Genomic DNA, 55,448 nt, shown 5'->3' on the forward strand with positions numbered 1-55,448 from the left:
TCGCCGACCTCAGCTCGCGCGCGGCATTCAATTGCGCCAGCAGCTCGGGCCAGGTGATCCGCCGCAGCCCATCCTGCCCGCCCGTCGAGCGATCTCGCGCGGGGCGCGGTTGAGCGGTCGTGAACTTGCCCTGGAACATGGCTATCGCCCTACCGCAAGAATGGTCAATATCCGGTAAAACACAGGCTTAGCCCGGCGGAGGGAGCCTTTGCGGTAATGGCGCCAAGGGTGTATGGGCGCCGCGAAATGCCCGACGCCGCCCTTCTCGATCGCCCCGCCGCGCTGTTCGACCTGCCGCGCCCGGCCGCCGAGTGCCGCATCGTCGTCGCCATGTCGGGCGGCGTCGACAGCTCGGTCGTGGCCGCGCTCGCCGCCCAGAGCGGCGCCGAAGTGATCGGCATCACGCTGCAGCTGTACGACTATGGCGCCGCCACGGGGCGCAAGGGCGCCTGCTGCGCCGGCGACGACATCCGCGACGCGCGCGGAGTGGCCGACCGGCTCGGCTTCGCGCACTATGTGTTCGACCACGAAAGCGCCTTCCGCGAGGAAGTGGTCGAGCGCTTCGCCGACGATTACCTGGCCGGGCGCACCCCGATCCCCTGCATCCGCTGCAACATGGGCCCGAAGTTCACCGACCTGCTGCGCATGGCGCGCGAGTTGGGCGCCGACTGCCTGGCCACCGGGCACTACGTCCGCCGCGTCGTCGGCCCCGCCGGCCCGGAGCTGCACCGGGCGCTCGATCCGGCACGCGACCAGTCCTACTTCCTCTACGGCACGACCGAGGAACAGCTCGGTTACTTGCGCTTCCCGCTCGGCGGCCTGCCGAAGCAGGACGTGCGCCGCATCGCCGGCGAGTTCGGCCTGTCGGTCGCCGCCAAGCCGGACAGCCAGGACATCTGCTTCGTGCCCGACGGCGACTATGCGCGGATCGTCAAGGCTGTGCGCCCCGAAGGCGCTCGCCCGGGCCGCATCGTCCATGCCGAGACCGGCGAGGCTCTGGGCGAACACCGCGGAGTGATCCATTACACCGTCGGCCAGCGGCGCGGCCTGGAGATCGGCGGCCAGGCCGAGCCGCTCTACGTCGTGGCCATCGATGCGCAGACGGCGGAAGTGCGGGTCGGTCCGCGGCGCATGCTGGCGGTGGGGTCGGCGCGGATCGTCGAAACCAACCGCATCGGTCCGCTGCCGGACGAGCCGCTCACGGCCAAAGTCCGCTCCCTGGCCAAGCCCGTGCCTGTCGTGCTGGACGGGACGTTCGGAGGCGGGGCAGCCACGACCATCCGCTTCGCCGAGCCCGAGTACGGCGTCGCGCCCGGGCAGGCGGCAGTGATCTATGCCGGGGACCGCGTGGTCGGCGGCGGCTGGATCGAGGACACCGAGCCCTACCCGTCCCAGGGCTCCAGCACGCAGCCGTAGCCCTCGCGGAAGCGGGCGGTCTCGCTGGCGACGAGCGGGACATAAGCGGTGACGCTGCGCTCCTCTTCGTCCTCGCTGAGGAACACCGCTTCCATACCGGGCTCGAAGTCCTTCTCGCAGTCCTCCAGGCTCCGGCCGGCGACATGGCGGCAGGAACAGCCGGAGCGCGCGGCTACAGCCGCTCCGGTGCCGGCATAGCCCTGGATCGGCGTGCGGTAGAACCAGGCGAGGACCACCCCTGCCAGCAGGAGCACGAGCGCCACCTTGAGCCAGGTCGGGCGGCGGCGCGCACCTCTCGGGGCCGAGCTTGTCTTTGCGGTTGCCATGCTGTCCTGCCTGGGAGATGGAGGCGCGCCAATGCCGCGCCGCGCTTTCCCTAGCTTCGCCTCAGCCATGCTGCCAGCCCTTCTGCTGGCGGTGCTTCTGCTAGCCGCCTGCGGCGACGCGGGCCCGCCGCCGGAGCCGCCCCTCCCGCCCGGCGCGCTGGAAGCGGTGAGAGAGGCTCCCGGCGTGCAGCGCGAGAAGCTCGCCCGGGCCGTGGATGCACTGTTCAGCCGGGAGGACATCGGCGAAACGCGCGCGCTGCTGGTGCTGCACAAGGGCGAAGTGGCTGCGGAACGCTATGGTGAGGGCTACGGTCCGGAGACCCGCTTCCTCGGCTGGTCGATGTCGAAGACGGTCACTGCCGTGATGATGGGCGCCCTCGTGGCCGAAGGGCGGCTGCGGCTGGACGATTCGCCGCCGATCCCTGCCTGGCAGCGTGCCGGCGACCCGCGCGGCGAGATCACCCTGCGGCAACTGCTGCAGATGCGCTCCGGCCTGCGGCACGAAGAGAAGGCCGAGCCGGTCTATGACTCGCCCGAAGTGCGCATGCTGTTCCTCGACGGGCGCGACGACATGGCGGCATGGGCGGAGGCGCAGCCGCTGGAGCACGAAGCCGGCGCGGTGTTCGCCTACTCGACCCCCACGGGCGTGATCCTGGCGGACATCGCCGCACGCGTGCTGGCTCCACACGGCGGAGCCGATGCGCGCCAGCGGGCAGTGGCGGAGTTCTTCGCCTCGCGGGTCTCCGGGCCGCTCGGCGCGCCCTCCTTCACCCCGGAATACGATGCCGCCGGGACGATGACCGGCGGCAGCATGATCTGGGCCAACGCCCGCGACTGGGCGAAGTTCGGCGAGATGCTGCGGCACAAGGGATCGGTGAAAGGCGCGCAGCTGGTCCCCCGCGCCTGGATCGAGTTCATGCTGCGCCCGAACCCCCGCGCGCCGGACTACGGGGCGATGGTCTGGCTCAACCGCGATTCGGAGACGGACCGCGACGTGCTATTCGCCGACGAAGGCCCGGCGGATGCCTTCGCGGCCGTCGGCCACCTGGGGCAATACGTGATCGTCTCGCCTTCGCAGGGCCTGACGATCGTGCGTCTCGGCAAGACCGACCAGGAGCAGCGGGAGGCGCTGGTCGATGCGCTGGCGGAGATCGCCGCGCTTTACCCCGGAAGGTAGAACCGCCCCTCCACCACCGTGACGCAGTCGCCGCCGAGCCAGGCGACGTCGCCCTCCAGCCGGCAGGCGACATCGCCGCCGCGGCGGGAGGCCTGGTGCGCGGTGAAAGCGGCGCGGCCGAGCCGGGCGGCCCAGAACGGCGTCAGCGCCGCGTGGGCGGAGCCGGTCACGCTGTCCTCGTCCACCCCGCCGCCGGGCACGAACACGCGGCTGACGACGTCGGTGCGGCTGCCGGGCGCGGTGCAGATGAACTGGTCGTGGCCCAGCGCGCCGAGCCCGCGCAGGTCGGGATCGAGGGCGCGGACCTGCTCCTCGCTGTCGAACAGGTAGATGCCGTAACCATCGGGGTTGCGCCAGACTTCGCGCGGCTGCGCGCCGAGCAGCGCGACCGCTTCCGGCCAGTCGCCCGGCTCGGTGGCGATCGCCGGCAGCGCCAGTTCGTACCCGCCGCCGGCCATGCGGCGCACCTCCAGCAGGCCCGCCTTGCGGGTGCGGAAGGTCACCCGCTCGCCGCCGTCGCGGCCAAGCAGGACATGGCCCGATGCCAGCGTCGCATGGCCGCACAGGCGGATTTCCATCTCCGGCGTGAACCAGCGCAACTCCCATTCGGCCGCGCCAGTCTCATCCTTCACCACGTAAGCCGTTTCCGCGAACATGTTCTCCTCGGCGATGGCCTGCAGGACTTCGTCCGGCAGCCACGCCTCCAGCGGCATCACGGCCGCCTGGTTGCCCGTGAACGGGCGCGAGGCGAATGCATCGACATGCCAGTACGGCAGGCTGCTAGCGGTCATGGCTTTTCTCCAGCTTGTCGAATTCGTCGGCCTCGGCGAGCTGGTTGCCCGGATGGTCGACATGGCCTTCGGGATCGATATGGATCAGCAGTTCCATGCGCGGGAACTCGCGGCACAAGTCCTGCTCGACCCGTTCGATGATGTCGTGGGCCTCCCCCACGCTCATCGCCGCCGGCAAGTCTACGTGGAACTGCACGAAGTCCCGGTCCCCCGACGTGCGCGTGCGCAGATCGTGCAGCTTGCTCAGCTCCGGGTGCCGCGCAGCCAGCTCGACGAAGCGCAGCCGCTTCTCCTCCGGCCATTCGCGGTCCATCAGGTTGTCGACCGCGTCCCGCGAGGCGCGCCAAGCGCCCCACAGCAGCCAGACGGCTATGGCCAGCCCGAACAGCGGATCCGCCCGCGAAAGCCCGAGGTACTGGTCGAGCACCAGGGCAACGATGACCGCGAGGTTCAGCAGCAAGTCCGACTGGTAGTGCACGTTGTCGGTACGGATCGCCAGCGAGCCGGTCTTGCGGATAACATGCCGCTGCCAAGCCAGCAGGGCCAAAGTGCCGAGGATCGCCAGCACCGAGACGGCGATCCCCTGGTCCGCCGCTTCGGTGCGCCCGCCCTCGATCAGCCCGGTGACGGCGCGGAACGCGATGCCGCCGGCCGACAGGACGATCAGGATGACCTGAAACATCGCCGCGAGCGCTTCAGCCTTGCCGTGCCCGAACCGGTGGTCCTCGTCCGCCGGCATTGCCGCCACCCACACGCCGATCAGAGTCGCAAAGCTGGCGACAAAGTCCAGCAAGGTATCGGCGAGGCTGCCTAGCATCGCCGTCGAGCCGGTCCGCCAGACCGCCCAGCTCTTGAGCACGGTCAGGAACACCGCCATCGCGATCGAAGCATAGGCAGCGCTGCGCGTCAGCCGGGCGCGGGCTTCGGGCGACTGGCTCACGGGTAAAGCAGCGTGCTGGCCCAACCGTCGCCCTCCCGGGTGAAACGGCGGCGTTCATGCAGCCGTCCCGGCCGGTCGATCCAGAACTCGATCGCTTCGGGCAGGAGACGAAAGCCCGTCCAGTGCGGCGGCCGAGGGATTTGCTGCCCCTCGTAACGCACAGCCAGTTCCTCCACCCGCTCCACATAAGTCCGGCGCGAATCCAGCGGCCGCGACTGGTCCGAAGCGGCCGAGCCGAGCTGCGAGACGCGCGCCCGTGAATGGAAGTAGGCATCGGCATCGGCCGCGCTGACCTCGCTCAGCGGTCCTTCGATGCGGATCTGGCGGCGCAGGCTCTTCCAATGGAACAGCAGCGCCGCATGGGGATTGGCGGCGATCTCCTGCCCCTTGCGGCTCTGGGCATTGGTGTAGAACACGAAACCACCGGCCCCGTGGCCCTTCAGCAGCACCATGCGGACCGACGGCCGGCCGTCCGGCGTGGCGGTGGCGAGCGCCATCGCGTTCGGATCGTTCGGCTCCGCTTCCGCCGCCTCGGCGAACCAGCGGTCGAACAGCGCCAGCGGCTCGCCGTGCGGCAAAGCGTCCTGTTCAGCGTCCACGTACGGTGCCTAATAAGAGCGGCGCGGTGTCGCGGCTCGTGCTGTAGCTGCCGATGTTCATGCGAAATGTCCCTACCGCTTGCCCGCGCAGGAGAAAAGGCCGCCGCCCGCCTGCATTCTTGCTAAGCGTCGGCGAACTACCTAGCTGACACACCATGGCCGATCCGTACTCGACCCTGGGCGTGGCGCGCAATGCGAGCGAGAAGGACATCAAGTCCGCCTATCGCAAGCTCGCCAAGGAGCTCCACCCTGACAGGAACAAGGACAACCCGCGTGCATCGGAGCGTTTCTCCGAAGTCACGCGCGCTTACGACCTGCTGTCCGACAAGGACAAGCGGGCGCAGTTCGACCGTGGCGAGATCGATGCCGACGGCAACCCGGCGATGCCCTTCGGCATGGGCGGCGGCGGCTTCGGCCGCGGTCCGCAAGGGCGCCCAGGCGCGCAGGGCGGTTTTTCGGCGCAGGACTTCGAAGGCTTCGCCGGTGCCGACGGCGTCGACCTCGGCGATCTGTTCGAAGGCCTGTTCAACCGCGGCGGAATGGGCGGCGCGCGCACCGCCGGCCGCCGGCCGCCCCCGCCGCGAACAGGTGCCAACGTGCAGTACCGCCTGCGCGTGCCGTTCACCGACGCCGCGACGCTCCAGCCGCAGCGGATCACCCTGGCCGACGGCAAGACGATCGACCTCAAGCTGCCCGCCGGTGTCGAGGACGGCACCCAGATGCGCCTCAAGGGCAAAGGCGAACCCGGCCCTGGCGGCCATGGCGACGCCCTGGTGACGATATCGATCGAGCCCCACCCCTTCTTCCGCCGCGACGGCGACGACGTGCGGGTCGACCTGCCGATCACGCTCGACGAGGCGGTCGGCGGAGCGAAAGTGAAAGTGCCGACGGTCGAAGGCCCGGTGATGCTGACGGTCGCGCCCGGCTCCGGCTCCGGCAAAGTCCTGCGGCTGAAAGGCCGGGGCTTCAGCAAGAAGGGCGGCGGGCGCGGCGACCAGCTGGTTACCATCGAGATCGACCTGCCCGAAGACGTGTCCGAGCTCGCCGGCAAGCTGGAGGGCTGGCGCGATCCGCGGAACGTGCGCGCCAAGCTGGGCGTTTGACCCGCCGGCGCGCAAGGCCTGCGAGACGCGACGGCCCGAGACCGCCTGACAGGTATCGGAGCCGATGACCGCCCAGCTCATTCCCGACCAGGACAAGCACGGCCCCCCGGTCGAGGACCTCTCTCCCGAGGCGCGGCGCCGGGCCGCTCTGCTGCACAAAGCCGGCTTCCAGCGGCAAGTACGCCGCGCTGTCGGGCCGGGCACGCGCTTCTTCGAGATCTTCAAGCGGGTGCTCGTCGGCACCTATAACGACGGCTTCATCCACGCCGGCAACCTGGCCTATATGTCGGTCCTGGCGATCTTCCCCTTCTTCATCACCGGCGCGGCGATGTTCTCCTTGATCGGCGAGGAGAGCGAGCGCGCGGCTTCGATCAATGCGGTCCTCTACGCCCTTCCCCCGGTGGTCGGCGACGTGATCGGGCCGGTGGCGCGCAACGTGATCGAGCAGCGCAGCGGCTGGCTGCTGTGGGCGGGAGGCCTGGTGGGCCTGTGGACCGTCGGCAGCCTGGTCGAGACGATCCGCGACATGCTCCGCCGGGCCTATGGAACCCAGCCGACCGCCGCTTTCTGGAAGTACCGCCTGTTCTCGACCGGGATCATCCTCATCGCCGTCGTGCTGCTGCTCCTGAGCCTGATCGCGCAGGTCCTGATCGGCGCCGCGCAGGAAGTGATCGAAATCTACTTCCCCGACCTGAACGACCTGCTGAGCGCGCTGGCGCTGTCTCGCCTGGTGCCGGCATTCGGCCTGTTCGGATCGCTCTACCTGCTGTTCTACACCTTGACCCCGCATGCCTATCGCAACCGGCGCTACCCGAAATGGCCCGGCGCACTGCTCGTCACCTTGTGGTGGATCATGGTCACGATCTTCCTGCCCCCGCTGCTGCGGACGGTGTTCAGCTATGATCTGACGTACGGTTCGCTGGCCGGCATGATGATCGTGCTGTTCTTTTTCTGGCTGATCGGCCTAGGGATGGTTATGGGCGCCGAACTCAACGCGGCCCTGGCCGAAACCCCGGAGGAAGAGGAAGACTGCCGGGGGGTCGGCGGGAAGCTTCCGGCCGGTAACGAGAAAGTGGAGGAGAATAGCGCATGAGCGGTCTGATGGACGGCAAGCGCGGGCTGATCATGGGGTTGGCCAACGACAAGTCGCTGGCCTGGGGCATCGCGCAGAAACTGCGCGAGCACGGCGCGGAGCTGGCCTTCTCCTACCAGGGGGAAGCGCTCGGCAAGCGGGTGAAGCCGCTGGCCGAACAGCTGGGTTCCGATTTCACCTTCGAATGCGACGTCTCCGACATGGCGGCGCTCGACGATGCTTTCGCCACGCTCAAGCAGCGCTGGGACACCATCGACTTCGTGGTCCATGCGATCGGCTTCTCCGACAAGAACGAGCTGCGCGGGCATTACGTCGACACCAGCCTGGAAAACTTCCTGCTGACGATGAACATCTCGGCCTACTCGCTGGTGGCCGTGACCCGGCGCGCCCGCGAGATGATGCCCAACGGCGGATCGATCCTGACGCTGAGCTACTACGGCGCCGAGAAGGTCGTCCCGCACTACAACGTGATGGGCGTCGCCAAGGCCGCGCTGGAGACCAGCGTCAAGTACCTGGCCAACGACCTCGGCCCGGAGAACATCCGCGTCAACGCGATCAGCGCCGGCCCGATCAAGACCCTCGCCGCCAGCGGGATCGGCGACTTCCGCTACATCCTCAAGTGGAACGAGCTGAACTCCCCTCTGCGGCGCAACGTCACCATCGACGATGTCGGCGGAGCAGGCCTGTACATGCTGAGCGACCTGGCCAGCGGCGTGACCGGCGAAGTGCACCACGTCGACGCCGGGTACCACGTGGTCGGCATGAAACAGGAAGACGCACCGGATATCGCGCTGGTTTGAGGCGACCGTAGGCCGAGCTCATCAACCGCCCGGCGGCAAGATCCAGGCCTTTCGATAGATTCGTCGCCGCTCCTCAGGCGCGATCTATCCGGCCATGCGCAGCGGCTGCACGTCCGCCGGGGCAACCGGCTGATCCGGCCAGATCCCGCGAGTGTCGTAGACAACCTTGGCGGCGCGCTCGGCGAGCGGAACCGACTTGAAGACATCGTGGTCCACCAGGACGATCATGATCCTGCAATCCTCGATCGCCGTATCTACGTCGATCTGCCGAGCTCCTGTTCCTTCGAACTCGCGCGGCAGTTTGGCTGCGAAAGGCTCAACGATGTGGATGCGCTCGCCAAACTTGCGAGCGAGCGTAGCGGCCACGAGACGGGCCGGGCTTTCGCGGAAATCGTCGATGTTCGCCTTGAAGGCCAGGCCCAGGCAGGCGACTTTTGCCTGCGGATGGGCTTCCACGAGCTTCGTTGCGCGGGCGATGACGTGGTGGATCTTGCTGTCGTTGACGCCGCGCGCGGTGCGGATCAGCGGGGTTTCGTCCGGTGCCCCGTTGACGATGAACCAGGGATCGACCGCGATGCAGTGCCCGCCCACGCCCGGGCCGGGCGAGAGGATGTTCACGCGCGGGTGCCGGTTGGCGAGGCGGATCACCTCCCACACGTCGAGTCCCATTTTGTCGGCGACGATCGAGAGCTCGTTGGCGAAGGCGATGTTGACGTCGCGGTAGGCGTTCTCGACCAGCTTGGTCATCTCGGCCGAGCGCGCGTCGGTGGTGACGCACTCGGCGCGTACGAAGCGCTTGTAGAACGATAGCGCCTTGCGCGCGCAACGCGGGGTGATGCCGCCGATCGAGCGGTCGTTGTTGATCAGCTCCTCAAGGATGCGGCCCGGCAAGACGCGCTCGGGGCAATAGGCGATAGCGACGTCCGGCGTGCCGTCGCAGCGGCCGGGGAGCGCCAGATCGGAGCGTACAGCGGCTATCGCATCGCGCACCTGCTCGGTCGTACCGACCGGCGAGGTCGACTCCAGGATCACCGTGTCGCCGGGCTTGAGCACTTCCGCGAGGCTCCTGGCAGCGGCGAGCACGTACGAGATATCGGGCGTATGCCGCCCGTCCTTGTGAAAGGGCGTCGGCACCGCGATGACGAAGACATCGGCCGGCTCGATCTTGGTCCCCGCCCGCAGCAGGCCCCGCTGGACCACGCCGTGCACCAGCCCGTCGAGATCCACTTCCTCGATGTGGATTTCGCCGCGGTTGATGGTCTGCACGACCGTCTCGCTGACGTCGACCCCGAGCACGCGCATCCCCGTGCGGGCGATGACGGCAGCCGTGGGCAACCCGATATAGCCGAGGCCGATGACCGATACAGAGGGCAGGTTCTCGCCGCGCATGAACGTCTTTCCGATAGATTGCCGTTGATCGCGTGCCTAAGTGCCGGGAAGTGAAGATATTGGTAACGCTGTCAGGGCAAACGCGCGGCAGCGCACCGCATCGCTGGGGAACGACATGCATATTCTGGTGACCGGCGCCGCAGGCTTCATCGGGTCCGCCGTGGCCGAACGGCTGCTCGCGCGTGGGGATTCGGTCGTTGGGATCGACAACTGCAACGACTACTATCCTGTCGCCTTGAAGGAGGCGCGGATTGCACGGGTCTGCGCGGCGCCCGGTGCAGAGCGGTTCGCGTTCCGCGAGGCAGACTTCAGCCGTATGGACGAGCTCGAGAGCGCCCTCCGTGGCCGCGCGTTCGATGGTATCGTCCACCTCGGCGCACAGCCGGGCGTCCGTTACTCGATCGAGAACCCGCATGCCTACGCGCAGGCGAACCTGGTCGGCCACCTCAACATGCTGGAGTTCGCCCGGCGCCACGAACCGCGGCACATGGTCTATGCCAGCTCCAGTTCGGTCTACGGCGGGAATGCGAAAGTGCCGTTCTCGGTCGATGACCGGGTGGATCATCCTTACTCGCTCTACGCCGCCACCAAGAAGGCCGACGAGCTGATGAGCGAGACTTACGCGCACCTCTACCGCCTTCCGCTCACAGGCTTGCGGTTCTTCACGGTCTATGGACCGTGGGGACGGCCCGACATGATGCCGTGGATATTCACCGGCAAGATCCTGCGCGGCGAGCCCATCCCTGTGTTCAACAACGGCGAGATGAGCCGCGATTTCACGTACATCGACGACATCGTCGACGGAGTCGTCGCCAGCCTCGACCACCCGCCCGCAGATGACGGCACCGCGAAACCGGGCGGCAGCGTGGCGCCCCATGCGATCTACAACATCGGCAACAACCGCCCCGAGCCGCTAATGAAGGTGATCGGCATCATCGAGGAGGCCTGCGGACGCAAAGCCTTGATCGACATGCAGCCGATGCAGGCGGGTGACGTGCCGCGCACCTACGCGGACATCGACGCGATCCAGAAGGACCTCGGGTACGCGCCGACCACTCCGGTGGAGCAGGGCTTCCCGCGCTTCGTGGACTGGTTCAAGACCCACCACGGGCTTTCCTGATCTCGCTTAGCCGGCGAGCAGTTCCATTATGCGCGCGGCGGTCTTGCCGTCGCCGAAAGGATTGTGCGCGCGGGCCATCGCGGCGTAGGCGGCTTCGTCGTCAAGCAGCCGCTCCGCCTCGGCGACGATGCGGTCCGCATCGGTGCCGACGAGCTTCGCCGTGCCGGCCTCCACGCCCTCGGGCCGCTCGGTGGTCTCGCGCATGACGAGGACCGGCTTGCCGAGTGCGGGCGCTTCCTCCTGCACGCCGCCGCTGTCCGTCAGCATCAGCGTGCAGATATCGAGCAGGCGCGCGAAATGCGGGTAGTCGAGCGGCTCGATCAGCGCGACGTTATCAAGCCCAGCTAGCTCGGCGTCCATCACCTGCCGGACGTTCGGATTGAGGTGAACGGGAAAGACGATCGCCACGTCATCGCGCGCGGCCAGGCGGCGAATGGCGGCAGCGATGGACTGCATACCCTCGCCGAAATTCTCCCGCCGATGGCTGGTGACGCCGACAATGCGCTTACCTGCGAAGCGTTGCTCAAGTTCCGCCAAGCCGGCTGCAAGTTCCCGCTCCTCGGCGATGCGAGCGGTGATCCAGTGCAGCGCGTCGATCACGGTGTTGCCGGTGACGTGGACCGCAGTCGGATCGACATTCTCGCGCCGCAGGGCGGCCGCCGCCGTCTCGGTCGGCGCGCAATGGAGGGCGGCGATCGTGCCGATGATCTTGCGGTTGACCTCTTCCGGCCAGGGATGGTGGATGTTGCCGCTACGTAGACCTGCCTCGACATGAGCGACGGGGATCTTGCGGTAATAAGCGGCTAGCGCGCCCGCCATCGCGGTGGCCGTATCGCCTTGGACGACCACCCAGTCCGGCGTTTCCTCGTCCATCACGCGGCCGAGGCCGGTGAGCAGGTTCGCCGTGAGTCCGTCGAGCGTCTGGTCCGGCTGCATCAGGTCGAGATCATGATGCGGGACGATGCCCGATATCGCGAGGACCTGATCGAGCATCCCGCGGTGCTGCGCGCTGACGCACACCCGGCTGACGAACCGCGCGTCGCCCTGCAGGGCATGAAGCAACGGGAACAGCTTGATCGCTTCGGGCCGTGTGCCGAAGACGGTGAGAATACGCCGGGGTTCGCTCATCCGCAGAGCCCTACCCCGACTTCGTTAATCGCGCGCTTACGCGGTCACTGCCCCTGAGTTGCGGCGGGGGCCGGCGCGGTCTCGCCGGCTTCTTCGCGGCGCACGCGCTCCATGTATTGGCGCTCGAGCTCCTCGACGCGGGCCTGCGTCGCCGCGGCTTCTTCGTCGATCGTGGACAGGCGCTCGGCGCGGGCCTGTGCGATCAGCTCGGCGAAGCGGACGTTGCTGGAGCCGGCCCTTTCGGCATAGGCGGCTTCGATCATCTGGGCGGTGCAGCCCAGTTCCCCGCCGGCGCCGACCGGTGTGCAGGAGAGAGGACCGAAATTGCCCACGGCCTCGAACGACTTCACGCGACTGGCCCAAGATTCGTTCGCCGGATCCTCGCTCTGACGCAGGGATTCGGGGATGCGGTAGCGTTCGCCTTCGTCGAGACGCGCGCAGACGGTGATCTCCTCACCGGTGGAAACCGGGCATTCGTCGTCGCCGTAGATGATCAGCGTGTTGACCCGCTCCTCGCCGGCGCCTTGCGCCGCAGCTGGCGAGGAGGTCAACGCCAGGCCGAGAGCGACGAGCGGAAGGGCGAGCAGGCGTTTCATCGTGTCTATCCTTCGGTGCGGGCAAGGCCGATTTGAGGCCCCGCCCGGTGAACCCATTATGAAGCGCACGGCCGGGCCGCCCGGTTCCGCGTCAGATCTTCTCCGAGAGGCGGATGGCCGCACGGCAGCCGAAGCGGATCGCCGCCGAGAGCAGCGGAAAGGCCGGCGCGTTCTCGGCACCGGCGGCGAGCGCCGCATCGCGGTGGGCGCGCTCGTCCTCGCGGAACTCGACGATCATGGCGGCGAGCTCGGGATCGTCACCGTCGCGCTCCAGCTCGTCCAGCTGCCGGCTGTAGTGCCGGTCGATCTCTTCCTCGACCGCGGCCGTGCAGGCCATCGCCGCTTCCGGGCCGATCAGCGCGGTGGCGGCGCCGAGCGCATAACCGGCCGCGGACCAGATCGGCTGCAGCGCAGTCGGCCTTGTGCCGCGGCGCGCCAGGAGCGCGTTGAACTTGGCCAGGTGCCCGGCCTCCTCCTCCGCCATCGCGCGGATCTCCGCCGAATGCGGGCCGCGATCGCCCATGACCGCCAGTTGCCCGGCGTAGATGCGGGTCGCGCCGTATTCGCCGGCGTGGTCAACGCGGATCATCGTCGAGCGGTCCCTGATCATGCCGGCCGTTTTCCCAGAAGCACGAAGATGGTGATAGCGGAAATGCTCGAGATCAGGAAGTTCCACCCCGCCAGCGACACGCCGGCCAGGCTCCACTGCACCTGATCGCAGCGCACGATCGGTGCATTCATGATCGCCTCCAGCGGGTCACCCTCACCCAGGGCGACGCTGCCGCAAGTGGTGATCCCTTCCCACCAGCCGTATTCGACGCCCGCGTGGAAGCCGCCGATCAGTCCCGAGATCAGGATCGCGACGCCGGCCAGGGCGATCCACAGCCGCTTGGGCGCCGCCACGGTGGAGAGCAATGCCAGAGCGACCGCCGCAAAATGCGGATAGCGCTGCCACCAGCACATCTCGCACGGAAACAGGTCGAAGCCGTATTCCGATACGTAGGCCCCGGCGAGCAGGACCGCGGGAACGCCGAACGCCAGGCGCTGGGCGAGCTTCTCTGCCGGCGTCACGCGGGAACGCTCCTCATCCGGCTCTTCAACGCTTGGCCGTCAGCACGCTGCCAGTGCGGCGCAGCGTCTGGACCGCATAGTGGAGCTGGAAATCCTCGATCCCCTGTTTCTCGAGTTCCTCCGCGGTGGCGGTGAAGCGCGGATCCTCCTTGGTATCGACTTCCAGCGCCTCGTCCTCCAGGTCGACCTCGTTGACCAGGTGGCGCCGCAGGTCGCTCTCGCGATAAGTGTACTTGGCGCGCAGGGCGGCGTCGGGGTCCGACAGCTGAGGCACGCGGATGTCGGGTTCGATCCCGCCTTCCTGCACCGCGCGGCCGGAGGGGGTGTAGTAGCGGGCCGTGGTGAGCTTGAGGGCGCTCTCGCGGGTCAGCGGCAGCAGCGACTGGACGCTGCCCTTGCCGAAGCTGCGCTCGCCCATGACGACGGCGCGCCGCTGGTCCTGCAACGCGCCGGCGACAATCTCGCTGGCGGACGCCGAACCGGCGTCGATCAGCACGATCATCGGAGTGCCTTCGGCCACGTCGCCGCGGAACACGCTTTCGGCATCGTAGTAGATCGTGTCGCGCCGGCTGCGGCCGCGCTGGGAGACGATCTGGCCCTTGCTCAGGAACAAGTCTGACAGCGCCACCGCCTCGTCCAGCGAACCGCCGGGGTTCCGCCGCAAGTCGAGGATCAGCCCGCCGAGCCGCCCGCCCGCTTCGGTGCGCAAAGCCTTGAGCGAGGCGTTGACGTCGTTGCCGACGTCGCGGCTGAATTCGTTGACGCTGATGTAGCCGATGTTGCCGTCCTTCAGCTCGTGGGTCACCGGCTCGAGCTCGATCACCCCGCGGGTAACGGTCACGTCGAACGGCTCCTCGCGCCCGGGGCGGATGATCGACAGGCGGACACTTGTGCCGGCTTCGCCGCGCATCTGCTCGACCGCTTCGTCCAGCTCCAGGCCGTAGATCAGCTTGCCGTCGATATGGGTGATGAAGTCGCCCGCCTTGATCCCTGCTTTCTCCGCCGGGCTGCCCTTGAACGGGGAGACGACCTTCACGGTGCTCTCGTCCATCTGCACCGATATGCCGAGGCCCTGGTACTTGCCGTCGATCATCGTGGTCAGCCGCTGGAAGCTGGCGCCTTCGAGATAAGCGGAATGCGGATCGAGCGCGGCGAGCATGCCATCGATCGCGCCGCGGATCAGCACCTCGTCGCTGACTTCCTCGACATAGCTGGTCTTGATCCGCTGGTAGGTGGCGAACAGCTTGCTGAACTCCGGCGAGACGCGGCTTTCGACCTGGGCCAGGCCGGCGGTGGTGGCCGGCAGCAGGGCAACCGCGCTGAGAAGGGCGGCGGCGCGCAGGTGAGGGGCAAATTTCATCGAACAAATCCTCGGGAGGGTTGCGCCCATTCTATCGCGCGCGCTGCGTTAACGCCAGATGAGGCTTCAGGGGCCCGCTTAGCCGACGTATGCCAGCGGGTTCACCGGCTCTCCGCCCCGCCGCAGCTCCAGGGAAATGACCGGCCGTCTTTGAGCGGCGCTGCCCAGCGGCGCGCCGCCGACGAGCGCCTCGCCCACGCGGACGTCGAGGTTCGCGAGACCTGTGACCAGGCTGGTCCAGCCGTTCTCGTGCTCGATGATCACGATGCTGCCGTACCCGCGGTAAGGCCCGGCGAATGCGACCCGACCCTCCGCGGGGGCGACGACTTGCGCTCCGCCGCGCGGGGCGAACACGATGCCCGCGCTCGTCCCGCCGGAGTAAGCGGCGCCGAAGCCGCGGACGGTGCGGCCGGTGACCGGGAGCAGGTATGGCGAAGGCGGCCGCGCGGCCGCGCCAGCGGGCTCCTCCGGCGCCGAAGCGGCGAGGCGCGCTTCCTCCGGCCTGGCCGGGCGGAGCACAGGCCCCGGGAGGGCGGCCAGGCGGCGGCGCAGTGCGCCTGCGTCGTCCAGTTCGTCGAGTAGCGCGTCGAGGTCGCGCGCCTCCTCCGCCAAGGCCAGCGCCCGTTCGGCCTCTCGCGCGGCGCTGCCGCTAGCATCGCGCGAGGCGAGCCGCTGCCGGGTCTCCAGCTGCGCCAGTTCGGCCCGGCGGGCGGCAAGACGGTCTTCCTCGGCGCGGAGCACGCCGGCTGCGGCTTCCGCTTCGCGGCGCAGCTGCCGGCTGCGGGCAAGCCGGGCTCGCAGGTGCGCGGTGCGCCGGCGCACTTCCGGTACGGCACTCGCCAGCACGGCGCGGGTGTAGACGATCTCCTTGATCGAGCCCGGCCGCAGCACGGCCAGCGCGACCGGCCGGCGCGAGAACTGCTGCAGCGCCCCTGTCAGCCGGACCACGGGCGCCTGCTGGCTGCCGAGCTCCTCGCGCAGACTCGCCCGCTCCCGGTCGACCAGCGCGATGCGCGCTTCGGCGGCGGAAATACCGGCTTCGGCTTGCTGGATCCGCGCGGCGAGCGCGGCGGCTTCGCGGGCGGTCTTCTCGGCGGCTTCGACGGCCTGCGCCGCCGCCGCTTCCAGCTGAACGCTGCGCCGCTCGGCCTGGCGCCGTTCGACGAGCGCGCGGCGGAGCGCCTCGCGGGTGGCGGCCGGATCGTCGTAGAGCGGCGCGCGCACGGCGCCGGCGCTCGCGCTGACGAGGGCCAAGGCAGGCAGCAGGAGGAAGAGGCGCTTCACCCTCGCTATCCTGCCCGGTGGTAGGGATGGCCGGCAAGGATGCTGGTCGCGCGGAACAGCTGCTCCATCAGCATTGCGCGGGCCAGGAGATGCGGCCAAGTCGCCGCGCCGAACGCCAGCAGCAGGTCCGCTTCGCCGCGCATGGCATCGCCGTGGCCGTCCGCGGCGCCGATCACGAAGCGAGTCTCGCGGATGCCGCCGTCGCGCCAGGCTTCGATCTGCCGCGCGAACGCCTCCGAGCCCAGCTGCTTGCCGCGCTCGTCGAGCAGCACGGTGCGGAAAGGGGTCTGCGGTTCAGGGATGCGGCCACCGACTTCGGGCAATTCGGTGAGCCTCACGGGCCAGGCGATCCGCTTGGCGTAGCGTTCGACGAGCTCGGCCTCCGGCGAACGGCCGATCTTGCCGCGGGCGATCACGTGCAGGAGCATGGGTCAGCTATACAGCATTGCCAGGCCGCGCGAAGGCGGGAGACCGGCTGCGGTCCCTGCCTTCGCAGGGACACGCATCGGTTCAGGCGCTGCCGGCCGCGGCCGCGCCTTCTTCGCCGAAGCCCCACATCCTCTCGAGGTTGTAGAAGCTGCGGACTTCCGGGCGGAACAGGTGAACCACCACGTCGCCGGCGTCGATCAGCACCCAGTCGGCCGCCGGCAGCCCTTCGATGCGCGGAGCACCGTGGCCGCCGCGCTTGAGCCGCTCGGCCAGCTTGCCGGCCATCGCCGCGACCTGCCGCGTCGAGCGGCCGGATGCGACGATCATGTGATCGGCAATGCTCGATTTCCCACCGAGGGGGATCGAGACGATTTCCTGGGCCTGGTCGTCCTCCAGGCTTTCCAGGATCAGCGCATGGAGCGAGCCGGGCTCGGCCTGCGTTGAAAGAGGTGTTTCACCCATTTGGGCGGACTTCGAATGGCCGGCGTCTGCCGGCGCAGTCTGCGCTGGTATCATCGCAGCAGATTAAGCTCCTGGTAGGAAGGATGGCGGTCGCAGGTTCGGCGGGCCTCATGCGGCTTCCGGACCGGCGTCGTCGGGGATGAGCGAATGCGTCACCGCGTCGCGGGGCGGCGGACCGGCAAAGCGCCGGGTCCAGTCTGGATCCGCATGGCGCATCGCTGTCGCCGAGCGCGGATCGGGATCGAAACGCAATTCAATCAGCGCCGGGGCGCTCCACTCTTCCCGGTTTTTCAAGCAAGCCGCGAGCAACCGGAAGCGCCGCAGCCAGGCCATCGCGGGGCTCGCGAGGGCAATGCGATCATAGCCCGGACGGGCGATAACCGCAATCGGCATCTCCCGGGCGATTCCCCGCCAGTCCTTCCAGCGATGCAACTGGGCGAGATTGTCGGCCCCCATCAGCCACACGAACCGACGCTTCGGGAAGCGCCGCTTGAGCGCCCGCAAGGTGTCGACCGTGTAGCGGGTGCGCAGCTCGCGCTCGATCGCAGTGACGCGGATCGGCGCGCGGCGGGCCATTGCACGCGCGGACCGGACGCGCGCCGCGAGCGGGGCCATACCGGCCTTGGGCTTGAGCGGATTGCCGGGTGATACCAGCCACCAGGCCTCGCCGAGGTTCAGGTCCTCGATCGCGGCGAGGGTGATCTTTCGGTGAGCGCCGTGCGCGGGATTGAAGCTGCCGCCGAGGAGCCCGGTCGGCGAAACCCTGGACTGTCCGCGGCGAATCACTTGGGCCGGCGACGCTCGGATATCTTGCCGGCGCTGTAGGCGCCCTGCGCCGCGAACATCCACCCGGGGTATTCGCCCGGCAGGGCGCTCAGCCGGTCGAGCTCGGCCATCTCCGCCGCTTCGAGCTCGACCTCGCAGGCGGCGATGTTGTCGGCGAGCTGGTCGGCGCGCTTGGCGCCGACGATCACGGTCGAGACCACCTGCTGGTGGAGCAGCCAGGAAAGCGCGATCTGCGCCACCGAGACGCCGCGCCGCTCCGCCATTCCGCGCATGGAATCGACCAGCGGCCTGGCCCTTTCGATGTCGACAGGTGGGAAGTGAAAGTTGGCACGTCGGCCCTCGCCTTCGGGACTGTCGGCGGAAAGATCGTACTTTCCGCTGAGCAAGCCGCCGGCGAGCGGCGACCAGACCATCAGCCCCAGCCCTTCGCTGAGCAGCATCGGTGCAAGCTCGCGTTCGAGATCGCGTCCGGCGACCGTGTAGTAGGCCTGCAGCGAAACGAACGGCGCCCAGCCCCGGCGGTCGGCGATGCCGAGCGCCTTGACGATCTGCCATGCCGCCCAGTTGGACACGCCGACGTAGCGCGCGCGGCCGGATCGGACGATGTCGTCGAGCGCGCGGAGCGCCTCCTCCATCGGGGTCACGGGATCCCAGCCGTGGATCTGGTAGAGATCGACATGGTCGAGCTGCAGCCGCTCCAGGCTGGCGTCCATCTGGTCGAGCAGGTGCTTGCGGCTGGTGCCGGAATCGTTCGGCCCTTCGCCCATGGCACCCATCGCCTTGGTCGCCACGACGATATCGGAGCGCCGGATCCCGAGCGCCTTCAGCGCCCCGCCGACGAACTCCTCGCTCTGCCCGGTGGTGTAGACGTTCGCCGTGTCGATGAAGTTGATGCCGGCGTCGACCGCCTGCTTCACCAGCGCGGTCGAAGCATTCTGGTCGAGGCCGTGGATCTGCCCGAAGCGCCCGCCGGGCTTGGTCCCGAAAGTCATCGCCCCGAGGCAGAGCTCGGATACGACGAGGCCGGTGTTGCCGAAGCGGTTGTAGCGCATGGAAGCTCCTTTGATGTCGCCGGGGTCCTGCCGGGCAGGCGAAGCGTTCAGGGCCGCCCCTGCCCAGTGCCGCGCACCTGCCACTTGTATGTCGTCAGCCCTTCCAGCGCGACCGGCCCGCGGGCATGAAGCCGCCCGGTAGCGATGCCGATCTCCGCGCCGAGTCCGAATTCACCGCCATCCGCGAACTGGGTGCTGGCGTTGACCATCACGATCGCGCTGTCCACTTCGGCCAGGAAGCGTTCCGCAGCAGCCGCGTCGGCGGTGAGGATCGCATCGGTGTGGCCGGAGGAATGGCGCGCGATGTGGTCCAGCGCAGCATCGAGCCCGTCGACCACCGCCACCGAAAGCACCGCGTCGAGGTACTCGGTATCCCAGTCGTTGGCGCTCGCCGGTGCGATCCGCGGGTCGATCGCCTGCGCGCGCAAGTCCCCGCGCAACTCGCACCCGGCGTCGAGCAGCGCGTCGACGATGGCGTGCGGCGCCGGGAAGTTGGCATCCAAGAGCAGCGTCTCCATCGCCCCGCAGATGCCGGTGCGGCGCATCTTGGCGTTCAGCGCCACGCTGCGGGCCATCTCCGGCTCCGCCGCGGAATGGACGTAAGTGTGGCAAATGCCGTCGAGGTGGGCGAGCACGGGCACGCGGGCATCGTTCTGCACCCGCTCCACCAGACCCTTCCCGCCGCGCGGCACGATCATGTCGATCAGGCCGGCCGCGCGAAGCATCGCGCCGACGGCTTCGCGGTCCTGCGTCGGCATGAGTTGGACCGCTTCTGCCGGAACGCCCGCGGCGGCCAGGCCTTCCGTCAGCGCGGCATTGATCGCGCGATTGGAACGGACCGCCTCGCTGCCGCCGCGCAGCAGGACGGCGTTGCCCGCGCGAACGCACAGCGCCGCGGCATCCGCCGTCACATTGGGCCGGCTCTCGTAGATGATCCCGATCAGCCCGATCGGAATCCGCACGCGCGCAAGATCGAGCCCGCTCGGGACTGTGCTGCGCGAGATGACCTCGCCCACAGGATCGGGCAGCGCCGCAACGGCTTCGACCGCCGCGGCCATGCCTTCGAGCCGGCCATCGTCGAGCCGGAGCCGGTCGAGCATTGCCGGGGGAAGCCCGCGCGCTTCCCCTGCGGCGATGTCCTGGGCATTCGCCGCCAGCACGGCCGGAGCGTTGCGGCGCAAGGCGGCGGCCGCCGAACGCAGGGCCTGCGCCTTCGCGGCATCGTCCATCCGCGCCAGCACGCGCTGGGCGGCGCGGCCGGCGCGTGCCAGATCGGCAACCAGGGTTTCGCAATCGGCCAGGGTTTCGCGATCGATAGGGGGCTGAGGCTGTGTCGACATGGGAAGCGCCCTTAGCACCGCCAGCAGCGCGTGTCAGTCCGCGTCTGCGGCGGGCAACCGATTCGCTGCCAACGCGGGTGGTTCCCGCGATTCATCCCGCTTTGAAACGGTTCATCCCGATTCCGGCCCGACTGGGCCACCAGGGCCCCCACTAAATTTTGTTATTTCCGAGTCAGTTGGTAGGGAGCCGGCGATCAAAAAAACGGGACGTGGGGTCCAATTGAACAATCCAAGCGCCGGCGGTCTGCGTGACCGCCTGCGGAGCTGGTTTCCCGATCGCGAGTTCTTCATGCGATCGCACGGGCAAATCCGCTTCGTAACTCTCACCTCGAAGATGCAGATGCTCGCCGTCGGCGGCGCCCTGGCGATTCTGGTCGCCTGGGGCGGCTCGATCGCGGCGATGAGCATCCTGCAGTACAAGACCCAGGCGGAAAGCGCCGCGCTGCTCGAACGCGCTGCCAAAGTCGCCAGCGCCGAAAGCCGCGTCGCCGCCTATCGCGACGATCTCGACCAGGTGGCCGACGATCTCGTCCGCCGGCAGGAGTTCATCGAGAGCGTACTGCCGATGCTGCCCGACGACGTGCTGTCGGAAGAGGCAGTGGCGGACAAGCCCGGCGAAAGCGGCGGCGCGGACAAGACGGCGGCCCAAGTCAGCGCCGCGATCCCCGAGGCGTCGGCGCTCGCCCGCCTGGAGGCGCGCCAGCTCGCCTTCGTCGAAAGCCTCACGCGGTTCGCCGACCGGCGGGCCGACCGTGCCGAAGCGGCGATGCGCCAGCTCGGCCTCGATCCGCGCGGGATCCTCGCCTCGGCCACCCGCGGCCAAGGTGGTCCTCTGGAGAAGCTTTCCACGAGCCGCGACGGGTCGGTCGATCCGCGCTTCGGACGGCTCGGCCGCAGTCTCGCGCGGATGAACGCGCTCGAGCGCGGCCTGGAAGGCATCCCGCAAGTCATGCCGGTCGACCGAATGATGATCTCCTCCGGGTTCGGTGTACGCCACGATCCGTTCGACGGTTCGGCCGCGATGCACAGCGGTCTCGACTTCCGCGGCCCGACCGGCGCGCCGATCCATGCGGCTGCGGCCGGCAAGGTGATCTTCGTCGGCAGCCGGGCCGGTTACGGCAATCTGGTCGAAATCAGCCATGGCAACGGCCTGACGACCCGCTATGCGCATATGTCGAAGTTCAAAGCCCGGCCAGGGCAGAAGGTCGAAGCCGGCGACGTCATCGGCGCGATCGGCAGCACCGGCCGCTCGACCGGGCCGCACCTCCACTTCGAAGTGCGCATCAACAACCGCGCGGTCAATCCGCGCCCATTCCTGGAGGCCGCTCCCCATGTTCTCGAAGAAGCCCGAGCAGCGCCCGGCCAGCGGGACGCCGCGGATCGTGGCTAACAACGGCTCGACCTTCTCGGTGATCGGCACGGACGTGACGATCACGGGCGACATCTCCGCCGCCGCCGATCTCCACGTCGACGGCACGGTCGTGGGCGATATTGCCTGCGCCTCGCTGGTGCAGGGCGAGAGCAGCCGCATCGAAGGCGCGATCGTGGCCGAAACCGCCCGCCTCGCCGGCGCGGTGAAGGGCACGATCACCGTGCGCTCGCTGGTGATCCTGAAGAGCGCCAGGATCGAGGGAGACGTGCATTACGACGCCCTCACGATCGAACAGGGCGCGGCGGTCGACGGCCGGTTCGCGCACGACGCCGGCGGTTCTGCGGCGTCCCCGGAAGAACCGAAGTCCGAAGACGAGCCCCGGCTGACCCTCGCTAGCTGAGCGGTCCTTCGAGACGGGCTCTCAGCCTGCGGCTTCGATCCCTCCTCAGGACGAACGGGAGTGTGGAGGGACACCCGCCCGCCCTCTTCGCTCTCAGTCCACCCTCCTCGTCACCCTGAGTCCACCATCCCCGTCACCCTGAACTCGTTTCAGGGCCCATTTCGCCGCTGGGGCGGAGCTTGCTCATGGGCAGGGCGCCACCGCTCGTACCCGTCCGGGAACACCGATCCCGGCGGAGGAATGGATGCTGAAACGAGTTCAGCATGACGAGATTGGGTGGGGAGGGACGAAGCCCGCAACCGGGAATTGCGCGAGACCTTTACCCCCGTTCGTCCTGAGGAGCGAGGACGCAGTCCGAGCGTCTCGAAGGACCGGCGCGGTGGTGAGCCTTGTCGAACCATGGACCTCGCGCCAACGTCGTTGGCCCTTGGCCAGCTTCGCTTCCGACAAGCTCAGGACGAACGGGAGTGTGGAGGAGCACCCGTCCCTCCTCTACTCTGAGATACCACCCTCCTTCACCCTGAGCCCCCCCTCCTCGTCACCCTGAACTCGTTTCAGGGCCCATTTCGCCGCTGGGGCGGAGCTTGCTCATAGGGAGAGCGGCGACCGCTCGTGCCTGTCCGGGCACACCGGCCCCGGCGGAGGAATGGATGCTGAAACGAGTTCAGCATGACGAGATCCGGGGGGAGGGAAGAAGCCCGCGAACCGGGGACGGAGGCGCTCAAACGGAAAGGGGCCGCTCCCTCCCCGAGAGCGGCCCCTTTTGCGTGCACTTATGCAGGAAGCGTCAGGCGCTCTTTTCACCCGCTTCGGCGGCGCGCTTGGCTTCGAGCCAGGCCGCGGCCTCGGCTTCCTGCGCAGCTTCGGCGGCGGCCTTGCTTGCCGCGTCGCGCTCGGCCCGCAGTTCCTCGATCAGCTTCTCGCGGTCGTCGCGGCGGTCGGTCGGTGCTTCGACTTCGACTTCCGGCTCCCCTTCGACTGCGGTGACGCGCTTGGCCGCCTTGGCCACGGCGGCATCGAGTTCACGCTGCGAGCAGAGGCCGAGCGTGACCGGATCCTTCGGCTGGATGTTCTGGATGTTCCAGTGCGAACGTTCGCGGATCGCGTTAATCGTGTTGCGCGTCGTGCCGATCAGCTTGCCGATCTGCGCATCCGAAATCTCCGGATGGTTGCGGATGATCCAGGCGATGCCGTCCGGCTTGTCCTGCCGCTTGGACACGGGGGTGTAGCGCGGGCCCTTGGTGCGGCTGACATCCACCGGCGCGCGCTGCATCTTCAGGCGATAGCTCGGATCGGCCTGTCCGCGCTCGATCTCCTCGTGGGTCAGCTCGCCCGAATGGACCGGATCGCGCCCGGTGTACTTGGAGCTGGCGAGATCGTCGGCCATGGCCTGGACCTCGAGGATGTGCAGGCCGCAGAATTCGGCGATCTGTTCGAAGCCGAGCGAGGTGTTGTCGACCAGCCAGGAGGCGGTCGCGTGCGGCATCAGGGGGGTGGGCTGGGCCACGTTTTATCTCCGGCAAAAATAGATGAGCCGCCCCTCTCGGGACGGCTGCTCGCCGGATCATGTAAGCTATCGGCGCCCTCGCGGCAAGAAGACTCGCCCTCCCGCAGTCAGGCCGCTTTGGGAAGGGCTTGGGCCGAGTCCCGGCACGGAGCCAGCGCGGCCAGGAACTGGTCGGTGCTGGCCTGCCAGCTGAATGCCCGCGCACGCGCCAGGCAGTCCCCACGGTCGAGCTGCAAGGCCGCCGCGATGGCGGTCTCCAGATCGGCGTCCATCGCCCCGCTGCTGCCGTCCAGCACGTCGAGCGGACCGGACACCGGGAACGCGGCCACCGGCGTGCCGCAGGCCAGGGCTTCCAGCATGACCAGCCCGAAGGTGTCGGTGCGGCTGGGGAAGGCGAAAACGTCGGCCCCGGCATAGCAGGCGGCGAGCGCCTCTCCCGACAGGCGTCCGAGGAACCGTGCTTCGGGGAAGCGCGACTGCAGGCTTGCGAGATCCGGACCGTCTCCCACGACCACTTTTGTGCCGGGGTGGCGGTTGGCCAGGAACGCCTCGACATTCTTCTCCGGCGCCACGCGCCCGACGTAAAGCTGGATTGGCCGGGGCAGCTGGAAGAACTGGCCCGGCGGTGCGATGTCCGGCCGGAAGCGGGTCAGGTCGACACCGCGGGACCAGTTGCGCAAGTTCTCCAGGCCCTGCGCCCGCAGCTGGGCGCGAACGGTCTCTGTCGCGACCATGACTCCAGCGGATTCGCGGTGGAAGCGGCGGAAGTAGGGCCAGAACACGGCCGCCGGCAGGCCGGTGCGCCGCGCCAGGTAGTCCGGGAATTGGGTGTGGAAGGCGGTCGTGAAGACCCGCCCGGCCTTCAGGCAATGGCTGCGCGCGGCGCGGCCGAGGGGACCTTCGGTGGCGATATGGACCGCGTCGGGTGCGAAATCCTCGATCCGGGTGCCGACCGCGCGAGAGCGTACCACCGCGAGGCGAATTTCCGGGTAAGTCGGGCAGGCGACGTTGCGAAACTGCTCCGGCGAGATCACCGCAACCGTATGGCCGCGGCGGGCGAGTTCACCGGTGATCGCCGTCAGCGTGCGGACCACGCCGTTGACTTGCGGGACCCAGGCGTCGGTGACGAGCGCGATCCGCATCGCGGCGCTCACGCCGCCGCCGGCAGGCGGAGAGCTGCGCTGGCGGCCTCGCGCTCGGCCTCGCGCCGGGCGATCTCCTCCGGCCAGTGGAGGATTTCCATGCGTCCGTCGAAATGTTCGACCAGTGCGGTGCAACCTTCGACCCAGTCGCCGTCGTTGTAGTACTCGATGCCCTGGAGCTCGCGGATTTCGGCCGTGTGGATGTGGCCGCAGACCACCCCGTCCACTCCGCGCCCCGCCGCCGCCTTGGCGACGACCTCCTCGAAAGCGGAGATGAACGCGACCGCGTTCTTGACCTTGTGCTTGGCCATCTTGCTGAGCGAATAGTACGGCAGCCCGAAGCGGCGGCGCACCACGTTGACCCAGCGGTTGAGCCCCATCAGCACCGTGTAAGCCGCATCGCCGACGACGGCGAGCCAGCGGTGGGCCAGCATGACCGCGTCGAATTCGTCCCCATGCATGACCAGCAGGCGGCGCCCGTCGGCAGTGGTGTGAATCGCCGCCCGCTCGATCTCCACCCCGCCGAAGTTCATGCCGGCGAACTGGCGCACCATCTCGTCGTGGTTGCCTGGCACGTAGACGATCCGCGTGCCGCGCTTCGCGCGCTTGAGGATGCGCCAGACGATGTCGTTGTGGGCCGCGGGCCAGTAGACTTTCTTCCGCAGGCGCCAGCCGTCGATGATGTCGCCGACGAGGTACATCGTTTCGCTGTCGGTGCTGTCGAGGAAGTCGATCAGCAGGTCGGCGTTGCAGCCCTTGGTGCCGAGATGGACGTCGCTGATCCAGATCGTGCGGAAGCGGCGCCGGCCGTCGAGCGAAGGCTCGGCAGCGCGAGGCGCCCGGAAGCGGCGCCTGGAAAAGGCTCCCGGAAAGGCGGAAGTGGCGCGATTGTTGCCGACCAGCATGTCTTCGTAAGCATGGAGCATGGGCACGACCCGTGTTGCTTCATTCGGGTTCGGCAATGGCAGCGGTTTGTTACAGGCGATTCACAGTTCCGCGTCGGTTCGGGGAAAGTTGTGACGGTTTGCGGTCAGTCCATCGGCACGTAGCGGGGCAGCCCGGCGACCCGATCGAGCCAGGCGCAGACCTGCGGAAAGTCGCCCAGGCGGAAGCAGCCGGCCTCCGCCACGTGGGTGTAGGCGTAGAGCGCGATGTCGGCGAGCGTGCAGCTGTCGCCCACGAACCAGTCCGGCCGGCGAGATGGCGGTCCATCACCGCCAGGGCATCGTCCCCGGCCAGGCGCTTGGCGGGGACCTGCCCGCGCTGCTGCGGCGTGAGGTTGGCTTCGCCGACGAAGGCGAGCCAGAAGCGGAGCGTGGCGATGTTCGGTTCGTGGTTGTACTGTTCGAAGAACATCCACCGCAGCATGTCGGCCCGCTGGAACCGGTCCTCCGGGATCAGGGCGCTGCCTTCGGCCAGATACCAGCAGGCGGCGTTGCTTTCCGGCAGGAAACGCGTCCCGACCTGCAGAACCGGGATGCGGCCGTTGGAATTGACCTCGGCGAGGAACGCGGGCGTCCGCGTCTCGCCCTTCATGATGTCGTACTCGCGGCGCTCCAGCGGCAGGTCGAGCAGGGCCGCGGTCAGGCGGATCTTGTAGCAGTTTCCGCTGCGGCGATCTTCGTGCAGCACCAGGTTTTCCATTCGCTTCCCCCTCAGACCAAACCGGTTTCAAGCACGATCTTGCCGATATGCTCGCCCGCTTCCATTCGTTCGTGCGCCGCCGCCGCATCGGCCAGCGGGAACGTGCGATCCATCGCCGGGCGCAGCCTGCCCGCCTCCACCAGAGGCCAGACGGTTTCGGCGATTTCCTGGGCCAGCAGGGCCTTAAAGCCGTCGGGCCGGGTGCGCAGGGTCGAACCGGTGATCGTCTGCCGCCGGACCATCAGCCCGGCCATGTTGATCGTCGCCTTGGCCCCGCCGAGCACGGCGATCGTCACCAGACGGCCGTCCGCGCCCAGGCAGTCGAGATTGCGCTGGGTATAGTCGCCGGCGACCATGTCGAGCGCCAGATCGGCGCCTTTGCCGCCGGTCAGCGCCTTGACCTCTTCGACGAAGTCCAGCGTGCGGTAGTTGATCGCGTGGTCGGCACCGAGCGCGCGGGCGGCGGCGCATTTCGCATCGTCCCCGCAAGTGACGATCACTGTCAGCCCGAACAGCTTGCCCAGCTTGATCGCCATAGTGCCGATGCCGCTGGTGCCGCCGTGGACCAGCAAGGTCTCGCCTTCGCTGGCCCAGCCGCGTTCGAACACGTTGTGCCACACGGTGAACAGCGTCTCCGGCATTGCCGCCGCCTCCGCCAGCGAGAGGCCGGGCGGCACGGGCAGGCAGTGGCGCCAGTCGGCCAAGCAATATTCGGCATAGCCGCCGCCGGTCACCAGAGCGCAGACCTTCCGGCCGAGCATATCTGTCGGAACGCCCTCGCCGAGCGCGACGATTTCGCCCGACAACTCGAGCCCGGGAATCGGCGACGCGCCCTCCGGCGGCGGGTAGCGTCCCAGGCGCTGGAGCACGTCGGGACGGTTCACCCCGGCGAAGGCGACCCTGACCAGGACCTGGCCTGCTCCGGGGCGCGGGACGGCGATCTGCTCGGGCCGCAGAACCTCCGGCCCGCCAGGTTCGGCGATCGCAATCGCAGTCATTCGATCGGGCAGTTTCAAGCCTGGGCCCCCTGTCGCTTCCTTGCCACGGTCCACAGGCCTAATGACTGGGCGTATTGACAGCAAGCGGCGCTGGTGATGCTCTGCGCTCATGGACCCAGACGACCTTCCCCGCGCACGCGGCGATGCGGCCAGCCTGCTGGCGAAGGAAAGTCTCGACACCTATTCCCAGGACGAACTGATCGAGCGGATCGCGATCCTTGAAGCCGAGATCGAGCGGGTCCGGGCGCACCACGCCAGGACCGCAGAGCATCGGCGGGCAGCCGATGCGTTCTTCCGACCGCGAGAGAGCGACTGATGGCCCGCGGCCCCTCGCATTCGCGGCGGGGCGCACCATATCGTTCTTGCCGGCAAGGGACGTTACGCCGCCATTCATCGCGATGTGGCAGAACCATAAAGCCTTCGGATCGTATACCCAGTCAGACGGACAGATAGACATGCCAAGTTTCGCCCAAAGCCTCGAGAAAACCCTCCACGGAGCGTTGCAGAACGCAACCGACCGGGCGCACGAATATGCGACTCTCGAGCATCTCCTGCTGGCGCTGGTGGACGATCCCGACGCGGCCGAGGTGATGACCGCTTGCGGTGTCGACATGGACGAACTGGCCAACGTGGTGCGCCAGTACCTCGACCAGGAATACCAGTCGCTCAAGACCGACGAGGAAACCGATCCGCAGCCGACCGCCGGCTTCCAGCGGGTGATCCAGCGGGCGATTCTCCACGTCCAGTCCTCGGGCAAGGACACGGTGACCGGGGCGAACGTGCTGGTGGCCCTGTTCTCCGAGCGTGACAGCTATGCCGTCTACTTCCTGCAGCAGCAGGACATGAGCCGTCTCGACGCGGTCAGCTTCATCAGCCACGGGATCGGCAAGGGCGGCAAGCAGTCCGACACCCGCACGCCGCATGGCGCCGAAACTCCGACTGAGAAGAGCGAGGAGAAGTCCGAGAAGGGCAAGAAGGATTCCGCGCTCGACCAGTTCACGGTCAACCTCAACCAGAAGGCGCTGGACGGAAAGGTCGATCCGCTGATCGGCCGCGGGCCGGAAGTGGACCGGACCATCCAGATCCTCTGCCGCCGCAGCAAGAACAACCCGCTCTACGTGGGCGACCCGGGCGTCGGCAAGACGGCCATCGCCGAAGGCCTGGCCCGCAAGATCGTCGAAGGCGAAGTGCCCGAGGTTCTGGCCGACGCCGTGATCTTCTCGCTCGACATGGGCGCGCTGCTGGCCGGTACGCGCTATCGCGGCGACTTCGAAGAACGGCTGAAGCAGGTCGTCTCCGAGCTCGAGAAGATGCCGGAAGCCGTTCTTTTCATTGATGAAATTCACACGGTGATCGGTGCCGGCGCAACCAGCGGCGGGGCGATGGACGCTTCCAACCTGCTGAAGCCGGCGCTTTCCAGCGGCGCGATCCGCTGCATCGGGTCGACCACCTACAAAGAGTTCCGCAACCACTTCGAGAAGGACCGCGCCCTGCTGCGCCGGTTCCAGAAGATCGACGTGAACGAACCGACGGTGGAGGACACGATCAAGATCCTCCGCGGCCTGCGCAGCGCGTTCGAGGAGCACCACAAGGTCAGCTACACGCCCGACGCGATCAAGACCGCGGTCGAGCTGTCCAGCCGCTACATCAACGACCGCAAGCTGCCCGACAAGGCGATCGACGTGATCGACGAGGTCGGCGCGATGCAGATGCTGGTGCCGCCGTCCAAGCGGAAGAAGAAGATCACCTCCAAGGAGATCGAGGCCGTCATCGCCACGATGGCGCGGATCCCGCCGAAGTCGGTCTCGAGCGACGACAAAAAGGCGCTCGAGAACCTGGGCAAGGACCTGAAGCGCGTCGTTTTCGGCCAGGACCAGGCGATCGAGCGGCTGTCGACGGCTATGAAGCTCAGCCGCGCTGGGCTGCGCGAACCGGACAAGCCGATCGGCAGCTTCCTGTTCACCGGGCCGACCGGTGTCGGCAAGACCGAAGTCGCCCGCCAGCTCGCCTCGATCATGGGCATAGAACTGCAGCGCTTCGACATGTCCGAATACATGGAGCGGCACAGCGTCTCCCGCCTGATCGGCGCGCCTCCGGGCTATGTCGGTTACGACCAGGGCGGCCTGCTGACCGACGCCATCGACCAGCATCCGCACTGCGTGCTGCTGCTGGACGAGATCGAGAAGGCGCATCCCGACCTGTTCAACATCCTGCTGCAGGTGATGGATAACGGCCGCCTGACCGATCATCACGGCAAGACGGTCGATTTCCGCAACGTCGTGCTGATCATGACCACCAATGCCGGCGCGGCGGATGCCGCCAAGCAGGGCATCGGCTTCGGTTCGAGCACCAAGGTGGAAGAGAGCGAGGAGGCGGTGAAGAAGATGTTCACCCCCGAGTTCCGCAACCGCCTCGATGCGATCGTGCCGTTCGGCTACCTCGGCACCGAGACCGTCAGCCGCGTGGTCGACAAGTTCATCCTTCAGCTGGAGCTCCAGCTCGCCGACCAGAACGTGCACATCCAGTTCGATTCGGATGCGCGCGAATGGCTGGCCAAGCGCGGCTACGACAAGCTCATGGGCGCACGGCCGATGTCCCGCCTGATCCAGGAGAAGGTCAAGCAGCCGCTTGCCGAAGAGCTGCTGTTCGGCAAGCTCTCCTCCGGCGGCGAAGTCCACGTCAGCCTGAAGGACGACAAGCTGGCTTTCGAGCTGACTCCCGCGGCGCCGAAGGCGTCCAAGCGCAAGCCGAAGAACGTGCCGGCGGCGAACAAGCAGTCGGTTCCGCCGGTCGAGGAAAACGACGGCGAAAGCGAAGACTGAGCCCTTGATGGGCAAAGCAGCCATGGCCTGACGTGGAACGAGGCGGCGGCGAACGCCTTTCTCCACCAGGCATGGCTGCAAACTTCTCCTGGATCAGGGCCGAACCGCACGGCATCCATGTCGTTCCGGCCGACTGCTGGATCGATCCCTCGGAGGCCGTGGAGCGGGCGCTCGTCACCCATGGCCATGCCGATCACGCCCGCGGCGGACATGGCAAGACCATCGCCACGCCGGCGACGCTGGCGATCATGGACTTGCGCTACCAGACCCGCGAAGGCGCGGTGCCGGTGGGGTACGGCGAAACGATCAGCCTGCCCGGCGGAGTAGACGCGACCTACATCCCCGCCGGCCACGTGCTCGGCTCCGCGCAGATCCTGCTCGAGCATGCGGGGGAACGGGTGATCGTCACCGGCGACTACAAGCGCCGGCCCGACCCCACTTGTCCCCCGTTCGAAGTCACGCCTTGCGACGTCTTCATCACCGAAGCCACATTCGGCCTGCCGGTATTCTGCCACCCGCCGGTGGAGCAGGAAGTCGGCAAGCTACTGAAGGCACTGCGCGATCATCCCGATCGGTGCGTGCTCGTTGGCGCCTATGCGCTGGGCAAGGCACAACGCCTGATCGCCGAAGTGCGCGCGGCGGGTCATCACGATCCGATCTACCTGCACGGGGCGATGGAGCGGATGTGCCGGCTTTACGAGGAATTCGGCGTGGGCCTAGGGGAGCTGCGGCTGGTGTCCGACCACACCAAGGACGACTTGCGCGGCAGCCTGGTGGTCTGCCCGCCGGCCGCGCTCAACGACCGCTGGAGCCGGCGCCTGCCCGATCCGATCACCGCGATGGCCAGCGGCTGGATGCGCGTGCGCCAGCGCGCCCGCCAGCGCAATGTCGAGCTGCCGCTGGTGATCTCCGACCACGCCGACTGGGGCGAGCTCACCCGCACGATCGCGGAAGTCGATCCGGCGGAGACCTGGATCACCCACGGGCGCGAGGAAGCGCTGCTACGCTGGTGCCAGCTCCACCAGCGCCGCGCGCGGGCGTTGGCACTGGTCGGGTACGAGGACGAGGATGATTGAGGCAGGCCTCGTCATCCCGGCGAACGCCGGGATCGCTGGCCACCTGGTCCGGACTTCGCGGCCAGCGGTCCCGGATCAAGTCCGGGACGACGACTGATGGAAGAATTCGCCACCCTCGTCGATGCGCTGATCTACACCCGCAGCCGCAACGAGAAGCTGCGCCTGATCGCCGAGTACCTCCGCCAAACGCCCGATCCGGATCGCGGCTGGGCGCTGGCGGCGCTGACCGAAGGGCTGAGCTTCGCGGCCGTGAAGCCGAGTACGATTCGCAACCTGATGATGGAACGCGTCGATCCCGTGCTGTGGGCGCTGAGCCGCGACTTCGTGGGCGACACGGCCGAGACCGCCAGCCTGCTCTGGCCGGAGCTGATCGGCGAGACCGGCGCACCGCCGTCGGTCAGCGAGGCGGTGGAGCGGCTCGGCGCGATGACGCGGGTGTCGGTCCTGTCGGAACTGCCGCGGCTGCTCGACCGGCTCGATGCCGACGGCCGGTTCGCGCTGATCAAACTGGCGACCGGTGGAATGCGGGTCGGCGTCTCGGCCCGTCTGGCCAAGACCGCCTTCGCCCAGGCCTTCGACGTGGCGGTCGAGGAGGTCGAGGAATACTGGCACGGGCTTGCCGCGCCTTATCCCGAGTTGTTCGCCTGGGCGGCCGAAGGCGCCGATCCGCCCGACACGGAGAACCTGCCGCTCTTCCGCCCTTTCATGCTCGCCCACCCGCTCGACGAAACGGTCGTCGACCTGAAGGACTACGTCGCCGAATGGAAGTGGGACGGGATCCGTGTTCAGCTCGTCCATGCCGGAGGGGAGACGCGGGTATTCTCGCGCACAGGCGACGATATCTCCGGAAGCTTCCCGGAGATGGCCGGCGCACTCACCATTCCCGCGGTGCTCGACGGCGAGCTGCTGGTCCAGGGCTCGCACCAAGGCGGCGAAGCGGGCGGCGCGGCCAGCTTCAACGCGCTGCAGCAACGCCTTGGCCGCAAGACCGTGTCGGGCAAGATGCTGGCCGACTACCCGGCTTTCGTGCGGCTCTACGACCTGCTGATCCTCGAAGGCGAGGACTTGCGCGCCCTGCCCTGGACTGAACGCCGCGCGCGCCTGGAAGCGCTGATGCCGCGCCTGCCGGCCGATCGCTTCGATCTCTCAGCGGTCGTCGACGCCGATCACTTCGAGCATCTCGCCGAGATCCGCATGGGCGCGCGCGACGAGGCGATCGAAGGGCTGATGCTCAAGCGCCGCGACAGCCCTTACGTCGCCGGGCGCAAGACAGGTCTGTGGTACAAGTGGAAGCGCGATCCGCTGCTGGTCGACTGCGTGCTGATGTACGCCCAGCGCGGCAGCGGCAAGCGGTCCAGCTTCTACTCCGACTACACGTTCGGTTGCTGGGACGGCGATCCGGAGCAGGGTGCGGAGCTGCTTCCGGTCGGCAAGGCCTACTTCGGCTTCACCGACGAGGAGCTCAAGCAGCTCGACCGCTACGTCCGCAACCACACGGTGAACCGCTTCGGGCCCGTGCGGGAAACCGACAAGAGCCTGGTGTTCGAAGTGGCGTTCGATTCCGTCCACGCCAGCAAGCGCCACAAGTCGGGCCTGGCGATGCGCTTCCCCCGCATCAGCCGCATCCGCTGGGACAAGCCGGCTGAGGAAGCGGATCGGATCGAAGCGCTACAGGCGCTGATCCGCGACTGATCGTCGTCCCGGACCCCGATCCGGGACCGCTGGCCTCCTGGTCGAAACTTCGGAGCGCGGTAACAAGCGGCCAGCGTCCCGGATCAAGTCCGGGACGACGGCTTTCCTAGTGTCTAGGAAGTCGCGCCGCGCGGCATCTGCCCGGCGGTCAGCTCCGCCATGTGCCGTTCGGCGAGCCGGCAGTAGCGTTCGGTCTGGAAGCGGATCTTCTCGACTTGCGCCGGGTCCTGCGTGCGCAGGAACTTGGCCGGGCGGCCGACCCAGATCTCCCGCGGAGGGATTTTCTTGCCCGGGCTGAGCAGCGCGCCGGCCGCGAGCATCGCGCCTTCGCCGATGCGGCAATCGTCCATCGCCACCGCACCCATGCCCACGAACGCGCGGTCCTCCAGCGTGCAGCCGTGGACCACCGCCATATGGCCGATCACGCAATCCTCGCCGATGATCGTCGGGCAGCCGTCGGTATCCGGGCGCGGGCCTTCGACATGGAAGACGCTCCCGTCCTGCACGTTGGAGCGCGCGCCGACCTCAATCCGGTGAATGTCGCCGCGCAGCACGCAGTTGTACCACACGCTCGCCTGCGGCCCGATCGTCACGTCCCCGATAATGCGCGCGCCGGGCGCGACGAAGGCGGTTTCGTGGATGCGCGGCACTTTGCCCTCGAACGGCAGGATCGTCGCCCAGGGGAAGCGTTCGGCGGTGCTCATCGTTTCCACTCGTCGCGTGACAGGGAGTAGACGATGGTGTCCCGCAGCGGCGGCTCGAAGCGGCTGTCGGGATAATCCAGCTCCTCGCGCCGCCGCATGCCGAGCCGCTTCATCAGCCCCCAGCTCGGCTCGTTGCCGATCACCGTCAGCGCCACGACTTGCGTCGCGGCGAAGCGATCGAACGCAGCCGCGAGGCCGGCGCGCGCCGCCTCCTTTGCGTAGCCGCGGCCCCACGCGTCCTCCCGCAGGCGCCAGCCGATCTCGAACTCGCCGGTTACGCTGCTGCCAGGGGCATCGGCACGCTTGAGCCCGCAAAAGCCGAGCGGCTCGCCCGACAGGTGCCGGCCATCGGCCTTGCGCTCGACGAGCCAGAAGCAGTGGCCGTGCAGCGCTGCGCAAGTCTCGACGCGGCTGCGCAGAGCCGCCCTGGCGCTTTCGTCCAGCACCCCGCCGAGCCATTGCATGACCGTCGGCGTGTTGGTGACGCGGAAGAACTCCGGCCAGTCCGCCTCGGTCCAGTCGCGCAAGACGAGGCGCTCCGTCTCCTGCCGGAACTCAGGCACCGAGAAGCCTCGCAGCCAGAGGTGCGTGATAGGTGAGAACGCCGGCGCAGCCCGCGCGCTTGAACGCCATCAGCGTTTCCATCACCAGCGCCTCCCGGTCGCCCGCGCCGGCCGCGGCGGCGGCTTCGATCATCGCGTACTCGCCGCTCACCTGATAGGCGAACACCGGCACGTCGAAGCGCTCCTTCACCCGGCGGACGACATCGAGATAGGGCAGGCCCGGCTTGACCATCACACTGTCGGCCCCCTCGGCGATGTCTAGCGCGACTTCACGCAGCGCTTCGTCGCCGTTGGCGGGGTCCATCTGGTAGCTCTTCTTGTCCCCCTTCAGCAGCCCGCCGGAGCCGACCGCATCGCGGAACGGCCCGTAGAACGCCGAGGCGTATTTCGCGGCGTAGGACATGATCTGCACGTTGTGCTGCCCGGCCATCTCCAACGCCATGCGGATTGCCCTGACCCGGCCGTCCATCATGTCCGACGGAGCGACGATGTCAGCGCCGGCCTGCGCCTGGTTGACCGCCTGATCGACCAGCACCGCCACCGTCTCGTCGTTGACGACATAGCCGTCACGGTCGAGCAGGCCGTCCTGCCCGTGGCTGGTGTAAGGATCGAGCGCGACATCGGTCAGCACGCCGATGTCGTTGCCGCAGGCATCGCGGATCGCCTTGATCGCGCGGCACATCAGGTTGTCGGCGTTGAGCGCTTCCTTTCCGTCGTCGCTCCGGCGGTCGGCGGCCGTGTTGGGGAACAGCGCGATGCACGGGATCCCCAGCGCAACCGCCTCCTTGGCCCGGGCGGCGATGCCGTCGAGCGACCAGCGCGACACGCCGGGCAAGGAGGCGACCGGTTCCTCGACGCCCTGCCCGCCGGTCACGAACAGCGGCCAGACCAGGTCTGCCGGAGTGAGCACGTTTTCGCGGTGAAGCGCCCGGCTCCAGGCCGTGGCCCGGGTGCGGCGCATGCGAGTGGCTGGGTAGGACGCTGTCATCGGCAGGGTTCCTGCCGCAATTTATTGCGGGGAGCAATCGGGCGGAGATTGTGAGCCACCCAACCCCCGTTCGTCCTGAGCTTGTCGAAGGACGCTGGCGTCCCGCCTCTCGTGGTTCGACAAGCTCACCACGAACGGAGATGTGAGCCACCACCTCCGTTCCTCCTGAGCCTGTCGAAGGACACTGGCGCAGCGCCTCCGTGGTTCGACAGGCTCACCACGAACGGAGCTGGGTGCGGGTGGCCTCCCTCAGGAAACCTTCTGCTTGCTCTCGATCCGGTCGATTTCGCGCACCGGCTCTTCCGAGAACGCCGGATCAGGCGCGAGGCTCGCCAGCGCGGCGCCGGGTTCGACCCGCTGCAGAGTGGCGAGCTGGTTGCGGAAGGCGGAGAGTTCGCTGCCGGTCAGCAGCGCGCGCGTGACGAAGCGCACGCTGGAGGGATCGACGGCCCTGCCGCCGCGGTACATCTCGTAGTGTAGGTGCGGTCCGGTCGAGAGGCCGGTCGAACCCACGTAGCCGATCACCTGGCCGCGGCGCACGCGCTGTCCGCGGCTCACCGCGATGCGGCTCATGTGCGAATAGCCCGTGTCGAGGCCGTTTCCGTGATCGAGCCGAACATGATTCCCGTGGCCGCCGCGCCGGCCGGCAAATTCGACCGTGCCGTCGGTCACGGCAAGGATCGGCGTGCCCGAGCCCGCCTTGAAATCGAGGCCACTGTGCATCCGGCGATAGCCGAGGATCGGATGGCGGCGCATGCCGTAGCGCGAACTGACGCGCCCCGGCACCGGGGCGAGCAGGCCCTGGCGCGATTCGCCGACGCCGGAAGCTTCATAGAACCGCCCGTCGCTTCCCCAGCGCATCAGCTGCTTGCGCGGCTTCCCACCGCGGAGCAGCCCGGCATAGAGCAACTTGCCCGCCTCGACCTCGCCGGTGGCGGCGCGCTTGTATTCGACGATCAGGTCGAACTCGTCGCCGGCGCCGATCGCGCTGTCGAGATCGATTTCCTGGCCCAGCGCCCGCAAGTACTGCTGCACGGCATTGGCCGGAGCGCCGGCCGCGCGGGCCGAGCGGTAGAGGCTGGAGCCGACCGTCCCCTGCACGCGCAGCGGCGTGGTGTCGACCTTGATCGGGCGCGGATCGAGCGCGAGCCGCCCGCCGCGGCGTTCCACCGCCAGCTGCAGGTCGAAGCGGGCGCGGAACGACAGCGCCTCGAGCGGACGCGGCACGTTCGGCGAGGGGCGGCGGCCGAGGCTGATGTCGACTTGCGTGCCGGGGGCGATCTCGCCCAGCGGCATGGCTCCGGCGACCATCTGCGCGATGCGCGAGGCTTCGGCATCGCCAACGCCCGTGCGCACCAGCATGCGCTGGAAGCTGTCACCGGGCGAAAGCGTCGCCACGAGGTCGACCCGCGGGCGCTCGGGCGCGTTCCGCAACGCCACGACGTCACGCGTCGCGCCCATGCGCCGGCCGCTGTCGGCGCCGAACGCGAGCGGCGTGATCATCTGGCTGCGGAACTCGTCGTGCGCGCTGCCGTCGAGAGCCATTGCAGGAGCCGCTTCGAGCGGCGCGAAGTCCGGCCAGGCGGTAAGTGCCAGGGCCGACAGGCCGAGCAGCGTGGCGGTGCCGCGCAGCCAGCGGCGGGAGCCGATATCGGCCGCCAGGTTCGGCGCAAGGTCGAGCTGGGCCAGGGACACCGAAGCCCGCTGGCGCCACTGCTCGTAACGTTCGCCGAAGGACTTGACGCGCACCAGCCGCGCAGGCGTGGATTCGCCAAGGATCTGCGCGTGCGAAAGCGCCACGGCCCCGCCGTGGGCGCCATGCGGCACGCCATCGATGTCACGATCCTTGAACAAGTGCGCCCTCCTGCGCAGCCGATTGCCTGTCGGTCCCGGACAGGCGCGGCACGACCCGTGCTGCTTTGTGAATCAAAGGGATGCCCGAATAAAGTAAATTTCCGCCTAATGCGGACCAGCCGAGTCGATCTTGCGCCGAAGCGTTGCCCGCACTTGCGGGCGCGGAGATTAGCCTCCACATTCAGCCATGTAGTGAGCCATTCCGACACCGACAGTCGGGTGCGGGCCGTGCTCGGCCCGACCAACACCGGCAAGACGCACCTCGCGATCGAGCGCCTGTGCGGGCATTCCAGCGGCGCTATCGGGTTTCCGCTGCGCCTGCTGGCCCGCGAGGTCTACGACAAGGTGCGCAAGCTCAAGGGCGACGCCTCCGTTGCCCTGATCACCGGCGAGGAGCGGGTCGAGCCGCCCGGCGCGCGCTATCTGCTGTGCACGGTCGAAGCCATGCCCCGCGACGGCGGCGGCAAGGCTTTCGTGGCCTTGGACGAGGCGCAGCTTTCCGCCGATCCGGAACGCGGCCACATCTTCACCGATCGCCTGCTCCACGCCCGCGGGCGGGAAGAGACGATGCTGCTCGGCGCCGCGACGCTGGAGCCGATGGTCCGCGCGCTAGTGCCCCGCGCCCAGATCGAGGACCGGCCGCGGTTCTCCACGCTGCGCCATGCCGGATCGAGCAAGCTCAGCCGCCTGCCGCCGCGTTCGGCGCTGGTCGCCTTCTCGGTCGAGCATGTCTACGCGATGGCCGAGATGCTGCGCCGCTTCCGCGGCGGCGCGGCGGTGGTCATGGGCGGGCTCAGCCCCGAGACGCGCAACCGCCAGGTCGAGCTGTTCCAGTCGGGCGAGGTGGACTACATCGTCGCCACCGACGCGATCGGCATGGGGCTAAACCTCGACGTCACCCATGTCGCGTTCGCCTCGCTCAGCAAGTTCGACGGCCGCCGCCAGCGGCGCCTCTACCCGGCCGAGATGGCGCAGATCGCCGGCCGCGCCGGCCGCCATCACCAGGACGGCACCTTCGGCACGCTTACCGGCGGCAAGATCTTCGGCAGCGCCGAGTTCACCGAGGAAGAGGTCTACGCGATCGAGGAGCACCGCTTCGCGCCGCTGACCCAACTCTACTGGCGGGAGGCACAGCCGCGCTTCGACAGCTTGGCCACGCTAATCGCCGACCTGGAAGCGAAACCGGATGTCGAGCAGCTGCTCCCCGCGCCCGAAGCGATCGACCTGGCCGTGCTCAAGCGGCTCGCCGAGGGCGACGCCCTGGGCAGTGACGTCACGACGCCGGGAATGGTCCGGCGCCTGTGGGAGGCGTGCCAATTGCCCGACTTCCGCCAGCAGGGGCCGGACATGCACGCCCGGTTCGTCGCCCGCCTGTGGCAGGACCTCCGCCAGGGGCACTTGGGCGCCGATTACGTTGCCGCGCGGATCGCGGAGCTGGACCGCACCCAGGGGGACATCGACACGCTGCAGGGCCGCATCGCGGCCGTGCGGAGCTGGGCCTACATCTGCCAGCGCCCTGACTGGGTCCTGGCGCGTGACGAGATGGCGGCGCGGGCGCGGGCGGCCGAAGCGCGCCTGTCCGATGCCTTGCACCAGCGGCTGACCGAGCGTTTCGTCAACCGCCGGACCGCGGTATTGATGAAGACAATGGGGAAAGACGCCGGATTGCTGCGCGTTGCGCTGGAGGAGGACGGCCGCGTCCTGGTGGAGGGCGAGCACATCGGCCACCTCGAAGGGTTTCGCTTCGTGGTCGATGCGGAAGCCAGCAACGAGGACCGCAAGCTCATGCTCGCCGCCGCCGAAAGGCACTTGCCGGAACTGCTCGCCGAGAAGGCCCGGCGCCTCGTGGCGAGCGAATTCGGCGACTTGCGGATCGAAGCGGGGAAAGTCCTGCGCGGTCAGCACACCGTAGCCACCATCGAACCCGGCAAGTCGCCGGCGCGCCCGCGCCTGGTTCTCGGGAGGGAACTCGCCGCACTGGCGCCGGCGCAGCGCGCGCGGCTGACGGAGGCGCTCGACCGCTGGTTCGAGAACGCGCTGGCGCCGCTTGCCCCGCTGCGCAAGCTCGAGGAAGCCGCGCTCGATCCCTCCGCAGGCTCGGAAGTCCGCGCGCTGCTGCTGACCCTGGCGGACCGCGCCGGGACGGTGCCGCGGGAGGGCGCCGGCCTTGCCGTTATCGCCAAGGAGAAGCGGCCGCTGCTGCGCCGTCTTGGCGTCACGATCGGCTCGCTCGACGTGTTCGTGCCGGCCCTGCTCAAGCCGGGCCCGCGTGCGTTGCTGCGCGCGATCGGCGCGGACCGCCGCCCCCTGCGCCCCGGGATGGAAGCGGTGATCGAAGGCGCCAAGAACATCCCGGCGGGCTATCGCCGTGCGGGCAGCCAGGCGATCCGCGTGGACATGGCGGAGAAGCTCTTCCGTGCCGCGCACGAGCAGCGCGGCCGCGGCAGCCGGAGCTTCGTGCTCGATCCGGCCCTGGCGACTTCGATGGGGCTGACTCCGGACAGCTTCGTCCGGCTGATGCGCGATGCCGGCTTCCGCCCGGGCCACACCAGGCCGCAGCCGCAAGGCGCGTTCGGGCCGCCGGCTCCCGTCCTGTGGACTTGGCGCGCGCCGCGCAAGGACCAGGCGCCCCGCCGCGAAGGCGGTCCACCGCCGCGCGAAGGCAGCGCTTTCGCGGCGCTGGCCGGGTTGCTTCGCTGAATGCGGCTCGACCGCCTGCTCTGCCATCTGCGCTTCGTGAAGACGCGCGGCGCGGCGCAGCGCTGGATCGCCGAGGGCCACATTCGGCGCAACGGCCAGCGAGTCACCCGCCAGGACCAGCCGATCGGCATTGGTGACGTGCTGACATTGCCGCTACGGACACGCGTGCTGCCGGTCGAAATCCTGGCCTTGCCCGCGCGGCGCGGCTCGGCCACGGAAGCACGCGCCTGCTACCGCCCGCTTGACGCTGGAGTTTCAATCGCCATAGCAGGCGGCGAAACCGCGCCAGAAGAAGGATCCGCGCAGCCATGACCTACGTCGTCACCGACGCCTGCATCAAGTGCAAGTACACCGACTGCGTCGAGGTCTGCCCGGTGGATTGCTTCTACGAGGGCGAGAACATGCTCGTCATCAACCCCTCCGAGTGCATCGACTGCGGCGTCTGCGAGCCCGAGTGCCCGGCCGAAGCCATTCTCCCCGACACCGAAGGCGGGCTGGAGAAGTGGCTGGAGCTCAACACCCAGTACTCCGCCGAGTGGCCCAACATCACCGAGAAGAAAGACCCACCCGCCGACGCCGACGAGCACAAGGGTGAAGAGGGCAAGTTCGAGAAGTACTTCACGCCGGAGCCCGGCGCGGGCGACTGAGCCGCGGGGGGTCGGGCTGCGGATGCAGCCAGCTCCCTCCCCACTCGTCACCCTGAACTCGTTTCAGGGCCCATCTCTCAGCCAAGAGCGTGCGTTGCGGAATAGCGCGGCGTCGAGGTCGTGCCAGTGCACGGGAGCCGGTGCAGCACGAGGGATGGATGCTGAACCAAGTTCAGCATGACGAGGATGGGAACGGGAACGGTGAGAGGAACGGCGCCGCTAGTCCAACTTCGTTTAGGATAGCCGGATAGAAACGTCGCGCCGCGCGTAGAGCGCTGGTGACCGGATCCGCGCACCACCACCACCCCTCCCCCACTCTGTTCGCCCTGGCGCCGCGCGAATGGAAAGACGTGCTCGTCCAGGCGTTCAAGCGTGCGGGAGGGCACAACCTCGGCCTCGCCGCCGCCGGCGTGGCGTTCTACGCTTTCCTGGCGATCGTCCCGCTGCTGCTTTCGGCCGTGCTGACGTACGGGCTTGTCGCCGACATGGAGACGGTCGGCCGGCACGTTGCCGCCATGGCGTCGATCCTGCCGGACGCGGCGGCGGGGATCATCGGCGGGCAGTTGGAGTCAATCGTGGCGGATTCGGACGGCAAGAAGGGTCTCGGGCTGCTCATGGCCCTGGCGTTCGCCCTGTTCGCCGCGCGCAACGGCGCGGCGGCGGTGATCACCGCGCTCGGGATCGCCTATGCCCGGCCCGACGACCGCGGGTTCCTGCGCCTGACCCTGCTCGCCCTGGCCCTAACGTTCGGCGGGATCCTGGCGGGCGCGCTGGTCATCGGCGCGGTCGTGCTGTTCGCCGCGCTGGAGGCCCTGTTCCCCGAAGTGCGCGGCTCCGCGGCGCTCTATCAGGCGGGGACCTACGCGGGGCTGCTGCTGGTCGGAATGGCGGCGGCGGGGGTGCTCTACCGCTATGCTCCGAACGGAGCCGAGCCGCGCTGGCAATGGGTCACGCCGGGCTCCGCCTTCGCAGGCCTGGGGTGGCTCTTGCTGACGTTCGGCTTTGGTTTCTATGTGGAGAACTTCGGCAACTACGACGCCACTTACGGATCGCTGAGCGCCGTGATCGTCCTGCTGACCTGGATCTACCTCGCCGCTTATGTCCTGCTGCTGGGAGCGGAGATCAACGCTGTTGCCCGCCAGCGGGTGCAGGCGAAGGCCTGACGCCGATCCTCCGGGTCGGACCTAATCGGCGCGAATCAGACAATGCTGGCAAATTTGTTGCGAATCTGCTACACAGTCGCACAACTGCCGCGCCTATCCACTGGCCCGGCAGCCGATAGGCATAGCAGGAGCTCCCCTCACGTCACCGAAAAAGCAGGACGGGTCGCCCGATCGGGTCGTGCGACGCGAAGCTGCTGACGTATGAGACAAGTTCCTGCCGAGAGAAAGGAAATTCAATGGCTGCGAATGCGCCCGCCTTCGATGTCGGAGATTATGTCGTTTATCCCAAGCACGGCGTCGGCCGTGTGATCGAGCTGCAGCAGGAAGAAATCGCCGGCATGCAGCTCGAGCTCTACGTCCTGCGCTTCGAGAAAGAGCGCATGACTCTCCGCGTTCCGGTCAACAAGGTCGAATCCATCGGCATGCGCAAGCTTTCCAGCGACAAGACGCTGAAGGAAGCCATGGAAACGCTGAAGGGCAAGCCCAAGGTCAAGCGCACCATGTGGTCGCGCCGCGCCCAGGAATACGAAGCGAAGATCAACTCCGGCGACCTGGTGTCGATCGCCGAAGTGACCCGCGACCTGTTCCGCCCGGAAGACCAGCCGGAGCAGAGCTATTCCGAACGCCAGATCTTCGAGGCCGCTTCCAGCCGCCTCGCGCGTGAACTGGCCGCGATGGAGAAGACCGACGAGCCGGCCGCCCTGGAGAAGATCCTCGGCGTGCTGCGCGAACACGCGCCGAAGTACTACGAAAGCGCCGAAGACGCCTGAGGCGCTCCGAACGCGATCGAAAAAGGGCCGTCCGGGCGACCGGGCGGCCTTTTTTGCGCGTGCATTTTCGATCCCCCGGTCCTGACCCCGGTCGAAGGACGCTGGCGTAGCGCTCGCGTGGTTCGACAAGCTCACCACGAACGGAGATGTGTTCAGCTTATCCGGTACGCTTTCAGGCACTCCGTTCATTGACCGTTCGGCAGGCAAGGGGCATTCCGGGAGCGAAAGGATCCGCCCATGCGCCCTGCCCTGCTTCTCGTTCTCGTAGCCCCTCTGGCCCTCGGCGGATGCCTGGCCAAGACGGCGTTCGACGTGGCCACGGCCCCGGTCAGGATCGCCAGCAAGGGCGTGGACCTGGCCACGACGAGCCAATCCGAAGCCGACGAGGCGCGCGGACGGGAGATTCGCCGCCGCGAGGAGCAGCTCGGCAAGCTGCAGCGCGAATACGACAAGCAGCTGCGCGATTGCGAGAACGGCAGCGAGCGCGCCTGTGAGCAGGCTCGGGCGACTTACGCACGCATCCAGCAGGCCCTTCCGTCGGTTCCCGCCGATCCGCCCCGCTAACCGATCTTAAGCGGCCGCCCTGCGCAAGCGGTCGTTGATTGCCGCCCCCATGCCCGTTCCCGGTATCGGCGCGATGGCGACCCGCCCCTGTGGGGATCTCGCGGCAGTGTGCAGGCAGGCATAGAGCCGTGCGGCCGCCTCCGCCAGGTCGCCACGTTCGGAGAGCGTGCAATCGCCCCGAACCCCGCCGAAGCCGATCATGAACTCGCCCTCGCGGGCTTCGGTGGCGCCGAGCCGCACCGGCTTGCCGGGCGAATAGTGGCTGGCGAGCTGGCCCGGCGCTTCGATCCGGCCCGGGGCCACCGTCATGGCGTCACCCAGCATCGCCGCCACTTCGCGTTCGTCGACGGGGCCCGGCCGCAGGAGCTGCCAGCCGCCGTCCCGCAGCGCAACGATGGTCGATTCCAGCCCGCGCTCGCAGGCGCCGCCGTCCAGGATCATCGGCGCATCGCCGCCGAACGATTCACCGACATGGCTTGCCGCCGTCGGGCTGACCCCGCCGCTGCGGTTGGCCGAGGGCGCGGCGAGCGGCAGGCCGACCTGCTCCAGCACGGCTCGCATCACCGGATGCGCGGGCATGCGCAGCGCGATCGTCGGCAGCCCGGCAGTCACTGCGGCAGCAACGGCAGCCTCTTCACGCACCGGCAGCACCAGGGTGAGCGGCCCCGGCCAGAAGCGCTCCGCCAAGTTCCGCGCACGCTCGTCGAAACGGGCGAGCGTTTCCGCATCCGCAAAGCTGGCGACATGGACGATCAGCGGATTGAAATCGGGGCGGCCTTTGGTGCGGTAAATCGCCGCGATGGCCTCCGCACTGTCCGCCCGTGCCGCGAGGCCATAGACCGTCTCGGTCGGCAACGCGACCAGTCCGCCCGCGCGCAGGACTCCCGCCGCGCGGGCGATCCCATCCGCATCCGCCTTGACCGTTTCGCTTGCCTTGCCGCTCATCGCCGCGCGCTATAGGCCATGCACGATGAGTGACCAAGACGAACTCCTCGGCCGGATCGCCGACGCGCTCGAGCGCCTGGCGCCGCCGTCCGCGCTGCCGACTGACTGGCTGACCCATCCCGCCTACGTGTGGAATGGCAACGCCGCGCGCCCGATCGCGCGGATCGAGGCTCCGCCCCTGGCCCTGCTCAAGGGCATCGACCGGCAGAAGCAGGCCGTGCGCGAGAACGTCTCCCGCCTCGCTGCAGGCAGCGCGGCGCACGACATGCTGCTGTGGGGCGCAAGGGGAATGGGCAAGTCCGCCCTCGTTCGCGCTGCCGTTCGTGACGCCCAGGCCGATGCTTCGGCCCGGCTCGCGCTGATCCAGGCGGGGACCGATGCTCTCCACAGCCTGCCGGTCCTGCTCGCCGAGCTCGCCGGCGTGGGCCGCAACTTCCTCGTCTATATCGACGATCTCGGCTTCGGGGAGGACGACATGGACGGGCCGCGCCACTTGCGCAGCTGGCTCGAAGGCGGGGTCGAGGCGCGGCCGGCCAACGTGCGCCTGGCGGTCACGTCAAACCGGCGCGCGATCCTGCCGCGCACGATGTCGGAGCAGGACGACCCGATCAACCCGCGCGACGCGGTCGACGACCGGTTGGCGCTGGCCGACCGTTTCGGCCTCGCGCTCGGCTTCCATGCCTGCTCGCAGGACGAATACCTGGCGATCGTGGGCGGCTATGCCGAAGCACACGGGCTGAGTTGGGAAGAGGCCGATGCGCTGGAGTGGGCCAAGCGGCGCGGCGCGCGCTCGGGCCGCGTCGCCTGGCACTACATCGTCGAGCTCGCCGGGCGCGCCGGCACGCGGATTTAGAGCGCGCCGGGCTGCAGGTCCGCCGGCGGACTCTGGAACGCTCGCGAAGGATCGCCCCGCAGTTCGCGCCGGGCGGGCAGGCGCGCGCCGGAGTTGCGCTCCTGCGCGGCCGCCGGGGCGGAGTTCGGCGCATGGACCCGCCAGATGATCCCGGCGGTGTCGTCGCTGACCAGCAACGCCCCGGTCCGGTCCCACGCAACCCAGGTGGGCCGTCCGCGGGTCTTCCCATCGCCGGCGAGGAAGCTCTTGAGCACCGGCACCGGCTTGCCCACCGGGTTCCCCCGGTCGTCGAAGCGGACGTAGACCACATCGTAGCCCGACGGCGGCTTGCGGTTCCACGAACCGTGGCGGGCGATGAAGGCGCCGTGGCCGAAAGCCTCGCCCATCCGGCTGCCTTCGCTGGTAAACACCAGCCCGAGCGCCGCGACGTGGGGGCCGAGGGCATATTCTGGCCGGCGGGTGTACTCGGTCAGGAAGTTGGGCATCGGCGCCTCGACCCGCTTGTCGACGATGTCGCCCCAGTAGAGCCAGGGCCAGCCGTACTGCGCGCCGACCGGCACGTTGGTCATGTAATCGGGCACGAGGTCCGATCCGAGCATGTCGCGCTCGTTCACCGTGGTCCACAGCTCGCCGCTCCACGGGTTCCAGTCCAGCCCGTTCGGGTTGCGCAGGCCGCCGGCGAACTGGCGCGACCGGCCGGTCTCTAGATTGATCTCGTGGATCGCCGCGCGCCGCTCTTCGATCTCCATGCCGGCCTCGCCGATGTTGGAAGCCGATCCGACGGTAACGTAGAGCTTCGTATTGTCGGGGCTTAGGATCAGGTTGCGCATCCAGTGGTTGCCCGCGCCCGGTACGTCGGCGATTTTCTCCGGCCGGCCCGGCAGAGACATCTGGCCGAGCTGATAATCGAACCGAAGCACCGCATCGTGGTTCGCCACGTAGAGATTGCCGTCGGTCCAGGCGATCCCCCCGGGCGAGGACAGGTCGTCGCGCAGAACGGCCTGCGTCTCCGCGCGGCCGTCCTCGTCCGCGTCGCGCAGCAGCACGAGCTTGTTCGGCGACGGCACAGCGGCGCCGGCTTTGCTGAACAGGAAGCCGGCGACCAGGTTGGTAAGCCAGCCGCCGGCGATCGGCCGCTCCGGCGCATTGGTCAGCGTCACGAGGACGTCGCCGTTGGGGAGCGTGTAGACGATGCGCGGGTGCACCAGGCCTTCGGCGAAGCGGTTTACCGCCAGCCCCTCCGCCGCCGCCGGGGCTTCGTTTGCCTCCCAACCGATCGGCGTGGCGACTTCGACCGTCGGAATAGTCTGCGGATCGGGCTCGGCCAGTACGGGGTCGTCCCCGGCGACCTCCGCTACCGAGTGCTCGGCCGGATCGCCGCGCAGGACCCACCAGGCGGCGACCGCCAGGAGAAGGATCAGAACGACCAGGGCGATGCCGATTTTCTTCAGTATTCTCATGGCGCTTGATTATGCCAGCAGCGGCCTTGCGGCAATGGCGCAGCAGGCGTAGCCCGCTGCCGATGTACGATTTCAAGGCCGACGCCGCCCAACCCAAGAGCGAATTCTACCGCGAGCTTCTTGCCGCCGCCGATGCGCTGACCGCGGGCGAGAGCGACTCCGTCGCCAATATGGCGAACGTGGCCGCGCTGGTCTGGCAGCTCGTGCCCGATCTCAACTGGGCGGGGTTCTACCGCGCGATCGGTGATGAACTCGTGCTCGGGCCGTTCTGCGGCAAGCCCGCCTGCATCCGCATTCCGTTCGGTCGCGGCGTTTGCGGAGCTGCGGCGGCGAGCGGGGAGACACAGCTCGTGGCCGACGTTCACGCCTTCCCGGGACACATCGCCTGCGACGCGGACAGCCGTTCGGAGCTCGTCGTGCCGGTGCTGCGCGGCGGCGCGGCGATCGCGGTGATCGACCTCGACTCTCCGCTCGCCGCACGGTTCGACGACCAAGACAGCGCCGGCATCGAGGCACTTGCACGGCTTCTTGCGGAGCGCATCTGAGCGGTCCGTTTCGGGACAGTTTCGGCAAGCCCTTTGGCTTCGCGCCGGCGGCGGCGTAATATTCCGGGCCATCTTTGCGAGATGCGACCCGGGAGATTCGTATGACACGCCAGGCTGTTGCCGTTCTCACCGCCGTGGCCCTTGCGGCCGGCGCTGCTCCCGCCGCGGCCCATCGCGGCCACTTGCCGCCGATGCCGCCGCTTCCAGAGGAGCCGGCCCATCCGGACTTCGACTACGACAGCCGTTGGGAGGAAGATCGGGAGGAGTGGCGCGGCGACTGCGGCGGCGAGTACTACGGCGACTATCCTGACGACGAAGATCTCGTCGAGTGCGGACTGTATCCGGAACCTTACGCAATGGGCTTCCCTTATGGCGGCCCTGGCCCTGCCTTCCACTACGGACCGGGCTATCCCGGATACGGCTTCCCGGTCATGATGGTGCCGGTGAAGATCAAGACGCGCTACGTTTATTCCGAGCCCCTTCGCCGCGAGAAGGAAGTCGTGGTCGAGGAATGGGTCGACGACGAAATGGCCGGTCGCAAGATCGTCGGCAGCCCGCGCAAGGCGTCGAAGGCCGTCCCGACCTCGGATGGAAAGACCACCCGCTCCAAGTAGGCTCTCTGCCGAGAGTCACGCGGCGCGACTTTGGTCCGGCGCTGCAGGCGCCGTTCCCGCCCTTGCAGGCGAGGGTATGCCTGCCGTCTAGATCGAAGCGCCGGTGAGCCGCTGGCAGATCAGGTCGAGCTGATCGAGCGTGCGGTAGCGGATCGTCACCGCGCCCGAGCGCGGATCGGCGTCGGTGGCGATGCGCACGCTTAGGCCGAGGAACTCCTCGAGATGGTTCTGCACCGCCGCGATGTCGGCATCTTCGGCGGGATCGCGCGGCGGCCGGGCCTGGCGCTTGGCCGCCCCGCCGGGCTTCTCACGGCGCGCAAGCTTCTCGACCTCGCGGACGGAAAGACCTTCGGCGATCGCCCGCTCGGCCAGGGCCGCGGAGTCGGCATGGCCGACCAGTGCCCGCGCATGGCCCATGTCGAGCCGGCCCGCTTCGACGTGGTCGAGCACGGTATCCGGCAAAGCCAGCAGGCGCTGCAGGTTGGCCACGTGGCTGCGCGACTTTTCGACCAGCTTGGCGATCTCCGCCTGGGTCATTTCCTGCTGCTCGGCCAGGCGCTGGTAGGCACGCGCTTCCTCGACCGGGTTCAGGTCCTCGCGCTGAATATTTTCGATGAGCGCCAGAGCCATCACGTCGGCTTCGTCGAGATCGCGAATTAGCGCAGGGATTTCATGGACTTGTGCCTTCTGGGCAGCGCGCCAGCGGCGCTCGCCGGCGACCAGCTGGTAGCGCCCGCCGGGCATCGGGCGGACGATGATCGGCTGGATCACGCCGCGCGTCGCGATCGACTGCGCGAGTTCGGCCAGGGCATCCTCGTCGAACCGCCGCCGCGGCTGATCGGGGTGCGGTTCGATCGATCCGACCGGCAGGGTGGCCATCCCGGAGCTTGCGGACTCTACAGCCACGCTTTCCGCCTCGTCGGCGCCGTTCGCTTGTTCGCTGCTGTCGCGGACGAGCGGTTCCTCGCGGCGCGCTTCGCCGAGCAGGGCGCCGAGGCCCCTGCCGAGCTTGCGGCGTGGCGCCGCTCCGCTCCGAACGGCGGTGTCTTCCTGAGCGCTCATGCGGCTTTCCTTTGTTGCGGCAGGCGGCCGATCAGTTCGCGGGCCAGCGCCATGTAGGCGCGACTGCCGGCGCAGGAGTGGTCGTAGACCAGCGCCGGCAGGCCGTGACTCGGTGCTTCCGACAAGCGAACGTTGCGCGGAATGACGGCGTCGAACACGAGTTTGCCGAGACATTCGCGCACATCGTCGGCAACTTGGTCGGTCAGTCGGTTGCGGCGGTCGAACATCGTCAGCACGATGCCGATGATCCCGAGATCGGCATTGAAGCGGCCCTGCACGCGCTCGACGGTCTGCAAAAGCTGGCTGAGACCTTCAAGAGCGAAGAATTCGCACTGCAACGGCACCAGCAGAGTGTCGGCAGCCGTGAGCGCATTGAGCGTCAGCAGGCCCAGCGAAGGCGGGCAGTCGATGAAGCAGATGTCATGGCCGCGATGCCCCGCGAGCCGCCCGCGCAGGCGCTCCGCCCGATCCTCTTCGCCCACGAGCTCGAGTTCCGCCCCGCTAAGATCGACCGTCGCGGGGAGCACGTCGAGATTGGGGATCGAAGTCGGGAACGTGCAATCGTCCACCGAAGCGCCCTCTACCAGCAGGTCGTAGCTCGTGTGCGTGCGCATGCTCGAAGGCAGGCCCAGCCCCGTTGAGGCATTGCCTTGCGGGTCGAGGTCGAGCAGCAGCGTCTTCCAGCCCGCAGCGGCCATGGCAGTGGCGATGTTGATGGCGGTCGTGGTCTTGCCCACGCCGCCCTTCTGATTCGCGATCGCTACGCAAATCATGAAACGTCTGGCCGCCCTGTTCCGATCACGATCCCGGCCTCCCCGTCAGTGACTGACTGTTCCACGTGGAACATCGCGCCCGACCGTTTGGACAGGCCCGACAGTTCCTGCACTGCCGAACGCCCCTTCGGCAACAGCCACAAGGTGCTCCGTGTGGAAAACCGGGCGGATAATCCCAGGAGCTTCGGCAACGGAGCGAAGGCGCGCGCGGAGATTGCGCCCGCTTCGAAGCTTTCCACATGTTCGAGCCGCTTGCCTTCGACACGGCAGTTGGCGAGCCCCAGGGCTACTGCGGCGCGCTGGAGCCATTCGACTCGCTTCTTGCGCGACTCCACCAATATGCACGCCATGTCCGGGCGCATGGCAGCGGACACGAGCCCTGGGAAGCCGGCACCCGTTCCGAGATCGAGCCAGGGGGACGTTCCACGTGGAACATGCGCCAGGAGTTGGGCGCTGTCGGCCAGGTGCCGCACCCAGATCGCGGCTTCGCTCGACTTGGCGATCAGGTTCTGCCGCGCGTTCTCTTCGACTACCATCGTGGCGAGCCGTTCGAGCCGCTCCATGCCCGCGCCATCGGTCAGGCCGGCGCAGAAGGCCCTCGCATCGTCCTCGCTCTCGAGGATCACGCCGCTTCAGCCTTTCGCCGAGCATGGACAAGGATGGTTGCCAATGCGGCCGGGGTGATCCCGCGAACACGCCCCGCATCCGCCAGCGTGGCGGGACGCGCACGCTCCAGCCGTTCCACCATCTCGTTGGAAAGACCCGGCACGGCGGCATAGTCCATTCGGTCGAGCGGGACGCTGGCGCTGGCCCTCATGTCGCGCAGTTCTGCCTCCTGGCGTTCGAGGTAAGGCGCGTAGATCGCGTCCTCGGCCATCTCGGAAGCGAGCTCACCATCCCTCTCGAGATCCACCGGAAGCCAGGCACCGAGGTCCTCCAGCGAAAGGTCGAACCGCAACCAATCGCCTATCGCTTTACGCCCCGCATCGCGGCGGACCGGCAGACCCGCGTCCGACAGTTCGGTGGCGGGAACTTCCGCCGCTAGCGCCTGGTCCCAACCACTCCGCTGCGCCTCACGCTCTTCGAACCACCGCTGCCGCTCCGCCCCCACGCAGCCGGCCGCGATCGCGAGTGGCGTCAGCCGGGTCGTTGCGTTGTTCGCCCGCAACCGTAGGCGGTACTCGGCCCGCGCGGTGAGCATGCGATACGGTTCGCTTACGCCATGCAGCGTCAGATCATCGATCATCACCGCCATGTAGGAGTTCGCCCGGTCGATCGCTGGCGGAACACCGCCGACGGACTTCGCCGCCGCATGCATTCCGGCGATCAGGCCTTGCGCCGCGGCCTCTTCGTACCCGGTCGTGCCGTTGATCTGCCCGGCGCAATACAGGCCGGGGATGGCCTTGAGCTCGAGCCCGCCGGTCAGTGCGCGCGGGTCGATGTGGTCGTACTCCACGGCATAGCCGGGCACCGCCATCTCGACCCGCTCCAGCCCTTCCATCGTTCGCAGCATCGCGAGCTGTATGTCCGCGGGCAGCGAAGTGCTGATGCCGTTGGGATAGACCAGATGGCTTGCCAGGCCCTCAGGCTCCAAGAAAACCTGGTGACCGTCCCGGTCACCGAAGCGGTGGATCTTGTCCTCGATCGACGGGCAGTAGCGCGGTCCGGCGGCTTCGATGGCCCCGGTGAAGAGCGGCGAGCGGTGGAGGTTCGCGCGGATGATGTCGTGGCTGCGGGCGTTTGTGCGGGTGATCGCGCAGAACACTTGCGGATTGGCCCGCGCGCGCGTGAGCGGCGACATCGTCCAGAAATCCGGATCCGACGGTTGTTCGGCCAGGCGCCCCCAGGCAATCGTGCGCCCGTCGAGCCGCGGCGGAGTTCCGGTCTTCAGCCGCGCCATCGGCAGATCCGCCTCACGCAATTGCCGCGCCAGCCGCTGGGCCGAGTTCTCGCCGATCCGGCCGCCCTCGAAGCGCTCTTCCCCGCGGAACAAGCGCCCGCCGAGGAAGGTGCCGGTACACAGGATCACGGTCGGCGCGCGCAGCGTCGATCCGTCGGCCAGGCCAAGGCCAGTTACGCGGCCGCCTTCGAGCACGAGCTCGGCGGCTTCGCCCTGGATGAGCTCCAGACCATCGTAGCCGGCAAGCTGGCGCTGGATCGACGCCTTGAACAGCGCCCGATCGGCCTGCACGCGCGGTCCCCAGACCGCGCTGCCTTTCGACCGGTTGAGCATCCGGTAGTGGATCGCCCCCGCGTCGGCGGCGCGTCCGATGAGCCCGTCGAATGCGTCGACCTCACGCACGAGGTGTCCTTTGCCCAGCCCGCCGATCGCGGGATTGCAGCTCATCGCACCGATAGCCGAGAGGTCGAAGCTCACCAGCCCCGTGCGCGCACCCATGCGCGCAGCCACGGCAGCCGCCTCGCAGCCGGCGTGGCCGCCTCCGACAACGATGACGTCGAACTCTCGCATGGGCCGCCGATAAGGCTCCCACTCCCGATCGTCAAAGGCTGCGTGCGTGTTCCACGTGGAACATCACTTGCCGATGCAGAACCGCCCGAACAGGGCGCCGAGCATATCTTCCGTAGCAGCGCGCCCGATCAACCGGTCGAACGCCAGCCGCGCGGCACGAAGCTGCTCCGCCACCAGCAGCGGATCTCCGCCGGCGTCTGCCTCGTCGAGCGCCGCCAGCGCGGCGCCGATCAGTTCGCGCTGCCGCCGACTCAAAGCCGACTGCCCCGGCTTCGGCATTGCCGACCGCGCCCGTTCCACAAGCGCGCGCTTCACCGCGTCCATGCCCTCGCCGGTCACGGCGGACAGGCGGAAGTCGGCCTCGCCCTTGGGCGCATGATCGGCGCGGTCAACTTGCGCGTCGACTTCCCAGGCGCCGTCCGGTCCCTCGCCCTCTGGCCCGAGCCACAGCACACAATCCGCCGCTGCGATTTCCTCCCGCGCACGGGCGATGCCGATCGTCTCGACCACGTCGCCCGATTCATCGCGCAAGCCCGCCATGTCCACGAAAGTGAACGGCACCCCGCCGATCGCAACATGGCGCACCAGAACATCGCGCGTGGTCCCCGCAAGAGGCGCGGTGATGGCCGCCTCACTCTCAACCAAGGCATTGAAAAGGGTAGACTTTCCCGCGTTCGGTGGTCCGGCGAGCGCCACCCGGTAACCCTCCCGAAGCGTTTCAGCGTGCGGCGCGTCGAGGGCATCCGCAATCTCGTCGCGCACGCCAGCGAGAGCAGCGGTGAAGCCCGCGTCGAGCCGCTCGACGTCATCCTCGTCCTCGAAGTCCAATGCCGCTTCGACCCGCGCGGACAGGATCAGCAGCGCCTCGCGCCAGCCCTCTGCCTTGCGCGACAGGGCTCCGCCGGCCGTGCCGAGCGCCGCCCGCCGCTGCAGCTCGGTCTCCGACGAGACCAGGTCCGCCAGTCCCTCCACCTGCAGCAGGTCGATCTTGCCGTTGGCGAAAGCGCGGCGGGTGAACTCGCCCGGCTGAGCCAGGCGGAAGCCATCGATCCGCCCCAGTTCGGCATAGACCGCCTCGACCACCGCGCGGCCGCCGTGGAGCTGGAGCTCCGCACAATCCTCTCCGGTCTCCGATTTCGGCCCTGGGAACCACAGCACGAGCGCCTGGTCCAGCAGAGTGCCGTCGGCTGCGTTGAGCCTCGCCAGATGCGCCTTCCTGGGTGGGGGCAACCTGCCGCACAGCCGCTCCAGCGCAGAGCCGGCTCGCGAGCCGCTGATGCGGACGACCGCGATGGCCGCGGGCGGAGCCCCGCTGGAGAGTGCGAAGATCGTATCCATCTGTCCGGGCGTGCCCTACTCGCTCGGCTTCGGCGGGTCGTCGTCGCGCGGCGGGGTCCCCACCTTGCCGGCGCTTTCCATGAACGTCTGGAACATCTTCAACCCGAGCTGCCCCATCGGTGCCAGTTGCTTGGCATACTGATCGAGTTGCTCGACATTGGACACGCCCTTCATCGCCTTGGCGATCGTGTCGACATAGACCGCGTTGGCTTTCTCGACATCCGGCAGGCCCATGAAGCGCCGGGCCTCGTCGGGCGAACACTCGATTTCGATATTGATCTTCATCGTCGGGCCCTGTGCGTTAGAGCGCCGGCCCTTGCGGAACGCGCGCCGGTTCGTAGCGTATGGATCGAAGGCATACGCGGGAGGAACTTATATGAGCGAGACGGTCACCATTTCCACCCTCGACGGCGAGGGAAGCTTCGATTGCTACTGCGCCCGCCCCTCGGGCGAGGCCACCGCCGCGATCGTCGTCATCCAGGAAATCTTCGGGGTGAACCGCGGAATCCGCCAGAAATGCGACAGGCTGGCCGAGGATGGCTACCTCGCCCTCGCCCCCGATCTCTTCTGGCGGGTGCAGCCGAACGTCGAATTGGATCCCGATATCGAGGCGGAGTTCGCCGAGGCTCTCGAGCTGATGGGCAAGTTCGACCAGGATCTGGGGGTTCGCGACATCGAGGCGACCATCAGGCATGCGCGTGAGAAACTCGGCTGCGAGAAAGTCGGCGCGGTCGGCTACTGCCTCGGCGGGCGCCTGGCGTTCATGACCGCGACCCGCACCGATGCCGACGCCAGCGTCGGCTATTACGCGGTCGGCGTCGACAACCTCCTGCGCGAGAAGCACGCCATCGCCCGGCCCCTGATGCTGCACATCCCGACCGCCGACCATTTCGTGCCGCCGGAAGTCCAGGCAGCCATGCACGAAGGACTGGACGATCACCCGCGTGTCACGCTCCACGACTACGAAGGTCTCGACCACGGCTTCGCCACCGAGTTCGGCCAGCGGCGCAACGAGGAAGCGGCGCAACTGGCTGACCAGCGGACAGCCGAATTCTTTGGCGAGCATCTGCGTTAGATCGTCGTGCACCAGCATCGGAATGAGGAGCAGATTCGGGCACGCAAAGGCGCGAAGGAAGCCTGCGGCCTGGTGTCTCACACGAAGGCACGAAGACAGGAAGAGGCTTGGCGTCTCATGTTTTCGCACACCCCCACTTCTGCGCGCGCTGAGACATGGACCCTGAAACAAGTTCAGGGTGACGATGAGGGATGGGCAGGCGAGAAACTGCGGTCATCCTGAACTTGTTTCAGGATCCATCCCGCCTCACGCTGAGAGCAGCGCATGCCAGCACATGGACAGGCAGCCGCCAGTGCGACGCCTTCGTGTCTTCGTGCCTTCGTGTGAGCATGAGAGATACCATGCAACCGCTCGGACGCTCGCAGCGGCATTCACTCCTGGAAAACAATCCTCCCATGTAAGCCTGTCCTGAGCGGCTGGCTTGCCAGCCAGCCGAAGGGGGGAGGTGGCAGCCCGCAGGGCCGACGGAGGGGTGTAACCGCTAGCCGGAACACCCCTCCGCAATCATCTTCGGCGACGGCGCTTACTGGTTCATCGTCGCGAAGAAGTCCTCGTTGGTCTTCGAGTCCTTCATCTTGTCGAGCAGGAACTCCATCGAATCGATGGTGCCCATCTGCATCAGGATCCGGCGCAGGACCCACATCTTGCTGAGCTGTTCCTTCGGAACGAGCAGCTCTTCCTTGCGGGTGCCGGACTTGCCGACGTCCAGCGCCGGGAAGATGCGCTTGTCGGCCACCTTGCGGTCGAGGACGATTTCCGAGTTACCGGTGCCCTTGAACTCTTCGAAGATGACCTCGTCCATGCGGCTGCCGGTGTCGATCAGCGCGGTGGCGATGATCGAGAGGCTGCCGCCTTCCTCGATGTTGCGCGCGGCGCCGAAGAACCGCTTCGGCCGCTGCAGGGCGTTGGCGTCGACACCGCCGGTCAGGACTTTGCCCGAGCTCGGCACCACGGTGTTGTAGGCGCGACCGAGGCGGGTGATCGAGTCCAGCAGGATCACCACGTCCTTCTTGTGCTCGACCAGGCGCTTGGCCTTCTCGATCACCATCTCGGCGACTTGCACGTGGCGCTGGGCCGGCTCGTCGAAAGTCGAGGAGATCACCTCGCCCTTCACCGAACGCTGCATGTCGGTGACTTCCTCCGGCCGCTCGTCCACGAGCAGCACGATCAGGAACACTTCGGGGTGGTTGTCGGTGATCGCCTTGGCGATGTTCTGCAGCAGCACCGTCTTGCCGGTGCGCGGCGGGGCCACGATCAGCGCGCGCTGGCCTTTGCCCTGCGGCGAGATCAGGTCGATCACCCGCGCCGACTTGTCCTTGACGGTCGGATCGGTGGTGTCGAGGTTCAGCCGCTCGTCGGGGTACAGCGGCGTCAGGTTGTCGAAGTTGGTCCGGTGACGAACCGCATCCGGATCGTCGAAGTTGACGGTGATGATCTTGGTCAGC

Annotated in this window: 55 protein-coding genes and 2 pseudogenes (2 of these 57 cut by a window edge); 22 read left to right on the forward strand and 35 right to left on the reverse strand. The window is 68.1% G+C overall.

Features of this window, described 5'->3' with window-relative positions; translation table 11 throughout:
• A protein-coding gene (locus GRI75_RS00570; protein WP_160745000.1) for a hypothetical protein crosses the window boundary here: on the reverse strand, positions 1–139 show its 5' portion. The gene continues 167 nt to the left of window position 1, outside the view; the window shows 139 of its 306 coding nt (coding positions 1–139); it begins with the start codon at positions 137–139; its stop codon lies off the left edge, out of view.
• Positions 140–246: 107 nt separating this feature from the next.
• Here GRI75_RS00570 and mnmA point away from each other — a divergent pair, with 107 nt between their 5' ends.
• Positions 247–1,416: a tRNA 2-thiouridine(34) synthase MnmA gene (gene mnmA, locus GRI75_RS00575; protein WP_202389514.1), complete on the forward strand. Its 1,170-nt coding sequence runs from the start codon at positions 247–249 to the stop codon at positions 1,414–1,416.
• Here the strand turns inward: mnmA and GRI75_RS00580 are convergent.
• Entirely contained in the window at positions 1,383–1,742 is a 360-nt protein-coding gene (locus tag GRI75_RS00580) for a hypothetical protein (RefSeq protein ID WP_202389515.1), read from the reverse strand. The genes mnmA and GRI75_RS00580 overlap by 34 nt on opposite strands.
• A gap of 67 nt (positions 1,743–1,809) precedes the next feature.
• Here GRI75_RS00580 and GRI75_RS00585 point away from each other — a divergent pair, with 67 nt between their 5' ends.
• Entirely contained in the window at positions 1,810–2,919 is a 1,110-nt protein-coding gene (locus GRI75_RS00585; RefSeq protein WP_235911086.1) for a serine hydrolase domain-containing protein, read from the forward strand.
• On the opposite strand, the gene GRI75_RS00590 is transcribed toward GRI75_RS00585, so the two are convergent.
• From GRI75_RS00590 to pdxH, 3 genes are read right to left on the reverse strand one after another with little or no spacing between them, the layout of a single operon-like run.
• Positions 2,904–3,710: a PhzF family phenazine biosynthesis protein gene (locus GRI75_RS00590; RefSeq protein ID WP_160745003.1), complete on the reverse strand. Its 807-nt coding sequence runs from the start codon at positions 3,708–3,710 to the stop codon at positions 2,904–2,906. The two genes, GRI75_RS00585 and GRI75_RS00590, sit on opposite strands and share 16 nt — an antisense overlap.
• Entirely contained in the window at positions 3,700–4,650 is a 951-nt protein-coding gene (locus GRI75_RS00595; protein ID WP_328597892.1) for a cation diffusion facilitator family transporter, read from the reverse strand. The genes GRI75_RS00590 and GRI75_RS00595 overlap by 11 nt, the downstream gene beginning before the upstream one ends.
• Positions 4,647–5,249 (reverse strand): pyridoxamine 5'-phosphate oxidase, encoded by a 603-nt coding sequence (pdxH, locus tag GRI75_RS00600; protein WP_160745004.1) that lies wholly within the window; start codon positions 5,247–5,249, stop codon positions 4,647–4,649. Before pdxH ends, GRI75_RS00595 begins: the two co-directional genes overlap by 4 nt.
• Before the next feature lie 155 nt (positions 5,250–5,404).
• Here pdxH and GRI75_RS00605 point away from each other — a divergent pair, with 155 nt between their 5' ends.
• From GRI75_RS00605 to fabI, 3 genes are all read left to right on the forward strand, one after another.
• Positions 5,405–6,352: a DnaJ C-terminal domain-containing protein gene (locus GRI75_RS00605; RefSeq protein WP_160745005.1), complete on the forward strand. Its 948-nt coding sequence runs from the start codon at positions 5,405–5,407 to the stop codon at positions 6,350–6,352.
• 64 nt (positions 6,353–6,416) lie between these two features.
• The gene (locus GRI75_RS00610; RefSeq protein WP_160745006.1) at positions 6,417–7,445 is read left to right on the forward strand and encodes a YihY/virulence factor BrkB family protein; all 1,029 of its coding nucleotides are present in this window, start codon (positions 6,417–6,419) and stop codon (positions 7,443–7,445) included.
• Complete coding sequence (gene fabI / locus GRI75_RS00615; protein WP_160745007.1) at positions 7,442–8,245, forward strand: enoyl-ACP reductase FabI; 804 nt, start codon at positions 7,442–7,444, stop codon at positions 8,243–8,245. The genes GRI75_RS00610 and fabI overlap by 4 nt, the downstream gene beginning before the upstream one ends.
• Before the next feature lie 84 nt (positions 8,246–8,329).
• Here the strand turns inward: fabI and wecC are convergent, their stop codons facing one another.
• Positions 8,330–9,634, reverse strand: a complete 1,305-nt coding sequence (gene wecC, locus GRI75_RS00620) for a UDP-N-acetyl-D-mannosamine dehydrogenase (RefSeq protein WP_160745008.1) — start codon at positions 9,632–9,634, stop codon at positions 8,330–8,332.
• A gap of 115 nt (positions 9,635–9,749) precedes the next feature.
• Between wecC and GRI75_RS00625 the strand changes: the two genes are divergently transcribed.
• On the forward strand, positions 9,750–10,754 hold the full coding sequence (locus GRI75_RS00625) for an NAD-dependent epimerase/dehydratase family protein (protein WP_160745009.1): 1,005 nt from the start codon (positions 9,750–9,752) through the stop codon (positions 10,752–10,754).
• 6 nt (positions 10,755–10,760) lie between these two features.
• Here GRI75_RS00625 and wecB read toward each other — a convergent pair whose 3' ends face one another.
• The 11 genes from wecB to GRI75_RS00675 all read right to left on the reverse strand — a co-directional run bounded on the left by wecB (position 10,761) and on the right by GRI75_RS00675 (position 20,262).
• The gene (wecB, locus tag GRI75_RS00630) at positions 10,761–11,882 is read right to left on the reverse strand and encodes a non-hydrolyzing UDP-N-acetylglucosamine 2-epimerase (protein WP_160745010.1); all 1,122 of its coding nucleotides are present in this window, start codon (positions 11,880–11,882) and stop codon (positions 10,761–10,763) included.
• A gap of 44 nt (positions 11,883–11,926) precedes the next feature.
• The gene (locus GRI75_RS00635) at positions 11,927–12,478 is read right to left on the reverse strand and encodes a hypothetical protein (protein WP_160745011.1); all 552 of its coding nucleotides are present in this window, start codon (positions 12,476–12,478) and stop codon (positions 11,927–11,929) included.
• A 91-nt stretch (positions 12,479–12,569) separates the two neighbouring features.
• On the reverse strand, positions 12,570–13,088 hold the full coding sequence (locus GRI75_RS00640; RefSeq protein ID WP_160745012.1) for a demethoxyubiquinone hydroxylase family protein: 519 nt from the start codon (positions 13,086–13,088) through the stop codon (positions 12,570–12,572).
• Entirely contained in the window at positions 13,085–13,549 is a 465-nt protein-coding gene (locus GRI75_RS00645; protein WP_160745013.1) for a disulfide bond formation protein B, read from the reverse strand. The genes GRI75_RS00640 and GRI75_RS00645 overlap by 4 nt, the downstream gene beginning before the upstream one ends.
• A 25-nt stretch (positions 13,550–13,574) precedes the next feature.
• Complete coding sequence (locus tag GRI75_RS00650) at positions 13,575–14,909, reverse strand: S41 family peptidase (protein ID WP_160745014.1); 1,335 nt, start codon at positions 14,907–14,909, stop codon at positions 13,575–13,577.
• Between the two features lie 78 nt (positions 14,910–14,987).
• A complete protein-coding gene (locus tag GRI75_RS00655) occupies positions 14,988–16,193 on the reverse strand; it encodes a murein hydrolase activator EnvC family protein (protein WP_328597893.1) in 1,206 nt (401 codons plus the stop codon).
• A 5-nt stretch (positions 16,194–16,198) separates the two neighbouring features.
• Complete coding sequence (locus tag GRI75_RS00660; protein ID WP_160745015.1) at positions 16,199–16,621, reverse strand: 23S rRNA (pseudouridine(1915)-N(3))-methyltransferase RlmH; 423 nt, start codon at positions 16,619–16,621, stop codon at positions 16,199–16,201.
• A gap of 82 nt (positions 16,622–16,703) precedes the next feature.
• Positions 16,704–17,084, reverse strand: coding sequence for a ribosome silencing factor (rsfS, locus tag GRI75_RS00665; protein WP_160745016.1), 381 nt, complete (start codon positions 17,082–17,084; stop codon positions 16,704–16,706).
• 108 nt (positions 17,085–17,192) lie between these two features.
• Complete coding sequence (locus GRI75_RS14390) at positions 17,193–17,870, reverse strand: nicotinate-nucleotide adenylyltransferase (RefSeq protein WP_202389576.1); 678 nt, start codon at positions 17,868–17,870, stop codon at positions 17,193–17,195.
• On the reverse strand, positions 17,867–18,922 hold the full coding sequence (locus tag GRI75_RS14395; protein ID WP_202389516.1) for an aldo/keto reductase: 1,056 nt from the start codon (positions 18,920–18,922) through the stop codon (positions 17,867–17,869). The genes GRI75_RS14390 and GRI75_RS14395 overlap by 4 nt, the downstream gene beginning before the upstream one ends.
• A 47-nt stretch (positions 18,923–18,969) precedes the next feature.
• Complete coding sequence (locus GRI75_RS00675) at positions 18,970–20,262, reverse strand: glutamate-5-semialdehyde dehydrogenase (RefSeq protein ID WP_160745017.1); 1,293 nt, start codon at positions 20,260–20,262, stop codon at positions 18,970–18,972.
• A gap of 220 nt (positions 20,263–20,482) precedes the next feature.
• Here GRI75_RS00675 and GRI75_RS00680 point away from each other — a divergent pair, with 220 nt between their 5' ends.
• Positions 20,483–21,652: a peptidoglycan DD-metalloendopeptidase family protein gene (locus GRI75_RS00680; RefSeq protein ID WP_268891477.1), complete on the forward strand. Its 1,170-nt coding sequence runs from the start codon at positions 20,483–20,485 to the stop codon at positions 21,650–21,652.
• Entirely contained in the window at positions 21,594–22,034 is a 441-nt protein-coding gene (locus GRI75_RS00685; RefSeq protein ID WP_160745018.1) for a bactofilin family protein, read from the forward strand. Before GRI75_RS00680 ends, GRI75_RS00685 begins: the two co-directional genes overlap by 59 nt.
• 787 nt (positions 22,035–22,821) lie before the next feature.
• Here the strand turns inward: GRI75_RS00685 and GRI75_RS00690 are convergent.
• From GRI75_RS00690 to GRI75_RS00710, 5 genes and pseudogenes are all read right to left on the reverse strand, one after another.
• Positions 22,822–23,541: a DUF1013 domain-containing protein gene (locus GRI75_RS00690; RefSeq protein WP_160745019.1), complete on the reverse strand. Its 720-nt coding sequence runs from the start codon at positions 23,539–23,541 to the stop codon at positions 22,822–22,824.
• A gap of 107 nt (positions 23,542–23,648) precedes the next feature.
• On the reverse strand, positions 23,649–24,683 hold the full coding sequence (locus GRI75_RS00695; protein WP_160745492.1) for a glycosyltransferase family 4 protein: 1,035 nt from the start codon (positions 24,681–24,683) through the stop codon (positions 23,649–23,651).
• Positions 24,684–24,691: 8 nt separating this feature from the next.
• Positions 24,692–25,504: pseudogene (locus GRI75_RS00700) on the reverse strand (UDP-2,3-diacylglucosamine diphosphatase); the annotation flags it as partial.
• A gap of 209 nt (positions 25,505–25,713) precedes the next feature.
• Positions 25,714–26,327 (reverse strand): annotated as a pseudogene (locus tag GRI75_RS00705) (glutathione S-transferase family protein).
• Positions 26,328–26,338: 11 nt separating this feature from the next.
• Positions 26,339–27,325 (reverse strand): NAD(P)H-quinone oxidoreductase, encoded by a 987-nt coding sequence (locus GRI75_RS00710; protein WP_235911089.1) that lies wholly within the window; start codon positions 27,323–27,325, stop codon positions 26,339–26,341.
• A gap of 109 nt (positions 27,326–27,434) precedes the next feature.
• Here GRI75_RS00710 and GRI75_RS00715 point away from each other — a divergent pair, with 109 nt between their 5' ends.
• From GRI75_RS00715 to GRI75_RS00730, 4 genes are all read left to right on the forward strand, one after another.
• Positions 27,435–27,641, forward strand: coding sequence for a DUF1192 domain-containing protein (locus GRI75_RS00715; RefSeq protein WP_160745021.1), 207 nt, complete (start codon positions 27,435–27,437; stop codon positions 27,639–27,641).
• A gap of 139 nt (positions 27,642–27,780) precedes the next feature.
• The gene (gene clpA, locus GRI75_RS00720; RefSeq protein WP_160745022.1) at positions 27,781–30,147 is read left to right on the forward strand and encodes an ATP-dependent Clp protease ATP-binding subunit ClpA; all 2,367 of its coding nucleotides are present in this window, start codon (positions 27,781–27,783) and stop codon (positions 30,145–30,147) included.
• Between the two features lie 71 nt (positions 30,148–30,218).
• Positions 30,219–31,223 carry a ligase-associated DNA damage response exonuclease gene (locus GRI75_RS00725; protein ID WP_160745023.1) on the forward strand — a complete coding sequence of 335 codons (1,005 nt, stop codon included), beginning with the start codon at positions 30,219–30,221 and terminating at the stop codon, positions 31,221–31,223.
• A gap of 96 nt (positions 31,224–31,319) precedes the next feature.
• Positions 31,320–32,915, forward strand: a complete 1,596-nt coding sequence (locus GRI75_RS00730) for a cisplatin damage response ATP-dependent DNA ligase (RefSeq protein ID WP_160745024.1) — start codon at positions 31,320–31,322, stop codon at positions 32,913–32,915.
• A gap of 113 nt (positions 32,916–33,028) precedes the next feature.
• On the opposite strand, the gene GRI75_RS00735 is transcribed toward GRI75_RS00730, so the two are convergent.
• The 4 genes from GRI75_RS00735 to GRI75_RS00750 all read right to left on the reverse strand — a co-directional run bounded on the left by GRI75_RS00735 (position 33,029) and on the right by GRI75_RS00750 (position 37,024).
• On the reverse strand, positions 33,029–33,619 hold the full coding sequence (locus tag GRI75_RS00735) for a gamma carbonic anhydrase family protein (RefSeq protein ID WP_160745025.1): 591 nt from the start codon (positions 33,617–33,619) through the stop codon (positions 33,029–33,031).
• Complete coding sequence (locus GRI75_RS00740) at positions 33,616–34,182, reverse strand: GNAT family N-acetyltransferase (protein ID WP_160745026.1); 567 nt, start codon at positions 34,180–34,182, stop codon at positions 33,616–33,618. Before GRI75_RS00740 ends, GRI75_RS00735 begins: the two co-directional genes overlap by 4 nt.
• Positions 34,175–35,170 carry a porphobilinogen synthase gene (gene hemB / locus GRI75_RS00745; RefSeq protein ID WP_160745027.1) on the reverse strand — a complete coding sequence of 332 codons (996 nt, stop codon included), beginning with the start codon at positions 35,168–35,170 and terminating at the stop codon, positions 34,175–34,177. Before hemB ends, GRI75_RS00740 begins: the two co-directional genes overlap by 8 nt.
• 249 nt (positions 35,171–35,419) lie before the next feature.
• Positions 35,420–37,024, reverse strand: a complete 1,605-nt coding sequence (locus tag GRI75_RS00750) for a M23 family metallopeptidase (RefSeq protein WP_160745028.1) — start codon at positions 37,022–37,024, stop codon at positions 35,420–35,422.
• A 192-nt stretch (positions 37,025–37,216) separates the two neighbouring features.
• Between GRI75_RS00750 and GRI75_RS00755 the strand changes: the two genes are divergently transcribed.
• The 6 genes from GRI75_RS00755 (at position 37,217) to GRI75_RS00780 (ending at position 42,868) form a co-directional block, all read left to right on the forward strand.
• Positions 37,217–39,724, forward strand: coding sequence for a helicase-related protein (locus tag GRI75_RS00755; protein WP_328597894.1), 2,508 nt, complete (start codon positions 37,217–37,219; stop codon positions 39,722–39,724).
• On the forward strand, positions 39,725–40,036 hold the full coding sequence (locus GRI75_RS00760; protein WP_160745030.1) for a S4 domain-containing protein: 312 nt from the start codon (positions 39,725–39,727) through the stop codon (positions 40,034–40,036).
• Complete coding sequence (gene fdxA / locus GRI75_RS00765) at positions 40,033–40,371, forward strand: ferredoxin FdxA (RefSeq protein ID WP_160745031.1); 339 nt, start codon at positions 40,033–40,035, stop codon at positions 40,369–40,371. The genes GRI75_RS00760 and fdxA overlap by 4 nt, the downstream gene beginning before the upstream one ends.
• Before the next feature lie 278 nt (positions 40,372–40,649).
• Positions 40,650–41,534: a YihY/virulence factor BrkB family protein gene (locus tag GRI75_RS00770; protein ID WP_328597895.1), complete on the forward strand. Its 885-nt coding sequence runs from the start codon at positions 40,650–40,652 to the stop codon at positions 41,532–41,534.
• A gap of 236 nt (positions 41,535–41,770) precedes the next feature.
• A complete protein-coding gene (locus GRI75_RS00775) occupies positions 41,771–42,304 on the forward strand; it encodes a CarD family transcriptional regulator (RefSeq protein WP_160745032.1) in 534 nt (177 codons plus the stop codon).
• A 237-nt stretch (positions 42,305–42,541) separates the two neighbouring features.
• On the forward strand, positions 42,542–42,868 hold the full coding sequence (locus GRI75_RS00780; protein ID WP_160745033.1) for a hypothetical protein: 327 nt from the start codon (positions 42,542–42,544) through the stop codon (positions 42,866–42,868).
• Between the two features lie 6 nt (positions 42,869–42,874).
• Here the strand turns inward: GRI75_RS00780 and GRI75_RS00785 are convergent, their stop codons facing one another.
• On the reverse strand, positions 42,875–43,813 hold the full coding sequence (locus tag GRI75_RS00785) for an L-threonylcarbamoyladenylate synthase (protein WP_160745034.1): 939 nt from the start codon (positions 43,811–43,813) through the stop codon (positions 42,875–42,877).
• A gap of 25 nt (positions 43,814–43,838) precedes the next feature.
• On the opposite strand from GRI75_RS00785, the gene GRI75_RS00790 reads away from it, so the two are divergent.
• On the forward strand, positions 43,839–44,666 hold the full coding sequence (locus GRI75_RS00790) for an ATP-binding protein (RefSeq protein ID WP_160745035.1): 828 nt from the start codon (positions 43,839–43,841) through the stop codon (positions 44,664–44,666).
• On the opposite strand, the gene GRI75_RS00795 is transcribed toward GRI75_RS00790, so the two are convergent.
• Positions 44,663–46,126, reverse strand: a complete 1,464-nt coding sequence (locus GRI75_RS00795) for a PQQ-dependent sugar dehydrogenase (protein WP_160745036.1) — start codon at positions 46,124–46,126, stop codon at positions 44,663–44,665. The genes GRI75_RS00790 and GRI75_RS00795 overlap by 4 nt on opposite strands.
• Positions 46,127–46,188: 62 nt before the next feature.
• On the opposite strand from GRI75_RS00795, the gene GRI75_RS00800 reads away from it, so the two are divergent.
• Positions 46,189–46,671, forward strand: a complete 483-nt coding sequence (locus GRI75_RS00800; protein WP_160745037.1) for a GAF domain-containing protein — start codon at positions 46,189–46,191, stop codon at positions 46,669–46,671.
• Positions 46,672–46,772: 101 nt separating this feature from the next.
• On the forward strand, positions 46,773–47,285 hold the full coding sequence (locus GRI75_RS00805; RefSeq protein WP_160745038.1) for a hypothetical protein: 513 nt from the start codon (positions 46,773–46,775) through the stop codon (positions 47,283–47,285).
• 87 nt (positions 47,286–47,372) lie between these two features.
• Here GRI75_RS00805 and GRI75_RS00810 read toward each other — a convergent pair whose 3' ends face one another.
• The 6 genes from GRI75_RS00810 to GRI75_RS00835 all read right to left on the reverse strand — a co-directional run bounded on the left by GRI75_RS00810 (position 47,373) and on the right by GRI75_RS00835 (position 53,213).
• Positions 47,373–48,347, reverse strand: a complete 975-nt coding sequence (locus tag GRI75_RS00810) for a ParB/RepB/Spo0J family partition protein (RefSeq protein ID WP_160745039.1) — start codon at positions 48,345–48,347, stop codon at positions 47,373–47,375.
• A complete protein-coding gene (locus GRI75_RS00815; RefSeq protein ID WP_160745040.1) occupies positions 48,344–49,120 on the reverse strand; it encodes a ParA family protein in 777 nt (258 codons plus the stop codon). Before GRI75_RS00815 ends, GRI75_RS00810 begins: the two co-directional genes overlap by 4 nt.
• Positions 49,117–49,743 (reverse strand): 16S rRNA (guanine(527)-N(7))-methyltransferase RsmG, encoded by a 627-nt coding sequence (gene rsmG, locus GRI75_RS00820; protein WP_160745494.1) that lies wholly within the window; start codon positions 49,741–49,743, stop codon positions 49,117–49,119. The genes GRI75_RS00815 and rsmG overlap by 4 nt, the downstream gene beginning before the upstream one ends.
• The gene (gene mnmG / locus GRI75_RS00825) at positions 49,743–51,590 is read right to left on the reverse strand and encodes a tRNA uridine-5-carboxymethylaminomethyl(34) synthesis enzyme MnmG (protein ID WP_160745041.1); all 1,848 of its coding nucleotides are present in this window, start codon (positions 51,588–51,590) and stop codon (positions 49,743–49,745) included. The genes rsmG and mnmG overlap by 1 nt, the downstream gene beginning before the upstream one ends.
• Before the next feature lie 63 nt (positions 51,591–51,653).
• The gene (mnmE, locus tag GRI75_RS00830; protein WP_160745042.1) at positions 51,654–52,928 is read right to left on the reverse strand and encodes a tRNA uridine-5-carboxymethylaminomethyl(34) synthesis GTPase MnmE; all 1,275 of its coding nucleotides are present in this window, start codon (positions 52,926–52,928) and stop codon (positions 51,654–51,656) included.
• Between the two features lie 15 nt (positions 52,929–52,943).
• Positions 52,944–53,213, reverse strand: coding sequence for a DUF6489 family protein (locus GRI75_RS00835; RefSeq protein WP_160745043.1), 270 nt, complete (start codon positions 53,211–53,213; stop codon positions 52,944–52,946).
• 91 nt (positions 53,214–53,304) lie between these two features.
• Between GRI75_RS00835 and GRI75_RS00840 the strand changes: the two genes are divergently transcribed.
• On the forward strand, positions 53,305–54,003 hold the full coding sequence (locus GRI75_RS00840; RefSeq protein ID WP_160745044.1) for a dienelactone hydrolase family protein: 699 nt from the start codon (positions 53,305–53,307) through the stop codon (positions 54,001–54,003).
• Positions 54,004–54,526: 523 nt separating this feature from the next.
• Here GRI75_RS00840 and rho read toward each other — a convergent pair.
• A protein-coding gene (gene rho, locus GRI75_RS00845; RefSeq protein ID WP_160745045.1) for a transcription termination factor Rho crosses the window boundary here: on the reverse strand, positions 54,527–55,448 show its 3' portion. Its footprint extends 335 nt past the window's final position; only the last 922 of its 1,257 coding nucleotides appear in the window; its start codon lies beyond the right edge, outside the window — the gene reads right to left on this strand; the stop codon is at positions 54,527–54,529.

This window comes from Croceibacterium soli, from assembly GCF_009828065.1.
Taxonomy (GTDB): Bacteria; Pseudomonadota; Alphaproteobacteria; order Sphingomonadales; family Sphingomonadaceae; genus Croceibacterium_B; species Croceibacterium_B soli.

Bases quoted from the DNA above. Each gene is read 5' to 3' on its own strand.
- GRI75_RS00610 (WP_160745006.1), top strand. From the start codon at position 6,417: ATGACCGCCCAGCTCATTCCCGACCAGGACAAGCACGGCCCCCCGGTC.
- GRI75_RS14395 (WP_202389516.1), bottom strand. From the start codon at position 18,922: ATGCGCTACAACCGCTTCGGCAACACCGGCCTCGTCGTATCCGAGCTC.
- GRI75_RS00800 (WP_160745037.1), top strand. From the start codon at position 46,189: ATGTACGATTTCAAGGCCGACGCCGCCCAACCCAAGAGCGAATTCTAC.
- GRI75_RS00605 (WP_160745005.1), top strand. From the start codon at position 5,405: ATGGCCGATCCGTACTCGACCCTGGGCGTGGCGCGCAATGCGAGCGAG.
- GRI75_RS00730 (WP_160745024.1), top strand. From the start codon at position 31,320: ATGGAAGAATTCGCCACCCTCGTCGATGCGCTGATCTACACCCGCAGC.
- GRI75_RS00725 (WP_160745023.1), top strand. From the start codon at position 30,219: ATGGCTGCAAACTTCTCCTGGATCAGGGCCGAACCGCACGGCATCCAT.
- GRI75_RS00795 (WP_160745036.1), bottom strand. From the start codon at position 46,126: ATGAGAATACTGAAGAAAATCGGCATCGCCCTGGTCGTTCTGATCCTT.
- fdxA (WP_160745031.1), top strand. From the start codon at position 40,033: ATGACCTACGTCGTCACCGACGCCTGCATCAAGTGCAAGTACACCGAC.
- mnmE (WP_160745042.1), bottom strand. From the start codon at position 52,928: ATGGATACGATCTTCGCACTCTCCAGCGGGGCTCCGCCCGCGGCCATC.
- wecB (WP_160745010.1), bottom strand. From the start codon at position 11,882: ATGAGCGAACCCCGGCGTATTCTCACCGTCTTCGGCACACGGCCCGAA.
- GRI75_RS00790 (WP_160745035.1), top strand. From the start codon at position 43,839: ATGAGTGACCAAGACGAACTCCTCGGCCGGATCGCCGACGCGCTCGAG.
- GRI75_RS00685 (WP_160745018.1), top strand. From the start codon at position 21,594: ATGTTCTCGAAGAAGCCCGAGCAGCGCCCGGCCAGCGGGACGCCGCGG.
- mnmA (WP_202389514.1), top strand. From the start codon at position 247: ATGCCCGACGCCGCCCTTCTCGATCGCCCCGCCGCGCTGTTCGACCTG.
- GRI75_RS00835 (WP_160745043.1), bottom strand. From the start codon at position 53,213: ATGAAGATCAATATCGAAATCGAGTGTTCGCCCGACGAGGCCCGGCGC.
- fabI (WP_160745007.1), top strand. From the start codon at position 7,442: ATGAGCGGTCTGATGGACGGCAAGCGCGGGCTGATCATGGGGTTGGCC.
- GRI75_RS00735 (WP_160745025.1), bottom strand. From the start codon at position 33,619: ATGAGCACCGCCGAACGCTTCCCCTGGGCGACGATCCTGCCGTTCGAG.
- GRI75_RS00775 (WP_160745032.1), top strand. From the start codon at position 41,771: ATGGCTGCGAATGCGCCCGCCTTCGATGTCGGAGATTATGTCGTTTAT.
- GRI75_RS00785 (WP_160745034.1), bottom strand. From the start codon at position 43,813: ATGAGCGGCAAGGCAAGCGAAACGGTCAAGGCGGATGCGGATGGGATC.
- wecC (WP_160745008.1), bottom strand. From the start codon at position 9,634: ATGCGCGGCGAGAACCTGCCCTCTGTATCGGTCATCGGCCTCGGCTAT.
- GRI75_RS00660 (WP_160745015.1), bottom strand. From the start codon at position 16,621: ATGCTCCTGCACGTGATCGCCCGCGGCAAGATCGGCCGTTCGCCGGAG.
- GRI75_RS00635 (WP_160745011.1), bottom strand. From the start codon at position 12,478: ATGAAACGCCTGCTCGCCCTTCCGCTCGTCGCTCTCGGCCTGGCGTTG.
- GRI75_RS00675 (WP_160745017.1), bottom strand. From the start codon at position 20,262: ATGTCGACACAGCCTCAGCCCCCTATCGATCGCGAAACCCTGGCCGAT.
- GRI75_RS00580 (WP_202389515.1), bottom strand. From the start codon at position 1,742: ATGGCAACCGCAAAGACAAGCTCGGCCCCGAGAGGTGCGCGCCGCCGC.
- GRI75_RS00640 (WP_160745012.1), bottom strand. From the start codon at position 13,088: ATGATCAGGGACCGCTCGACGATGATCCGCGTTGACCACGCCGGCGAA.
- GRI75_RS00590 (WP_160745003.1), bottom strand. From the start codon at position 3,710: ATGACCGCTAGCAGCCTGCCGTACTGGCATGTCGATGCATTCGCCTCG.
- GRI75_RS00805 (WP_160745038.1), top strand. From the start codon at position 46,773: ATGACACGCCAGGCTGTTGCCGTTCTCACCGCCGTGGCCCTTGCGGCC.
- clpA (WP_160745022.1), top strand. From the start codon at position 27,781: ATGCCAAGTTTCGCCCAAAGCCTCGAGAAAACCCTCCACGGAGCGTTG.
- GRI75_RS00780 (WP_160745033.1), top strand. From the start codon at position 42,542: ATGCGCCCTGCCCTGCTTCTCGTTCTCGTAGCCCCTCTGGCCCTCGGC.
- GRI75_RS00650 (WP_160745014.1), bottom strand. From the start codon at position 14,909: ATGAAATTTGCCCCTCACCTGCGCGCCGCCGCCCTTCTCAGCGCGGTT.
- GRI75_RS00710 (WP_235911089.1), bottom strand. From the start codon at position 27,325: ATGACTGCGATTGCGATCGCCGAACCTGGCGGGCCGGAGGTTCTGCGG.
- GRI75_RS00815 (WP_160745040.1), bottom strand. From the start codon at position 49,120: ATGATTTGCGTAGCGATCGCGAATCAGAAGGGCGGCGTGGGCAAGACC.
- GRI75_RS00760 (WP_160745030.1), top strand. From the start codon at position 39,725: ATGCGGCTCGACCGCCTGCTCTGCCATCTGCGCTTCGTGAAGACGCGC.
- GRI75_RS00810 (WP_160745039.1), bottom strand. From the start codon at position 48,347: ATGAGCGCTCAGGAAGACACCGCCGTTCGGAGCGGAGCGGCGCCACGC.
- rsfS (WP_160745016.1), bottom strand. From the start codon at position 17,084: ATGGGTGAAACACCTCTTTCAACGCAGGCCGAGCCCGGCTCGCTCCAT.
- GRI75_RS00715 (WP_160745021.1), top strand. From the start codon at position 27,435: ATGGACCCAGACGACCTTCCCCGCGCACGCGGCGATGCGGCCAGCCTG.
- GRI75_RS00625 (WP_160745009.1), top strand. From the start codon at position 9,750: ATGCATATTCTGGTGACCGGCGCCGCAGGCTTCATCGGGTCCGCCGTG.
- GRI75_RS00840 (WP_160745044.1), top strand. From the start codon at position 53,305: ATGAGCGAGACGGTCACCATTTCCACCCTCGACGGCGAGGGAAGCTTC.
- GRI75_RS00585 (WP_235911086.1), top strand. From the start codon at position 1,810: ATGCTGCCAGCCCTTCTGCTGGCGGTGCTTCTGCTAGCCGCCTGCGGC.
- mnmG (WP_160745041.1), bottom strand. From the start codon at position 51,590: ATGCGAGAGTTCGACGTCATCGTTGTCGGAGGCGGCCACGCCGGCTGC.
- hemB (WP_160745027.1), bottom strand. From the start codon at position 35,170: ATGACAGCGTCCTACCCAGCCACTCGCATGCGCCGCACCCGGGCCACG.
- GRI75_RS00695 (WP_160745492.1), bottom strand. From the start codon at position 24,683: ATGCGGATCGCGCTCGTCACCGACGCCTGGGTCCCGCAAGTCAACGGC.